Origin of the sequence: Streptomyces sp. NPDC047841, from assembly GCF_040704085.1 — a bacterium.
Taxonomy (GTDB): domain Bacteria; phylum Actinomycetota; class Actinomycetes; order Streptomycetales; family Streptomycetaceae; genus Streptomyces; species Streptomyces argyrophylli.
Map to the genome: position 1 here is coordinate 169,731 of NZ_JBEYRP010000004.1, position 55,444 is coordinate 225,174.

At 73.9% G+C, this 55,444-nt stretch carries 57 protein-coding genes and 1 pseudogene (1 of these 58 running past the window's edge); 30 read left to right on the forward strand and 28 right to left on the reverse strand.

Going from position 1 to position 55,444, the window contains the following annotated elements; all coding sequences use genetic code 11:
• Nucleotides 1-151: the 3' end of a peroxide stress protein YaaA gene (gene yaaA, locus AB0947_RS07585; RefSeq protein WP_366749569.1), read on the forward strand. 632 nt of this gene lie to the left of the window's left edge; the window shows 151 of its 783 coding nt (coding positions 633-783); its start codon lies beyond the left edge, outside the window; it ends in the stop codon at nt 149-151.
• Nucleotides 152-223: 72 nt separating this feature from the next.
• Nucleotides 224-895, forward strand: a complete 672-nt coding sequence (gene eda, locus AB0947_RS07590; protein ID WP_366749331.1) for a bifunctional 4-hydroxy-2-oxoglutarate aldolase/2-dehydro-3-deoxy-phosphogluconate aldolase — start codon at nt 224-226, stop codon at nt 893-895.
• Nucleotides 896-907: 12 nt separating this feature from the next.
• Here the strand turns inward: eda and AB0947_RS07595 are convergent, their stop codons facing one another.
• Genes AB0947_RS07595 through AB0947_RS07605 form a run of 3 tightly spaced genes read right to left on the reverse strand, consistent with a single transcriptional unit; the run spans nt 908 to nt 4,116 of the window.
• A complete protein-coding gene (locus AB0947_RS07595) occupies nt 908-2,455 on the reverse strand; it encodes a bifunctional RNase H/acid phosphatase (protein ID WP_366749332.1) in 1,548 nt (515 codons plus the stop codon).
• Between the two features lie 12 nt (nt 2,456-2,467).
• Nucleotides 2,468-3,211 (reverse strand): C4-type zinc ribbon domain-containing protein, encoded by a 744-nt coding sequence (locus AB0947_RS07600; protein ID WP_366749570.1) that lies wholly within the window; start codon nt 3,209-3,211, stop codon nt 2,468-2,470.
• Nucleotides 3,208-4,116: a Nif3-like dinuclear metal center hexameric protein gene (locus AB0947_RS07605; protein WP_366749333.1), complete on the reverse strand. Its 909-nt coding sequence runs from the start codon at nt 4,114-4,116 to the stop codon at nt 3,208-3,210. The genes AB0947_RS07600 and AB0947_RS07605 overlap by 4 nt, the downstream gene beginning before the upstream one ends.
• 187 nt (nt 4,117-4,303) lie before the next feature.
• On the opposite strand from AB0947_RS07605, the gene AB0947_RS07610 reads away from it, so the two are divergent.
• Complete coding sequence (locus AB0947_RS07610; protein WP_366749334.1) at nt 4,304-5,602, forward strand: hypothetical protein; 1,299 nt, start codon at nt 4,304-4,306, stop codon at nt 5,600-5,602.
• 96 nt (nt 5,603-5,698) lie between these two features.
• Nucleotides 5,699-5,857, forward strand: a complete 159-nt coding sequence (locus AB0947_RS07615) for a hypothetical protein (protein WP_366749335.1) — start codon at nt 5,699-5,701, stop codon at nt 5,855-5,857.
• Nucleotides 5,858-5,981: 124 nt separating this feature from the next.
• Here the strand turns inward: AB0947_RS07615 and AB0947_RS07620 are convergent, their stop codons facing one another.
• Nucleotides 5,982-6,839 (reverse strand): MaoC/PaaZ C-terminal domain-containing protein, encoded by an 858-nt coding sequence (locus tag AB0947_RS07620; RefSeq protein ID WP_366749336.1) that lies wholly within the window; start codon nt 6,837-6,839, stop codon nt 5,982-5,984.
• A gap of 216 nt (nt 6,840-7,055) precedes the next feature.
• On the opposite strand from AB0947_RS07620, the gene AB0947_RS07625 reads away from it, so the two are divergent.
• Nucleotides 7,056-8,408 carry a histidine kinase gene (locus tag AB0947_RS07625; protein ID WP_366749337.1) on the forward strand — a complete coding sequence of 451 codons (1,353 nt, stop codon included), beginning with the start codon at nt 7,056-7,058 and terminating at the stop codon, nt 8,406-8,408.
• Nucleotides 8,409-8,517: 109 nt separating this feature from the next.
• Here AB0947_RS07625 and AB0947_RS07630 read toward each other — a convergent pair whose 3' ends face one another.
• A complete protein-coding gene (locus AB0947_RS07630) occupies nt 8,518-9,135 on the reverse strand; it encodes a TOPRIM nucleotidyl transferase/hydrolase domain-containing protein (protein WP_366749338.1) in 618 nt (205 codons plus the stop codon).
• A 320-nt stretch (nt 9,136-9,455) separates the two neighbouring features.
• On the opposite strand from AB0947_RS07630, the gene AB0947_RS07635 reads away from it, so the two are divergent.
• Complete coding sequence (locus AB0947_RS07635; protein WP_366749572.1) at nt 9,456-10,088, forward strand: response regulator transcription factor; 633 nt, start codon at nt 9,456-9,458, stop codon at nt 10,086-10,088.
• Between the two features lie 30 nt (nt 10,089-10,118).
• Here AB0947_RS07635 and AB0947_RS07640 read toward each other — a convergent pair whose 3' ends face one another.
• Complete coding sequence (locus AB0947_RS07640) at nt 10,119-10,943, reverse strand: hypothetical protein (RefSeq protein ID WP_366749339.1); 825 nt, start codon at nt 10,941-10,943, stop codon at nt 10,119-10,121.
• Nucleotides 10,940-11,479: a SigE family RNA polymerase sigma factor gene (locus AB0947_RS07645; protein ID WP_189883247.1), complete on the reverse strand. Its 540-nt coding sequence runs from the start codon at nt 11,477-11,479 to the stop codon at nt 10,940-10,942. The genes AB0947_RS07640 and AB0947_RS07645 overlap by 4 nt, the downstream gene beginning before the upstream one ends.
• 193 nt (nt 11,480-11,672) lie before the next feature.
• Between AB0947_RS07645 and AB0947_RS07650 the strand changes: the two genes are divergently transcribed.
• From AB0947_RS07650 to AB0947_RS07665, 4 genes are all read left to right on the forward strand, one after another.
• Nucleotides 11,673-13,415, forward strand: a complete 1,743-nt coding sequence (locus tag AB0947_RS07650; RefSeq protein ID WP_366749340.1) for an MFS transporter — start codon at nt 11,673-11,675, stop codon at nt 13,413-13,415.
• A 155-nt stretch (nt 13,416-13,570) separates the two neighbouring features.
• Nucleotides 13,571-14,221, forward strand: coding sequence for a class I SAM-dependent methyltransferase (locus tag AB0947_RS07655; RefSeq protein WP_366749341.1), 651 nt, complete (start codon nt 13,571-13,573; stop codon nt 14,219-14,221).
• A gap of 22 nt (nt 14,222-14,243) precedes the next feature.
• Complete coding sequence (locus tag AB0947_RS07660; protein WP_366749342.1) at nt 14,244-15,194, forward strand: N-acetylmuramoyl-L-alanine amidase; 951 nt, start codon at nt 14,244-14,246, stop codon at nt 15,192-15,194.
• Nucleotides 15,195-15,277: 83 nt separating this feature from the next.
• Nucleotides 15,278-16,069, forward strand: coding sequence for a hypothetical protein (locus tag AB0947_RS07665; protein ID WP_366749343.1), 792 nt, complete (start codon nt 15,278-15,280; stop codon nt 16,067-16,069).
• A gap of 105 nt (nt 16,070-16,174) precedes the next feature.
• Here the strand turns inward: AB0947_RS07665 and AB0947_RS07670 are convergent, their stop codons facing one another.
• Nucleotides 16,175-16,744: a hypothetical protein gene (locus tag AB0947_RS07670; protein ID WP_366749344.1), complete on the reverse strand. Its 570-nt coding sequence runs from the start codon at nt 16,742-16,744 to the stop codon at nt 16,175-16,177.
• Nucleotides 16,745-16,917: 173 nt separating this feature from the next.
• On the opposite strand from AB0947_RS07670, the gene AB0947_RS07675 reads away from it, so the two are divergent.
• Nucleotides 16,918-17,211: a hypothetical protein gene (locus AB0947_RS07675; RefSeq protein ID WP_014672411.1), complete on the forward strand. Its 294-nt coding sequence runs from the start codon at nt 16,918-16,920 to the stop codon at nt 17,209-17,211.
• A gap of 34 nt (nt 17,212-17,245) precedes the next feature.
• Here AB0947_RS07675 and AB0947_RS07680 read toward each other — a convergent pair whose 3' ends face one another.
• From AB0947_RS07680 to AB0947_RS07690, 3 genes are read right to left on the reverse strand one after another with little or no spacing between them, the layout of a single operon-like run.
• Entirely contained in the window at nt 17,246-18,316 is a 1,071-nt protein-coding gene (locus AB0947_RS07680; RefSeq protein ID WP_366749345.1) for a prenyltransferase/squalene oxidase repeat-containing protein, read from the reverse strand.
• Nucleotides 18,313-19,065 (reverse strand): class I SAM-dependent methyltransferase, encoded by a 753-nt coding sequence (locus AB0947_RS07685; RefSeq protein ID WP_366749346.1) that lies wholly within the window; start codon nt 19,063-19,065, stop codon nt 18,313-18,315. The genes AB0947_RS07680 and AB0947_RS07685 overlap by 4 nt, the downstream gene beginning before the upstream one ends.
• Nucleotides 19,059-20,435: a glycosyltransferase family 4 protein gene (locus tag AB0947_RS07690; RefSeq protein ID WP_366749347.1), complete on the reverse strand. Its 1,377-nt coding sequence runs from the start codon at nt 20,433-20,435 to the stop codon at nt 19,059-19,061. The genes AB0947_RS07685 and AB0947_RS07690 overlap by 7 nt, the downstream gene beginning before the upstream one ends.
• A gap of 220 nt (nt 20,436-20,655) precedes the next feature.
• On the opposite strand from AB0947_RS07690, the gene AB0947_RS07695 reads away from it, so the two are divergent.
• On the forward strand, nt 20,656-21,273 hold the full coding sequence (locus tag AB0947_RS07695; RefSeq protein WP_366749348.1) for a TetR family transcriptional regulator: 618 nt from the start codon (nt 20,656-20,658) through the stop codon (nt 21,271-21,273).
• Between the two features lie 294 nt (nt 21,274-21,567).
• On the opposite strand, the gene AB0947_RS07700 is transcribed toward AB0947_RS07695, so the two are convergent.
• Nucleotides 21,568-22,416: a tetratricopeptide repeat protein gene (locus AB0947_RS07700; RefSeq protein WP_366749349.1), complete on the reverse strand. Its 849-nt coding sequence runs from the start codon at nt 22,414-22,416 to the stop codon at nt 21,568-21,570.
• Between the two features lie 134 nt (nt 22,417-22,550).
• Between AB0947_RS07700 and AB0947_RS07705 the strand changes: the two genes are divergently transcribed.
• The 3 genes from AB0947_RS07705 (at nt 22,551) to AB0947_RS07715 (ending at nt 23,907) form a co-directional block, all read left to right on the forward strand.
• Nucleotides 22,551-23,042, forward strand: coding sequence for a DUF4279 domain-containing protein (locus AB0947_RS07705; protein ID WP_366749350.1), 492 nt, complete (start codon nt 22,551-22,553; stop codon nt 23,040-23,042).
• Between the two features lie 4 nt (nt 23,043-23,046).
• On the forward strand, nt 23,047-23,502 hold the full coding sequence (locus AB0947_RS07710; protein WP_366749351.1) for a hypothetical protein: 456 nt from the start codon (nt 23,047-23,049) through the stop codon (nt 23,500-23,502).
• Between the two features lie 132 nt (nt 23,503-23,634).
• Nucleotides 23,635-23,907 carry a hypothetical protein gene (locus tag AB0947_RS07715; protein WP_366749352.1) on the forward strand — a complete coding sequence of 91 codons (273 nt, stop codon included), beginning with the start codon at nt 23,635-23,637 and terminating at the stop codon, nt 23,905-23,907.
• A 33-nt stretch (nt 23,908-23,940) separates the two neighbouring features.
• On the opposite strand, the gene AB0947_RS07720 is transcribed toward AB0947_RS07715, so the two are convergent.
• The 4 genes from AB0947_RS07720 to AB0947_RS07735 form a co-directional block, all read right to left on the reverse strand.
• Nucleotides 23,941-25,338 carry an FAD-dependent monooxygenase gene (locus AB0947_RS07720; RefSeq protein WP_366749353.1) on the reverse strand — a complete coding sequence of 466 codons (1,398 nt, stop codon included), beginning with the start codon at nt 25,336-25,338 and terminating at the stop codon, nt 23,941-23,943.
• Nucleotides 25,331-26,539, reverse strand: coding sequence for an MAB_1171c family putative transporter (locus tag AB0947_RS07725; RefSeq protein WP_366749355.1), 1,209 nt, complete (start codon nt 26,537-26,539; stop codon nt 25,331-25,333). The genes AB0947_RS07720 and AB0947_RS07725 overlap by 8 nt, the downstream gene beginning before the upstream one ends.
• Complete coding sequence (locus tag AB0947_RS07730; protein WP_366749356.1) at nt 26,539-27,063, reverse strand: hypothetical protein; 525 nt, start codon at nt 27,061-27,063, stop codon at nt 26,539-26,541. Before AB0947_RS07730 ends, AB0947_RS07725 begins: the two co-directional genes overlap by 1 nt.
• Before the next feature lie 100 nt (nt 27,064-27,163).
• Nucleotides 27,164-27,757, reverse strand: coding sequence for a helix-turn-helix transcriptional regulator (locus AB0947_RS07735; protein WP_366749357.1), 594 nt, complete (start codon nt 27,755-27,757; stop codon nt 27,164-27,166).
• Between the two features lie 1,205 nt (nt 27,758-28,962).
• On the opposite strand from AB0947_RS07735, the gene AB0947_RS07740 reads away from it, so the two are divergent.
• The 6 genes from AB0947_RS07740 (at nt 28,963) to AB0947_RS07765 (ending at nt 35,590) form a co-directional block, all read left to right on the forward strand.
• Nucleotides 28,963-30,165 carry a prenyltransferase/squalene oxidase repeat-containing protein gene (locus AB0947_RS07740; RefSeq protein ID WP_366749358.1) on the forward strand — a complete coding sequence of 401 codons (1,203 nt, stop codon included), beginning with the start codon at nt 28,963-28,965 and terminating at the stop codon, nt 30,163-30,165.
• A complete protein-coding gene (locus AB0947_RS07745; RefSeq protein WP_366749359.1) occupies nt 30,162-30,809 on the forward strand; it encodes an SCO2322 family protein in 648 nt (215 codons plus the stop codon). Before AB0947_RS07740 ends, AB0947_RS07745 begins: the two co-directional genes overlap by 4 nt.
• Nucleotides 30,810-30,864: 55 nt before the next feature.
• On the forward strand, nt 30,865-31,971 hold the full coding sequence (locus tag AB0947_RS07750) for a CbiQ family ECF transporter T component (RefSeq protein ID WP_366749573.1): 1,107 nt from the start codon (nt 30,865-30,867) through the stop codon (nt 31,969-31,971).
• Nucleotides 31,968-34,010, forward strand: a complete 2,043-nt coding sequence (locus AB0947_RS07755; protein WP_366749360.1) for an ABC transporter ATP-binding protein — start codon at nt 31,968-31,970, stop codon at nt 34,008-34,010. Before AB0947_RS07750 ends, AB0947_RS07755 begins: the two co-directional genes overlap by 4 nt.
• A complete protein-coding gene (locus AB0947_RS07760) occupies nt 34,007-34,843 on the forward strand; it encodes an ECF transporter S component (protein ID WP_366749361.1) in 837 nt (278 codons plus the stop codon). The genes AB0947_RS07755 and AB0947_RS07760 overlap by 4 nt, the downstream gene beginning before the upstream one ends.
• Before the next feature lie 333 nt (nt 34,844-35,176).
• Complete coding sequence (locus AB0947_RS07765) at nt 35,177-35,590, forward strand: transglycosylase SLT domain-containing protein (RefSeq protein ID WP_366749363.1); 414 nt, start codon at nt 35,177-35,179, stop codon at nt 35,588-35,590.
• 38 nt (nt 35,591-35,628) lie between these two features.
• Here AB0947_RS07765 and AB0947_RS07770 read toward each other — a convergent pair whose 3' ends face one another.
• Complete coding sequence (locus tag AB0947_RS07770; RefSeq protein WP_366749365.1) at nt 35,629-36,021, reverse strand: hypothetical protein; 393 nt, start codon at nt 36,019-36,021, stop codon at nt 35,629-35,631.
• Nucleotides 36,022-36,408: 387 nt separating this feature from the next.
• Between AB0947_RS07770 and AB0947_RS07775 the strand changes: the two genes are divergently transcribed.
• Nucleotides 36,409-37,098, forward strand: a complete 690-nt coding sequence (locus AB0947_RS07775; protein ID WP_366749366.1) for a YoaK family protein — start codon at nt 36,409-36,411, stop codon at nt 37,096-37,098.
• 2 nt (nt 37,099-37,100) lie between these two features.
• Nucleotides 37,101-37,220: pseudogene (locus tag AB0947_RS07780) on the forward strand (hypothetical protein); the annotation flags it as partial.
• A gap of 55 nt (nt 37,221-37,275) precedes the next feature.
• Here AB0947_RS07780 and AB0947_RS07785 read toward each other — a convergent pair.
• On the reverse strand, nt 37,276-38,340 hold the full coding sequence (locus AB0947_RS07785; protein ID WP_366749367.1) for a hypothetical protein: 1,065 nt from the start codon (nt 38,338-38,340) through the stop codon (nt 37,276-37,278).
• 160 nt (nt 38,341-38,500) lie between these two features.
• Nucleotides 38,501-40,528, reverse strand: a complete 2,028-nt coding sequence (locus tag AB0947_RS07790; RefSeq protein ID WP_366749368.1) for a bifunctional glycosyltransferase 87/phosphatase PAP2 family protein — start codon at nt 40,526-40,528, stop codon at nt 38,501-38,503.
• Nucleotides 40,529-40,917: 389 nt separating this feature from the next.
• Between AB0947_RS07790 and proP the strand changes: the two genes are divergently transcribed.
• Nucleotides 40,918-42,309, forward strand: a complete 1,392-nt coding sequence (gene proP, locus AB0947_RS07795; RefSeq protein WP_366749369.1) for a glycine betaine/L-proline transporter ProP — start codon at nt 40,918-40,920, stop codon at nt 42,307-42,309.
• 97 nt (nt 42,310-42,406) lie between these two features.
• Entirely contained in the window at nt 42,407-43,078 is a 672-nt protein-coding gene (locus AB0947_RS07800; RefSeq protein ID WP_366749370.1) for an O-methyltransferase, read from the forward strand.
• 26 nt (nt 43,079-43,104) lie between these two features.
• Here the strand turns inward: AB0947_RS07800 and AB0947_RS07805 are convergent, their stop codons facing one another.
• Nucleotides 43,105-43,497: a hypothetical protein gene (locus AB0947_RS07805; protein ID WP_366749371.1), complete on the reverse strand. Its 393-nt coding sequence runs from the start codon at nt 43,495-43,497 to the stop codon at nt 43,105-43,107.
• 110 nt (nt 43,498-43,607) lie between these two features.
• Here AB0947_RS07805 and AB0947_RS07810 point away from each other — a divergent pair, with 110 nt between their 5' ends.
• Nucleotides 43,608-44,048, forward strand: coding sequence for a DUF1992 domain-containing protein (locus AB0947_RS07810; RefSeq protein ID WP_366749372.1), 441 nt, complete (start codon nt 43,608-43,610; stop codon nt 44,046-44,048).
• On the opposite strand, the gene AB0947_RS07815 is transcribed toward AB0947_RS07810, so the two are convergent.
• Together AB0947_RS07815 and AB0947_RS07820 are read right to left on the reverse strand one after the other, a co-directional pair.
• Nucleotides 44,037-45,035, reverse strand: a complete 999-nt coding sequence (locus AB0947_RS07815) for a hypothetical protein (protein ID WP_366749373.1) — start codon at nt 45,033-45,035, stop codon at nt 44,037-44,039. The two genes, AB0947_RS07810 and AB0947_RS07815, sit on opposite strands and share 12 nt — an antisense overlap.
• Nucleotides 45,036-45,040: 5 nt before the next feature.
• Nucleotides 45,041-45,712 carry a hypothetical protein gene (locus AB0947_RS07820; protein WP_366749374.1) on the reverse strand — a complete coding sequence of 224 codons (672 nt, stop codon included), beginning with the start codon at nt 45,710-45,712 and terminating at the stop codon, nt 45,041-45,043.
• Nucleotides 45,713-45,848: 136 nt separating this feature from the next.
• Here AB0947_RS07820 and AB0947_RS07825 point away from each other — a divergent pair, with 136 nt between their 5' ends.
• On the forward strand, nt 45,849-46,367 hold the full coding sequence (locus tag AB0947_RS07825) for a GNAT family N-acetyltransferase (protein ID WP_366749376.1): 519 nt from the start codon (nt 45,849-45,851) through the stop codon (nt 46,365-46,367).
• On the opposite strand, the gene AB0947_RS07830 is transcribed toward AB0947_RS07825, so the two are convergent.
• Nucleotides 46,360-48,399, reverse strand: a complete 2,040-nt coding sequence (locus tag AB0947_RS07830; protein ID WP_366749377.1) for an MDR family MFS transporter — start codon at nt 48,397-48,399, stop codon at nt 46,360-46,362. The genes AB0947_RS07825 and AB0947_RS07830 overlap by 8 nt on opposite strands.
• A 128-nt stretch (nt 48,400-48,527) precedes the next feature.
• Between AB0947_RS07830 and AB0947_RS07835 the strand changes: the two genes are divergently transcribed.
• On the forward strand, nt 48,528-49,421 hold the full coding sequence (locus AB0947_RS07835) for a peptidoglycan-binding domain-containing protein (protein ID WP_366749378.1): 894 nt from the start codon (nt 48,528-48,530) through the stop codon (nt 49,419-49,421).
• A gap of 479 nt (nt 49,422-49,900) precedes the next feature.
• Here AB0947_RS07835 and AB0947_RS07840 read toward each other — a convergent pair whose 3' ends face one another.
• The gene (locus tag AB0947_RS07840) at nt 49,901-50,569 is read right to left on the reverse strand and encodes an HAD family hydrolase (RefSeq protein WP_366749379.1); all 669 of its coding nucleotides are present in this window, start codon (nt 50,567-50,569) and stop codon (nt 49,901-49,903) included.
• 202 nt (nt 50,570-50,771) lie between these two features.
• Nucleotides 50,772-51,353, reverse strand: coding sequence for a TMEM165/GDT1 family protein (locus AB0947_RS07845; protein WP_366749380.1), 582 nt, complete (start codon nt 51,351-51,353; stop codon nt 50,772-50,774).
• A 384-nt stretch (nt 51,354-51,737) separates the two neighbouring features.
• On the opposite strand from AB0947_RS07845, the gene AB0947_RS07850 reads away from it, so the two are divergent.
• Nucleotides 51,738-52,382, forward strand: coding sequence for an HNH endonuclease family protein (locus AB0947_RS07850; protein ID WP_366749381.1), 645 nt, complete (start codon nt 51,738-51,740; stop codon nt 52,380-52,382).
• A 31-nt stretch (nt 52,383-52,413) separates the two neighbouring features.
• Here AB0947_RS07850 and AB0947_RS07855 read toward each other — a convergent pair whose 3' ends face one another.
• From AB0947_RS07855 to AB0947_RS07865, 3 genes are all read right to left on the reverse strand, one after another.
• Nucleotides 52,414-53,025 (reverse strand): VTT domain-containing protein, encoded by a 612-nt coding sequence (locus AB0947_RS07855; protein ID WP_366749574.1) that lies wholly within the window; start codon nt 53,023-53,025, stop codon nt 52,414-52,416.
• A 180-nt stretch (nt 53,026-53,205) separates the two neighbouring features.
• Nucleotides 53,206-53,661, reverse strand: a complete 456-nt coding sequence (locus tag AB0947_RS07860; RefSeq protein WP_366749382.1) for a DoxX family protein — start codon at nt 53,659-53,661, stop codon at nt 53,206-53,208.
• Nucleotides 53,662-54,117: 456 nt separating this feature from the next.
• Nucleotides 54,118-54,348 carry a DUF2277 domain-containing protein gene (locus AB0947_RS07865; protein WP_366749383.1) on the reverse strand — a complete coding sequence of 77 codons (231 nt, stop codon included), beginning with the start codon at nt 54,346-54,348 and terminating at the stop codon, nt 54,118-54,120.
• 92 nt (nt 54,349-54,440) lie between these two features.
• On the opposite strand from AB0947_RS07865, the gene AB0947_RS07870 reads away from it, so the two are divergent.
• Entirely contained in the window at nt 54,441-55,349 is a 909-nt protein-coding gene (locus AB0947_RS07870) for a 2-dehydropantoate 2-reductase (protein WP_366749384.1), read from the forward strand.
• Nucleotides 55,350-55,444 lie beyond the last annotated feature (95 nt).

Sequence of the window (55,444 nt, forward strand, 5' to 3'; positions counted from 1 at the left end):
CCGGAGCCTGCTGACCGCGGGGGCCGCGCCGGAGGATCCCGCGGAGCTGGTGGGGGTGCTGCGGGAGCTGGGGTACGTCGTGGAGGCGGAGGCGCCCGGGAAGGCGGGCAAGCCGTGGGCGCTGGACGTGCTGGTGGACGAGGTCCACTGAGGGGACACCTATCACGTTGCATCATGCGCAACGCTCATTGCGGAGATTGCAGTCGCTGGGCACGATGAGCGCATGACCTCGCCGCTGCCCTCGTTCCCGGCTGCCTCCGTGCTGGACCTCGCCCCCGTCGTGCCCGTCGTGGTGCTCGCCGACGCCGCCGACGCCGTACCGCTCGCGCGGGCGCTGGTCGCGGGCGGGCTGCCCGCCATCGAGGTGACCCTGCGGACCCCGGCCGCGCCGGCCGCGATCCGGGCCATCGCCGCCGAGGTCCCCGAGGCCGTCGTCGGGGCGGGCACGGTGATCACACCGGAGCAGGTGAGCGCGTGTACGGCGGACGGGGCGCGGTTCCTGGTCAGTCCCGGGTGGACGGAGGCGCTGCTGGAGGCGATGCGCGGGTCCGGGGTGCCGTTCCTGCCCGGGGTGTCGACCGCCTCGGAGGTCGTCGCGCTGCTGGAGCGCGGGGTGCGGGAGATGAAGTTCTTCCCGGCGCAGGCGGCGGGCGGTACGGCGTATCTGAGGTCGCTGGCCGGGCCGTTGCCGCAGGCCCGGTTCTGCCCCACGGGCGGGATCGGGCTGGAGACCGCGCCCGAGTACCTCGCGCTTCCCAACGTCGGCTGCGTGGGCGGGAGCTGGATGGTCCCGGCGGATGCGGTGGTCGCCCGGGACTGGGGGCGGATCGAGGAACTGGCGCGCGGGGCGGCCGGGTTGGGGTCCTCGGGCGGCTCGGGCGGCTCGGGTGCGTAGCCGCCCGGGGACTCAGGGGCGCAGGTGAGAGGTGTCGTTGAACAGCCGTACGCTCGCGTTGCCGTCCGCGTAGTACGCCACCGCCGACAGGGAGGCCGCCGAGAGCTCCATCCGGAACAGCGACTCGGGCGGGGCGCCGAGCGCGAGGCGGACGAAGGTCTTGATCGGCGTGACGTGCGTGACCAGCAGGACCGTACGGCCCGCGTGGGCCGCGACCAGCTTGTCGCGGGTCGCGGCGATCCGGGTGGCCGTCTCGGCGAAGCTCTCCCCGCCGCCGGTGGGGTGGGCCTGCGGGTCGGCGAGCCAGGCGTCGAGGTCGTCCGGGTGGCGCTCGCGGACTTCGCCGAAGGTCAGGCCCTCCCAGGCGCCGAAGTCCGTCTCGCGCAGGCCGTCGTCGACCGTGACGTCCAGGTGCAGGCGGGCGGCGACGATCTCGGCGGTCTCGCGGGTGCGGGCGAGGGGGGAGGCGACGATGGCCTGGATCGTGCCGCGCCGTGCCAGGGCCTCGGCGACGCGGTGCGCCTGCTCCCGGCCCGCCGCGGAGAGGGAGGGGTCGGTGCCGCCGCTGCCGGAGAAGCGCTTCTGGGGGGTCAGGGGGGTTTCCCCGTGCCGGAGGAGGACGAGGGTGGCGGGCGCGCCCAGGTCGGGGGCGGCACTCCAGCCGGGGGCGCTGGTGACGCGCTGCTCGTGCGCGGTTTCCCCACCGGAACCGGAGGGGCGCCCTTCGCCGGGGGGCTGGGGCTGCTGCTCGCTGGGAGCCTGCCCGGCGCTGGGGGCCGTAACGTGCTGCTCGCTGGGAGCCTGCTCGGCGCTGGGGGCCGTAACGTGCTGCCCGCTGGGAGCCTGCTCGGCACCGGAGGCCGTAGGGCGCTGCTCGGTGCCGAGAGCCTGCCCGGCGCTGGGGGCCGTAACGTGCTGCTCGCTGGGAGCCTGCTCGGCGCTGGGGGCCGTAACGTGCTGCCCGCTGGGAGCCTGCCCGGCGCCGGAGGCCGCAGGGCGCTGCTCGGTGCCGAGAGCCTGCCCGGCGCTGGGGGCCCGGCCCTCCGCCAGGGCCGCGCGGGCCTTCGCCGCGCCCGCCGCCGCGTCTCCGGGCGGACCCGACGGCGGGGTGTCCAGGGCCGCGCGGGACTGCGCCGGCGACCACTGCCGGCCCTTCGCCCCCGCGTCCATCGCCTCGTTCGCCAAGCGGTCCGCGTGTTTGTTCCGCTCGCGGGGGATCCACTCGTAGGTGACCTGGTCCGGCGGGTAGACGGACCTCGCCTCCGTCGCCAGCGGCTTCATGTCGGGGTGCTTGATCTTCCAGCGGCCCGACATCTGCTCGATGACGAGCTTGGAGTCCATGCGGACGTGAACCCGGGCCGACGGGTCGAGGGCGCGGGCGGCGCGGAGGCCGGCCAGCAGGCCGCGGTACTCGGCGACGTTGTTCGTGGCGACGCCGATGTACTCCGCGGCCTCGGTCAGGGCCTCACCCGTGGCCCCGTCGAGCACGACCGCCCCGTAGCCCGCGGGCCCGGGGTTGCCCCGCGACCCGCCGTCGGCCTCGACGATGAACTCCCGCACCCCTGAAGCTCCTTACAGACCCGACTCGGACGTGCGCACCAGGATGCGGCGGCAGTTCTCGCAGCGGACCACCGTGTCCGGCGCCGCCGAGCGGATCTCGTTCAGCTCGGTGATGGCCAGCTCCTGCCGGCACCCCTGGCAGGTGCGGGCGTACAGCTTGGCCGCGCCGATGCCGCCCTGCTGCCCGCGCAGCTTGTCGTAGAGCTTGAGCAGGTCCGCGGGCACGGAGGCCGCCACGACCTCGCGCTCCTTGGTCACCGAGGCGGCCTCGCCGTCGATCTCCTCGAACGCCGCGTCCCGGCGACCGGTCGCGTCGTCGATCTTCGACTGCACGGAGCCGACCCGCTCGGTCAGCTCGTTCACCCGCTCCTGCGCGGCCTCGCGGCGCTCCATCACCTCGAGGACCACGTCCTCCAGGTCGCCCTGCCGCTTGGCGAGGGAGGCGATCTCGTGCTGGAGGTTGGACAGGTCCTTCGGCGAGGTGACCGCGCCGGAGTCGAGGCGCTGCTGGTCGCGGGTGGCGCGCTGGCGCACCTGGTCGACGTCCTGCTCGGCCTTGGTCTGCTCGCGGGCGCAGTCGCTCTCCTCGGTCTGCGCGGCCACGAGCAGGTCGCGCAGCTGCGTGAGGTCCTTCGTCAGCGACTCGATCTCGGCGTGCTCGGGCAGGGACCTCCGCTTGTGCGCGAGCTGCTGCAGGCGGACGTCGAGGGCCTGGACGTCGAGGAGTCGGATCTGGTCGGCGGGCGCGGCGTTCAGTTGGGGGCTCCCGTGGTATCGGAAGGGGCGCGCGAAGCGCTCGTTGGAAGGGTGGCGGTGGACGACGGGTGGGCGGTGGCGGTGGACGCCGCGTGGGCGGTCCAGGGGTCGGTGACCGTCTTGGAGACGTGGACGCGCAGGTCCCAGCCGTGACGGTCGGAGATCTCGTCGAGCTGGCTCGCGGCCAGCTCGCACCAGGGCCACTCGGTGGCCCAGTGCGCCGCGTCGAGCAGCGCGAGGGGACTGTGGGCCACCGCCTCGGAGGCCGGGTGGTGGCGCAGGTCGGCGGTGAGGAAGGCGTCGACGCCGGCCGCGCGGACCTGGTCGAAGAGGCTGTCGCCGGAGCCGCCGCTGACGGCGACGGTACGGACGACGGCCCCGGGGTCACCGGCCACCCTGATGCCCTGCGCGGTGGCGGGCAGCCGCTCGGCGGCGCGCGCGGCCAGCTCGCGGACGGTGAGGGGGTGGTCCAGTTCGCAGACGCGGCCCAGGCCCCGGCGGCCCTCGGGGTCGGTGGGGTCCGGCACGAGGGGGCCCACGACGCGGAGGTCGAGGGCCCCGGCGAGGGCGTCGGAGACGCCGGGGTCGGCGGTGTCGGCGTTGGTGTGGGCGACGTGCAGCGCGATGTCGTTCTTGATCAGCGTGTGCACGACCCGGCCCTTGAAGTGCGTGGCCGCGACCGTGGTCGTGCCGCGCAGATAGAGCGGGTGGTGGGTGACCAGCAGGTCGGCGCCGAGCTTCACCGCCTCGTCGACGATCTCCTGGACGGGGTCGACGGCGAACAGCACCCGGGTGACCTCCTGGCCGGGGTCGCCCACGACCGTGCCGACCGCGTCCCAGGACTCGGCCCGCTCGGCGGGCCACAGGTTCTCCAGCGCGGCGATGACTTCAGACAGACGGGGCACGGCCCAAGGCTACCTGGCTGCCCGGCGGGGCTGTACCGCATGCGTCCGGTCTGACCCCGCTCAGCACAGACGCCCCGGTTTCCTCAGGTGAATCGCTTCTGCTCCACCCTTACGTGTGAAGCCGGGGAGGGCCGGTCCCCCGCCTGTGCGTGCGAAAACTAGCTTCGTCGCCGGAGGTGACCGAACGATGACGGTCTGTGCGATCGAACCCCCCTCCACGGACGGGACCGACGGCGTGCCGGCGGCGGGGTGCGCGATCACGGCGGACGGCGCCTACGCCGCGCGGCTCGCCCGGGACGGTGACTCCTGGTTCCCGGAACGCTGGACCCTGGACGGCCCGGAGCCGTACGCGGTGCCCCTGCCCGGCAACCAGCCGGAGGAGCCCGGGACCGAGGTGCAGCCGATGGGTGACGGGCGGGTGCTGATCCACCGCCTGGTGGCCGGGCGGCACGCCTTCTCGCTGCTGTACCCGACCGGGCCCGGCACCGGTGAGCTGCCGCTGGGCGCGGTGGAGTGCGCCGAACCCGGCGCCCGGCTCACCCTGCTGCCGCCCGCGCCGGGGGGCGTGCGGGCGTACGCCCTCGCGGTCGGGGCGCGCTCCAGCGCGGTGTGGCTGGTGGCGGGCGGGGCGTTCGGCCCGGAGCGGTGCGCCGAGGTGCCGGGGCGCTGCTCGGGCGGGGTCTGGCTGGACGGTTCGGGGCGGATGCTGGCGCTGGACCGGGAACTGGACGGACGCACCAAGACGGTCGTGGTGGACCTGGAGCGCGCCGGTGAGGTCTCGCCGCTGCTCCAGATCGCGGAGGGCAGCGACGACCGGCTGTTGCTCGCCGATCCCGACAGCGGTCTGCTGCTGATCTCCTCGGACGCGCCCTCCCCGGGACGGGCGCGCCTGGGCTGGGGTGTCCTCGGCAGCACCCTGCCGGTGCGGTTCCCGGAGTGCCTGCGGGTGCCGGAGTGCCTGGTGACGCCGTTCGCGATCCAGCCCGGACAGGTGCTGATGCCGGAGAACTGCGCGGTGGGGCTGCGCATCGACGGGTCCTTCGACACCTGGGTGGGCGTGTGGCGCCCGGCCGACCGCGAGGTCCGGCACCTCCCGGCGCCCGAGGGCTGGCTGGCGGGCAGCGGGCTGTGCACGCGCGACGGGGTGCTGCGTCTGCCGTACGCCACGGAGGCGACTCCGTGCGGCCTGTCGGACGTGACGGCACCGGGCTGGGGCGCGACCACGACGGGGGCGGGCGACCTGACCACGGCCGGGGCGGGGGACGTGGCCCGCGCGGGGGACCTGGCCGGGGCGGGTGGCGTCGCCGCGGAGGGTGACGTCGCCGCGGCGGGGACGGAGGACGCCCGGCGGTCCGGCCGGGACGGCGGCCCCGGGACCCCGGAACGAGTGGGTCCGGCGGGGGCGGAACCGGGCCCCGCGGTGCCGGCCGTGGCCCGGCCCGTGCCGTTGCAACAGGCACCCTTGGGCCGTCTTGTAACGAACTAGTGCCGGTTGGCGTGTGCGCCTGGATTCGGTCCGTGGTGCGCCGGTTACACTCGCCCGGCTGTACGAAAGATCAGGTTGACGGGGTGAATACGTCCGATGAGCGACACCAGCACCACTGAGCAGCTGTCTGCCGGCTCTTCCGAGAACACCGGCCACGGCCGGCACCGGGGCCCGGTCGCGGCCCAGGAGAGCGAGTCGGCTCCGCACGGCCGGCACCGCAAGCCGGCCCAGGAGAGGGTGGAGGCAGCTGCCTGACGGTAGGAAAGAAGAGGGGGCGTCCGCTCGGCGGGCGCCCCCTTCGCCTGTCCCCGTCCGAGCCCCGGCGGCCGGCCCCGTCGTGCGGGGTGGGCAGCGCGTCGAGTCCGTCGTACGCGGTCTGTCAGGAGTGCTGGACGACGGTGTCGGCGAGGACGGGCGCGTCGTCGCGTTCGACGGCGCTCACGGCGGCCCGCACGGAGCCTTCCGATACCCACAGCCGGATCCGCAGGGTCTCCCCCGGGTACACGACCCCGGCGAACCGCGTGGCGTACGACCGCACCCGGCTCACGTCCCCGCCGAGCAGGGTGTCGACGACCGCCTTGAGCGTGACGCCGTAGGTGCACAGGCCGTGCAGGATGGGCCGTTCGAAGCCGGCGAGCCTGGCGAACCCGGGGTCGGCGTGCAGCGGGTTCCAGTCGCCGGACAGGCGGTAGAGCAGGGCCTGGTCCTCGCGCAGGCGCCGCTCGACGACCCGGTCCGGCTCCCCGGCGGGCGGTTCGGTCCGGGCGGACGGTCCCCGGTCGCCGCCCCAGCCGCCCTCTCCCCGTACGAAGATCTGCGCGTCGCTGGTCCACAACGGGCCCTCCGTGTCCGCGACTTCGGTGCGCATGACGAGGACGGCGGCCGTGCCCTTGTCGTACACGGCGGCGATGCGGCCGGTGGCGGTGGCGGTGCCCTCCACGGGAATGGGCCGGTGCAGGGTGAGCGCCTGGCCGCCGTGCAGGACGCGGGCGAGGTCGACGTCGACGCCGGGCATGGACAGCCCGCTGATCACGCCCGGTGAGCCGGCGCCCGCGACGGTGGCGAAGCCGGGCAGCACGTGCAGCCGGGACTCCAGGGTGTAGCGCAGCTCGTCGGGGTCGGTGGCGGGGACGCCCGCGCCGATGCCGAGGTGGTAGAGCAGGACGTCCTTGCGCGTCCACGAGATCTCTCCCGACCGGGGCTCGGCGGCGAGTGCCTTGGCGGCGTCGATGGGCATGGCGCTCCTGAGGGGTCTGAAGACCTCGGTGTCGTGGCAGTACGTGACAGTGTGTCGGCTCCGGACGGCGGCCGTGACATTTGTCCTGCCCGATTCGGTACACGCGTGTCTGCCGGTGCCGGGCCCGGTTCCGTACCGTTCGATCCGTACGACAGTGCCGCCCTCCCGCCCCCTGCGGGACGGGCCGCCGGAACGACGGGGACGGGGGACTGTGAGATGACGTGGTGGCGGAGCCTGCGCCGGCAGACGGCGGCCTGGCAGCGGGAACGACTGGCGTGGCGGGCGGACATGCGGCGCTTCCGGGCCGAGCGGCGGGCCGCCCGGTGCGCGGGCGCGGACCCGTCCACCGCCGAGCACCCGGGCCCGCCGCCCACCGGCTTCACCCTGCTGCCCTGGCTGCTGCTGGGCATGGGCTCCCTCTCCAACGTGCTCAAGGGCGAGACCCCGAACCCCTGGGTCGGCGGCCTGGGCCTGCTCGCCTTCAACTCCCTCTACGTCTACGTCACCTTCCGCGCCTTCGACCGGGCCAGGCGCGAGTCGGTGTCCACCCGGGTGGCGCTGGTCCTGCTCGGCCTGGTCACGACGGGCCTGGCCCTCGGGTACGGCGGCAACTGGCTGATGTTCTTCCCGCTGCTGGGCCTCGCCACGGGCGCCACCGTGCGCGGACCGTGGCTCGGCCGCGTCGGCCTGCTGCTCACGTTCTACGCGGGAGCCGCCACCTGGCTGCGGAACGGCTGGGACGACGCGTCGGGCATCGCCTACGCCACCTTCCTGTCCAGCATGGTCACCGCCGCGATCCTCGGCCTGTCCGAGGCCGTGCGGGAGCTGCGGGCCGCCCGGGAGGAACTGGCCCGGCGCGCGGTGGCGGAGGAGCGGCTGCGCTTCTCCCGCGATCTGCACGACCTGCTCGGGCACACGCTGTCGGTGGTCGTGGTGAAGTCCGAGGCGGCCCGCCGGCTCGCGGCACGCGACCTCGACGCGGCGCTGGCACAGATCTCGGACATCGAGTCGGTGGGCCGGCAGGCGCTCACCGAGATCCGGGAGGCGGTGACCGGCTACCGCGAGGGCAGCCTGGCCACCGAACTCACCCGGGCCCGGTCGGCGCTCTCCGCGGCGAGCGTGGAGCCGGTGGTGCGCCAGACCGGGGCGCCGCTGACCCCGCAGACCGAGGCGCTGCTCGGCTGGGTGGTGCGCGAGGCGGTCACCAACGTGGTCCGGCACAGTCGTGCCGACCGCTGCGAGATCACCGTCGAGGGGACCGCCGAGCGGGTCAGGCTGACGGTCACGGACAACGGCACGGGCATCGGAACCGGCACCGGAACCCCGGCCGCCGGTACGGGTGTGGGGGCGGGCATCGGCGGCACGGGGCTGCAGGGCCTGACCGAACGCCTCGCGGCGGCGGGCGGCTCCCTCACGGCCGGCCCGGCGCCGCGCGGCGGCTTCACGGTCACCGCCGACCTTCCGGTGAGCGGCGAGCTCGCGGTGCTTGGCGAGCTCGCGGTGAGCGGTGTCGAGGTGGCTACGGCGGCTCCCGCTACGGCGCCCGGGGCGCGGCGACCGCCCAGCTGACGTCGGCCGTCCACGACGTACTGCTGTCGACGGCGTTGGTTCCGCCCGGCGATGGTTTGCTCACCGTCAAGATGTGCCAACCCTCGCGGCCCCGGAGCCCTCCGCCCGGTCAGAGACTGGTGAGCAGACCGTCGAGCGGGGCGGGCGCGCGGCCGGGATCGAGGGCCTCGACCAGGACACGGCCGTAGTGGATCTTCCGCCCCTTCTTCGTGCCGAGGAAGCGCCGCAACTGCTGCTGTGCGATGCGGCCCCGCTGCGCCGGCTGGCGCAGGAAGGTCTGCAACGCGCGCAGGTCGCCCTGCGCCCGGACCAGTTCCGTCACCCGGGTCACGCCCAGTGCGCGGATCAACTCGTCCTCCAGATCCGCCGCGCAGACGAAGAACCCGTGCTGCGCCGCACCGGCCCGCTCCCAGCCACGGGCGTAGTAAGGGCGCTCCCGCTCGTCGCACAGCCCGGTCAGGCGCAGGCCCAGTCCGGCCGGCCCGAGGAGCCCGGCGAACCGCCCGACGTTCATCGCCCCGCCCATCGACAGGACGCAGACGCCTTCGGCCGCCAGGTCCCGGCCGCGGCCCGCGGCCAGCGCGCCGACCGCCGCCGCGTCGCTCGGCCCTTCGAGCAGGACGACCGCCCGGACGGACAGCCGCGCGGCCAGCTCCCGCGCGGGGCCCCCGGGCCCACCGGCCGCCCACGCGGTGACCGCCTCCTTGAACGCCCCCATGTCAGCCATGAGCCGAGTCTCCGCCCTTTCCCACGCCCACGGTAGGGAATTTCGGCGACCGCGCCCCGCTGCCCGCGGCCACCGCCCACCGCCCACCGCCCACCGCCCACCGCCCACCGACATGCCCCGCGGGCGGACTCGGCAGGGAGGGCCCCCTCCCCCGGCACCCGCGCCCCGGCCCGCCCCCAGCCTGCCCCCGGCACCCGCCACCCGCCACCGCCCACCCCCGCCGAGGACGCGTCGAGTTCGCTCGGCGGACCCGGTTCGGTACCGGATGACGCGGAGTCACCCCAAGCCGCCCGGCGTAATCTGGGGCGGTGGACGACGAGATGCCCCGGGGTCACCGGCCCGGCGCACGCATCCGGGTGCTGCTGGCCGAGGACCAGGGCATGATGCGTGGCGCGCTCGCCCTGCTGCTCGGCATGGAGGAGGACATCGAGGTCGTGGCCCGGCTGGCCTCGGGTGACGGCATCGTGGACGCCGTGCTCACGCACCGGCCGGACGTGGCCCTGCTGGACATCGAGCTGCCGGGCATGAGCGGACTGGACGCGGCGGCCGAACTGCGGGCCCAGGCTCCCGGCTGCCGGGTGCTCATCCTCACCACCTTCGGACGGCCGGGCTATCTGCGCCGGGCCATGGAGGCCGGAGCGGCCGGCTTCCTCGTCAAGGACGGGCCCGTGGAGGAGCTGGCCGCGGCGATCCGGCGTGTGCTCACCGGGGAGACCGTGGTCGATCCGGCGCTGGCCGCCGCCGCGCTCAGCGCCGGGCCGAATCCGCTGACACCCCGTGAGCGGGAGGTGCTGACGGCTTCGGTGGACGGGGCGACCGTCGCCGACATCGCCGGCAGGCTGCGCCTGTCCGAGTCGACCGTCCGCAACTACCTCTCCTCCGCGATCGGCAAGACCGGCACCCGCAACCGGGCCGAGGCGGTACGGGAGGCCCGGCAGCAGGGCTGGCTCTGAGCGGGGCTTCCCGCGCACCGGGTCACCCGGTCACCCGGTCACGCGGGCGTCCTCGTAGACCGTCCCCTCCGGGGCGAGGCACACGAACCAGTTGCCTCCCGGGTAGCCCGCCACCGGCCGGATCAGCGAGGTGCCGTCCTGGCCGGCGGGCGCCGAGCCCGCCGGCCGGGCCACGGTGGACCTGCCGTCCTTCCAGCGGCAGGTGACTTCCCGGGCGGACTTCGCCACATGGCCGACCACCAGCCGTTCGGGGGTCGTGGGGCCGGCCCCCTCCAGGCTGACGGCGGCGGCCATGAGGTCGGTGCCCGTGAGGCGGTCGGTCCTCTGGTGCGTGTCGAACATGACCACCAGGGAACGGCCGTCACCGTAGGACCGCATCGAGAAGTACGAAATCTTCCCGACCAGATCGGCGGCCTTGTCCACCGCCGGGCGCACGCCCGTCCGCTTCATGGCCGCGAACTGCCGGTCCGCCTCCCGCGCGTCTCGCGGCGCGCCCCACACCTCGACCCAGACCCGCCACTGCCTGCCGTGCTCGGTCCCCCGCGCCAGCTCCGTCCGCTGCGGCTCGTACACGTGTCTTTCCTCGGCGGACGCCGGGCCGGGCGCCATCGGCGTCCCCCGGTCGGCGCGCTCCCCGGGCAGCCCGGCGAAGGCCAGCGTGGCTCCCGTCGAGCCCGCCAGCACCAGCGCGGTGGCCGCCGCCACGGCCCAGCGCCGTGCTCTGCGTCGCCGGCCGCCGCGGATGACGGCCTGGACCGGGGCTATGCCGATCTCGACCCCGTCCGCCGCGTCCGCGAGCAGGAGGGCGATGTCCGTCTGCGTCATGTCGTGGTTCTCCCGGTCCGCGCTCATCACTTCCGCCCTCCGTGCGTCACCATGTCGGCCAGACCCGGTATGGCGCGGAGTTTCGCGATCCCTTTGGCCGCGTTGCTCTTCACCGTGCCGACCGAGCAGCCCATCGCCTCCGCCGTCTGTGTCTCCGTCAGGTCCTCCCAGTAGCGCAGCACGACCGCCTCGCGCTGCCGGGCGGGCAGTTGCGCGAGCGCCTTGAGCAGGGCGCTGCGGTCGTCGGCCTGGGCGATCCGGTCGCCGGTGTCGGCCACCTCGCGCACCAGCCCGGAGTCGTCCTTCGGCGCCAGGAACTCCCTGAGCCTCCGGCGGTGTCTGCGCGCGTGCGCGTTGATCATGACGCGGCGTACGTACGCCTCCGGGTCGTCCGCGCCGCCGACCCGGCGCCAGGCCACGTAGACCTGTTCGAGCGTCGACTGGACCAGGTCCTCGGCGGCGTGCTGCTCCCCCGTGAGGAGAAATGCCGTACGCATCAACCGCGGCCAGCGGCCGACCACGAAGCTCTGGAACTCCTCGTTCCGAGTCTGCTTCCCGTCCCCCATGGGCACCTCCTAGATGTCTAAAGGAGTCCCTGGGCCGCCCGGACCGTTGCCCCGGCCGGCGAGGAGATTCCTTGACTCCGCGTCAGTAACCCATGGAAGGGTCAAGAATTCGTTAGGGGCCCGAAGCAACGGAATAGTTGCCTGTGCATACGAGGTTTACCCAGCACTTATGACACGCGGGAGGCCTCACCCCATGCCAGAGACGACGACCGACCAGCGCACCCGGAGAGCGGGCGGCGCCGTGGTCCCCGTGCTCGCCTTCGCGGGCATCGTGGTCGCGGTCATGCAGACGCTGCTCGTGCCGGTCATCAAGGACCTGCCGCAGCTGCTGGACACCGCCCCCAGCAACGCCACGTGGGTCCTCACCTCGACCCTCCTGTCGGGCGCCGTCGCCACCCCGATCATGGGCCGGCTCGGCGACCTCTACGGCAAGCGCCGCATGCTGATCCTCAGCCTCGCCGTGATGGTGGTCGGCGCCCTGGTCAGCGCCTTCACCGACCAGCTGCTCACCATGATCGTCGGCCGTACCCTCCAGGGCTTCGCCATGGGCGCGATACCGCTCGGCATCGGCCTGATGCGCGACATGCTGCCGCGCGAGAAGCTGGGCTCGGCCATGGCCCTGATGAGCTCCTCGATCGGCGTCGGCGGCGGCCTCGCGCTGCCCGCCGCGGCCCTGGTCGCGCAGCACACCGACTGGCACGCGCTGTTCTACGGCGCCGCCGGCCTCGGCGTGCTCGCCATCCTCCTCACCCTCCTCGCCGTCCCCGAGTCCCGGATGCGCGCCGAGGGCTCCTTCGACCTGCTCGGCGCGCTCGGCCTGTCCGCCGGCCTGGTGCTGCTCCTGCTGCCCATCACCAAGGGCAGCGACTGGGGCTGGTCCTCGGGCACGACGCTCGGCCTGTTCGCCGCGGCCGTCGCCGTCCTGCTGCTGTGGGGCCTGTACGAGCTGCGCGTCCAGGCGCCCCTGGTCGACCTGCGCACCACCGCCCGCCGCGAGGTGCTGCTCACCAACCTGGCCTCGATCATGGTCGGCGTCAGCTTCTACGTCGTCTCCCTCGTCCTGCCCCAGCTGCTCCAGCTGCCCACCGCGACCGGCTACGGCCTCGGCCGGTCCATGGTCGTCGCGGGCCTGTGCGTGGCCCCGCTGGGCCTGACGATGATGTTCACCGCCCCGGTGTACGCCCGGCTGTCCGCCCGCTACGGCCCGAAGGTCACCCTCATCGCCGGCCTCGTCGTCATCGCGATCGGCTACGGCGGCGGCCTCGGCCTGATGGACGCGGCCTGGCAGACGATCATCACGTCCGTCGTCCTCGGCGCGGGCATCGGCCTCGCCTACTCCTCGCTGCCCGCGCTCATCGTCGGCGCGGTCCCGGCCTCCGAGACCGGCGCGGCCAACGGCCTGAACACCCTGATGCGGTCCATCGGCACGTCGGTGTCGAGCGCCGTCATCGGCATGGTGCTGGCCAACACCGCGAACAACGTGAACGGCGTCGCCGTCCCCACCATGCACGGCTTCCGGGTCTCCTTCCTGATCGCCACCGCCGCCGTCGCGGTGGGGCTGGTCCTGGCGGTCTTCCTCCCGAAGCCGGCCCGCCCGGCGCAGCACACCCAGCTGCGGGCGAGCAGCGAGGAGGAGGCCGGCCTGCAGCGCGCCGAGGAGGTGCTGCGCGGGTTCCGGGGGCGGATCGTGGACGCCGGCGGCACGCCCGTCGCCCGCGCCAAGGTCACCCTGATCGACCGCCGGGGGCGGCAGGCCGGTGCGACCCTCTCCGCGGCGGACGGCAGCTACGTGCTGGCGGTGCCGGGCGAGGGCGCGTACGTGCTCGCGGCACGGGCCCTCGGCCACGGGCCGCTGGCTTCCTCGGTGACGCATTCCGGGGCGGAGCGCGCCGTGGACCTGGATCTCGCCCTCCCCGGGGAATCGGTGAGCGCCTGAGAGTCCGGGGCGTCCACGCCGTCCTGCGGGGAACGCGCCGGCCGTGCCGGTCGCGCGGCTCCCCGCACCCCTCGCCCACGCACCCCCTGTCATCCGGCCGGCCGGGGGTGCGGCAGCATGGGCGCACGGACCGACGTACGACCGAAAGGCGCTCCATGCCCGCCGCTCCCCAGCCCGAGATCCTCGCCGCGTTCGAGGCGGCGAAGGGGTTCATGCCCCTCGACGAGGGGCTCGCCCTCCACGACGCCGCCGTCACCGCCGGCCGGCTCGGGCTGCCGCTGCTGGAGGTCGGCACGTACTGCGGGCGCTCCACCGTCCTGCTCGCCGACGCCGCGCGCACGGCCGGGGTCACGGCGCTCACCGTCGATCACCACCGGGGCAGCGAGGAGCAGCAGCCCGGCTGGGACTACCACGACCCGGAGACGGTCGATCCCGAGGTCGGCCTGATGGACACGCTGCCCACCTTCCGGCGCACGCTGTTCAGGGCGGGGCTGGAGGAGCACGTGGTCGCCCTCGTCGGCCGCTCCCCGCAGGTGGCGGCGGTCTGGAACTCCCCGCTCGGGTTCGTCTTCGTCGACGGCGGCCACACGGACGAGCACGCCACGGCGGACTACGAAGGCTGGGCGCCGCACGTGGCCGAGGGCGGGCTGCTGGTCATCCACGACGTCTTCCCCCACCCGGAGGACGAGTTCACCGGCCAGGCGCCGTACCGGGTCTACCTGCGGGCCCTTGGTTCCGGGGCGTTCACGGAGGTCTCGGCGACCGGCTCGCTGCGCGTCCTGCGGCGAACGGGAGCGGGGATCTGAGGCCCCGGTTAGAGTCGCAGACGTGTCGTACGTTGGCCCGGACTTCGATCCTCCGCAGCCCCGCCGGCCCCGGCGGCGCCCGCTGACCGTGGCGCTCGCCGCCCTGGTGCCCGGGGCACTGCTCGGCTGGGTGGTGTACGAGGCGGTCGGCGGTGGCGGTGCGGACCATGCGGCCTCCCCCGCGTCGGCGCCGCGCAGCTCGGCGGTCTCCTCCCTCCCGGCCCCTTCCCGAAGCGGCGGCGGTGACGAGGGCAAGGCGTCCGCCTCGCCCTCCGCGCGTCCGGGCGGTTCCGGGTCGCTCAAGGGGAAGGTCGTCGTCATCGACCCGGGGCACAACCAGGGCAACTTCCGGCACACGGCGGAGATCGGCCGCCCGGTGGACATCGGCACGAACCGCAAGGAGTGCGACACCACCGGCACGTCCACCAACGACGGTTACACCGAGGCGCGGTTCACGCTCGACGTGGCGCACCGGCTGCGGGACCTGCTGGAGCGGCAGGGCGCCACGGTGAAGCTCACGCGCGACGCCGACGCACCGGCGTGGGGTCCGTGCGTGGACGAGCGGGCCCGGATCGGCAACACCGCCCGCGCGGACGCGGCGATCTCGATCCACGCCGACGGCTCGGCCGCCGGCAACCGCGGCTTCCACGTCATCCTGCCGGGTTCCGTGCACGCGGGCGCCGCCGACACCCGTGCCATCGTCGGCCCGTCCCACGACCTCGGGGTGCGCGTCGCGGGCAACTTCCTCCGCGAGACGGGGGAGCAGCCCTCCAACTACCTCGGTGGCGGTACCGGTCTCGTCACGCGGACGGACCTGGGTGGTCTCAATCTGTCAACGGTTCCCAAGGTGTTCCTCGAGTGCGGCAACATGCGCGATAGCAAGGACGCGGCACTGCTGACCAGCGGCGCCTGGCGACAGCGGGCGGCGCAGGGAATCTCTGAGGGAATCGTGAGTTTCCTGCGCGCTTCGTGACCGGCGGGCGGAACCGGCCGGACAGCCGGATCTTGCGGACGATAGTGTCTACCGACGACGAGACGACCTACGAAGGACCTGAAGTGAATATCCGCTCCCTCACTAGAGGCGACGGCGTGGTGATCGGAGCAGCGGTGGTGCTGTTCATCGCGTCGTTCCTCGACTTCTACACCTACTCCGGCTTCGGCGCTGAAGTCAGCCGGAGCGCGTGGGACAACCTGGGCATGGGCCTGGGCACCTACATGGGCGCGGTGATCGGTGCCGTTCTCATCGTCGTCAACCGCTGCCTGCCGCAGCCGCGCAAGGTGGCCGGGCTCGACCTGGCCACGGTCGGCACCGCCTTCGCGATCCTGGCGGCCTGGACGCTGCTGTGGACGCTGATCGACCTCGACAACGTGGACGCCGGCGCGGGTCTCGTCCTCGGGTTCATCGCCGCTCTCGTCCTGTCCGCCGCCGCCGTCGCCACCCCGCTGGTCCCCGCCCTCCAGGCCGCCCTGGTCCCGGCCCCCAAGCCGGTCGCCCCGCAGCCCTACGGCGCCCAGCCGCCCGGTGGTTACGGCTACCCGGGCGCCCAGCCCCAGCAGCCCTACGGTGCCCAGCCGCAGCCGGGCCAGCCGTTCGGGCAGCAGCAGCCGGCCGCGCAGGCTGCCGCCCCGGCGCCGCAGCCGGCCGCCGCGGAGTTCTCGCCGTTCTGGTTCGCCGTGCCGGTGCCCCGCCCGCTGTTCTCGGAGGACGGCTCGCCCAGCCAGATCGCCGAACTGGCGCCGGGCACCTGGTACCTGGCCGTCGAGCAGCGCGGTGCCGCGCTGGTCGCGCAGACCCAGGACGGCCGCCGTGGCGTGCTCCAGGACACCTCGGGCATCCAGCGCGGCTGATCCGCAGCGCCGTACGGCACCGGCCCCTCGCCCTTCCGGGCGGGGGGCCGGTGCCGTACGGCCGTCTCGTCAACGGTGACTGACGTTCCGTCCGATCACGTCTGACTAGCTCTTGCTGAGCTGGGAGGCCGAGGGCACCTGGTCCTTGACCGGGGCACCGGCGCTCTTGCCCGCGTCCTTGACGCCGCCGATGACGTCGTTGAACGAGTTCACCGCGTTCCCGTCGCCCTTGCGGAGCTTGGACGGCAGGTTCTTCAGGGCCTCGATGCCGTTGCTGAGGGGCTGGAGCGCCTTGGAGAGGGCCGGGTCGGCCTTGGCGTTCTTCTGGGCCGCCTTGAGCCGGTTGTAGGTGAAGGCACCGGCGAGACCGGCCTTGACCAGGGCGGTCTTGCGGCCCTTGGCGCCCTTCTTGAACTTGCCCGCCTTCCAGGGCTTGACGATCCACTGGTAGGTCGCGCCGGCGGCGAGACCCGCGTCCACCGCGAAACGGGTCTTGGCGAACTTGCGCTTCTCCGCGGACGTGGTCGGACTGGGGCTGTCCCCGGCGGGGACGGCCTGTGCCGCCGCGGTGTCCTTCGTACTGTTCTTCTCGCTGCCTCCACAGGCGGTGGCACCCGCCACCAGGGCACAGCACAAGGTGAGCGCCACAACGAGGCGCCGTATCGGTACGGGCACGGAGTCCTCCGGACGTGTCCTCCCCGAGCGGTCTGCTTCCTCCGGCAGCCTCGTCCGGGGCGGCGGGCTCCGCCACCCGGGGGGCGCCGTCCGGGTGGTGTCCGGGACGGGTCCGGGTCCGCCCCGGGCTTCCTGGGGGGTTTCACGGCACACCGCCCGGCAATCCGGAGAGTATGTCCCCTCGATATCGCAACGGCGCGAACCAGGCCGGGACGGTCATCGCGGTCGTCGCCGACATCATGGCGCTGATCCTCGGCCTGTGGATCCTGATGTACCTGTTGGACGCGAACCGGGCGAACAGCCTGGTCCAGTTCGTCCATGACGCGGCCTCCTGGCTGGCCGGCTGGTCCCACGACCTGTTCACCTTCGACGAGGCCTGGGCCCGGGTCGTCGCCGGGTACGGGCTCGCCGCGGTGGTCTACCTGTTCGTGGGCCATGCCATAGCCAACCGGATGCACCGGCACTGACCCCGGCGGACGGCCGGGCCGGACCCTCGCGGGATCAGCCGCAGCAGTCCGGGTCCAGTCCGGCCGGCAGGTGTTCCCCGCCGAACACCGCGCAGGTGGCGTCGTGGCCGCCCAGCGCGGCCACGGCCAGCAGCAGGGAACCGGCCGTCCAGGTGGTCAGCTCGCGGGGCCAGATCGTGTCGTCGTCGAAGACGTAGCCCGTCCAGTACAGGCCGCTGTCCGCGTCCCGCAGGTGCTGGATGGACTGGAGGATCTCCAGGGACCGGTCGGACTCGCCCATCGCCCACAGCGCCAGGGCGAGTTCACTGGATTCGCCGCCGGTCACCCAGGGGTTGGGCACCACACAGCGCACCCCGAGGCCGGGCACGACGAAGCGGTCCCAGTCCGCCTCGATGCGGGCCTTGGCCTCCGCTCCGGTGAGCGCGCCGCCCAGGACCGGGTAGTACCAGTCCATCGAGTAGCGGTCCTTGTCCAGGAAGCGCTCCGGGTGGCGGCGGATCGCGTGGCGCAGCGAGCCCGCGGCCAACTCCCAGTCCGGCTGGGGCTCTTCGCGTTCCTCGGCGATGGCGAGCGCGCACCGCAGGGCATGGTGCACGGAGGAGCTGCCCGTCAGCAGCGCGTCCGTCGCCGGCGTGCCGTCGTCCTCCCGGCGCCAGCCGATCTGGCCGCCGGGCTGCTGGAGCCGCAGCACCCATTCGACGGCCGCGTAGACGGTCGGCCACATCCGGTCCAGGAACGTGTCGTCGCCCGTGGACAGGTAGTGGTGCCAGACGCCGACGGCTATGTAGGCGACGAAGTTGGACTCGCGGGCGCGGTCGGTGATCTCGTCGTGGGCGCCGTCGGCGTAGGCGGCGTACCAGGAGCCGTCCTCGTTCTGGTGCCGGGCGAGCCAGCCGTACGCCCGCTCGGCGGCGCCGTGTTCGCCCGCCGCGTCCAGGGCCATCGCGGCCTCGGTGTGGTCCCACGGGTCGAGGTGATGCCCGCGGAACCACGGGATCGCGCCGTCCTCCCGCTGCACGGCCAGGATGCCGGCGACGGTCGCGGCGGCCTGCTCGGCGGTGAGGACCCCGGGCAGGACGAGGTGTTCTGTCCGGGGGGTGGTCACTCGGCGGCCACCCCGTCGGTCTCGGCGAGCCGGGGCAGGTGCGGCTTGGTCGCGTAGACCACGAAGCTCTTGCCGATCAGCGGGTTGAGCGCCTGCTCGGCGAGCCGGGTGGCGAACGGCTTCTTCATGATGTCCCAGACCAGCAGCTTGTGGTACGCCCGCACCGGCAGCGCCTTGTCGTTGTCGACGCCGAACGCGCACTTCAGCCACCAGTACGGCGAGTGCAGCGCGTGCGCGTGGTGGCTGCCGTACGGCTTCAGCCCGGCCCCGCGGACCTTGGCGACCAGTTCGTCGGCCTTGTAGATGCGGATGTGGCCGCCCTCGACCTCGTGGTAGGCGTCGGACAGCGCCCAGCAGACCTTCTCGGGGCCGTAGCGGGGCACCGTGATGGCGATGCGCCCGCCCGGCCTGAGCACGCGGACCATCTCCGCGAGCACGCCCTTGTCGTCGGGGATGTGCTCCATCACCTCGGAGATGATGACGACGTCGAAGGACTCGTCGGGGAAGGGCAGGGCGAGGGCGTCGCCCTCCATGGCGGTGGCGGTGGCGCCCTCCGGCGCCTCGCCGGCCTCCTTCATCGCCGCGAACCACTTGGCGACTTCGCGGATCTCCTCGCCGTTCTGGTCCAGGGCCACGACCTGGGCGCCGCGCCGGTAGCACTCGAAGGCGTGCCGGCCGGCTCCGCAGCCGAGGTCCAGGACACGGTCGCCGGGGGCGAGCGGGAACCGGGAGAAGTCGACGGTCAGCACGTGGCCCTGCTTTCGGAGGAGACGCCTGCAACACTTGCCGGGGCCGCGGAGCGGCCGGGGGTCGGGGCCGCGGAGCGGGCGATGGCCTCGCGGTAGTGGGCCACGGTGCCCTCGGCGGCGCGGGCCCAGGTGAAGCGGTCGAGCACCCGCGCGCGGCCCGCGTGACCGAGGCGCGCGCGCAGCTCGGGGTCCCCGAGCAGCCGGTTCAGCCCGGCGGCCAGCGCCCCCGCGTCGCCGGGCGGTACGGCCAGGCAGGTCTCGCCGTCCGGCCCGGCGACCTCGGGGATCGCGCCGCCGGTGGTGGCGACCAGCGGGGTGCCGGTGGCCATGGCCTCGGCGGCGGGCAGCGAGAAGCCCTCGTACAGGGACGGCACGCAGGCCACCTGGGCGGAACGGATCAGGTCGACCAGCTCGGCGTCGGAGATGCCCTTGACGAAGTCGACGGCGCCTTCGAGGCCGTAGCGCTCGATCGCCTGCGCGACGGGGCCCTCCTGCGGGCGCTTGCCGACGACGACGAGGTGGGCGGCGGGGTGCTCGGTGCGGACCTTGGCGAGCGCCTCCACGAGGAACACCAGCCCCTTCAGCGGCACGTCGGCGCTGGAGGTGGTGACGATCCGGCCCGGCACCTCGGCGACGGCCGCATCCGGCGCGAACAGGCCGGTGTCGGCGCCGATGTGGACGACGTGGACGCGCTCGTCCCGGACGCCGAGGTGGTCCACGATCTCCTGGCGGGAGCTGCCGGAGACGGTGAGGATCGAGGGCAGCCGGCGGGCGACGCGCTTCTGCATGCGGGTGAAGGCGTACCAGCGGCGCACGGAGTAGCGGCGCTGCCAGGTGCCGGCGGCGTCCAGCTCCAGCTGCCGGTCCACGGTGATGGGGTGGTGGACCGTGGTGACCAGGGGGGCGCCGATGTCGCCCAGCAGGCCGTAGCCCAGGGTCTGGTTGTCGTGGACGACGTCGAACTCGCCGCGCCGGGCGCGCAGGTGGCGGCGGGCGCGCAGCGAGAACGTCAGCGGCTCGGGGAAGCCGCCGGTCCACATGGTCCCGACCTCCAGGGCGTCGATCCAGTCCCGGTACTCCTCCCGCTTCGGGGTGCGGAAGGGGTCGGGCTGGCGGTAGAGGTCGAGGCTGGGCAGCTCGGTGAGGGTGAGGCCGGGCAGGCCCTCGTCGAGGACGGGGTACGGCTGGGAGCCGATGACCTCCACGCGGTGGCCGAGGCGGGCCAGCTCCCGCGAGAGGTGCCGTACGTAGACGCCCTGGCCCCCGCAGAACGGGTTCCCTTTGTAGGTGAGGAGCGCGATGTCGAGCGGTCGTCCGCCGTCGGCAGCGGGTTCCTGGTCGGCTCCCGCTTCCCGGGCCTCAGCGGTCACTCCGTGCCCCCTTCTGCCTGCACTGTCCCGCGAGACTACGACGGGACGCTAATCTAGAACAAGTTTCAGACTTGATCGTTCAGAGGCTCTGAATCTACCGGCAGGTAGGGGTGCTGTGAGCAGTGGATCAGGTGATTCGCGCCACGGCGAGCCGTCCTGCCGTGCCGTCCGATCACGAGCCCTACAGACGGCCTCACCGACCGTCACGGAACGGGGACCCATGCCTGCGGAAGCCAGCGCCTCGCGTCCGGCCTCGCCCCTCACCGAGCGGCAGGAGGCCCGCCGGCGCAGGATCCTGCAGGCGAGCGCGCAGCTGGCCGGCCGGGGCGGGTTCGACGCCGTGCAGATGCGTGAGGTCGCGGAGTCGTCGCAGGTGGCCCTCGGCACGCTGTACCGCTACTTCCCGTCCAAGGTGCACCTGCTGGTCGCCACCATGCAGGACCAGCTGGAGCAGATGCACGGGACCCTGCGCAGAAAGCCCCCGGCGGGCGACACGGCCGCCGAGCGGGTCGCGGAGACGCTGATGCGGGCCTTCCGCGCCCTCCAGCGCGAGCCGCACCTGGCCGACGCGATGGTCCGCGCCCTCACCTTCGCCGACCGCGGTGTCTCGCCCGAGGTCGACCGGGTCTCCCGCCAGACGACGGCGATCATCCTGGACGCGATGGGCCTGGCGGACCCCACCGCCGAGCAGCTCTCCGCGGTCCGGGTCATCGAGCACACCTGGCACTCGGCCCTCATCACCTGGCTGTCGGGCCGCGCCTCCATCGCCCAGGTGAAGACCGACATCGAGACGGTGTGCCGGCTGATCGACCTGACGGAGCCGGCGCGGCGCGCATGACGCGAGGACCGGGCATGCGAAGACCTACGAGACGGGTTCCCTTCGCCGGTATGGTCCGGATCAGGTGATAGGGGTCGCCGTCCGGCCTGACTGCTGCCTTCCGGCCTCTCAGCCCTACCGTCGCCGTCGGCCCGGGCGGATGCCTGCGCATCCCGCCTGAGTCGGCTACTCCGGTCGGACTCCCTCACTCGCCTCGTAGGCTGCTTCCAGCATAGAACGGATACCGCACTTCGGAACCCCTCATTTTCGACCAATTCCCCTCATATGCGACACCCGCGGGTCACCCGACCAAGGTCAGCCCACTCCAGCTCCGGCCGACCGGCGTCTGCGCCGCCCACTGGCCGAGCAGGCGGCGCGCCTCCTCCTCGGCGCCGCGAAGGACACCCGCTGGGCACCCGCGTGCGTCTTCCGCTCCTGCTCGTGCGTGCCCTCGCTGCAGCAGGCGCACAGGACCTCGAAGCCGCTCGCGGGCTCGGCGCCGTAGCCGTGCCGGCCGAAGAGCTCGATCAGGGCGTCGAGGTCGGCCACCTCGTCCGCGTTCACCGTCGCGGTCAGCGTCGTCAGCTCGGAGGCCTGGAAGAGGAGGAGTTCCTCGAAGACCGGGTATGCGCGCCCCTCGATGACCCGCTGCCCCTTCGGCTCCCCGTCGTGGACGACGATCTCACCGAAGCGGCGTCCGGCGGTCACCGGCACGTTCATCACCCGGCCGCGCGTCGGACAGAGCCGGTCGATCCAGACGACCTCCCGCTCCCCGCCCGTGTCCAGCCGGACACACGCCGGCCCGAACCGCCCGTTGATCTCGCCCTCGCCCGGCGGCAGTTGGACACCGAAGCCCTCCCAGGCGTCCCTGGCCGTCGCCCAGTCGCGCTGGATGGTCGCCGCGATGCCGAGGTTCCAGTACGCCGGATCGCCCTCACCCCGCGGGGCCCGGGCGGCGGCCTCGCGGCCCAGTTCGTACGCCTTCCCCCAGTTGCGCAGGAACTTGTGGGCGAGCGCGGCGTCGTACCACCACACCGCGCTCTTCGACGTGTCCGGGTAGTGCGCGAGGACCCGCTCGAACAGCCCGGCGGCGGTCGGCCAGTCCTCGGCGTCCCAGGCCTCGTAGGCCTGGACGATCAACTGCTCGGCCTCGGACTTCTGCACGCTTCCACCCTGCTCGCCATTTCGGTACACCGGAACCGCAGGAGCGTACCCCGCCACTCGCCGAGACCCGGCTGTGACAAGGGTGATACAGCGCCGGGTTGTTACCTCCGGTTGCGGTGGTGATGATGGGCCGCATGGCTGAGCACGGGGGTGAGGCGGAGGAGACGACTCGTCAGAGCCCGCCCAGGTCACGGCTGTACGACTATGCCGGTGTGAATGTGACAGAAAAGCGGTACTGGGTGTTGACGGAGGTGTCGCTCGTCATCAAGGGAAGAGATCTCCACCCCGAAGAGATCACGCCTTTCCTTGCCATCGAGCCCACTGGAGTACGAGAACCGGGTCCCGGTAAATGGGACCGTCCAGGCGAGATCGACGGACAGTGGAGGATCAGTTGCGACGAGCGCCGCACCCGGGACTTTCACGAACAGCTGGACAGTATCCTCTCCGTCGCAGAACGGAAGCGGACCGAGCTCAGGCAACTGGCCGAACAAGGATATGAGGTGACCATCAACCTGTTCGGCTTCTCCGGAAACGATTCCACTCTTGCCTTGCATCCGGAAGAAATCAAGCGAATCGCACTCCTGGGATTCCCACTCAGGGTCGCAGCCAGTATGAACGAACGCTGAGAGATTGATCATGGAAATGGAACCTGCGGCGGGATTGAAGCCCTGGGGTGACCTGAGCACATCCCTGGTCGTATCAGGCCAGGAAGTGGATTCCAGGTCCCTGCTGATCGAGTTGCAACTCGCCGACAGCCAACAGTTCGCTTCACTTGAAGGCGTGGGCATCTTTTCCGGCCCCGGCTGGGCTACGCTCACCGTTGACGAGCGACGCTCGAAGTGCGCCGACGAACAGGCCGCGGCACTCATCGGATTGCTTGAGCCCCGCAAGTCGGCGCTCGACGCGCTGAAGGAGGCGGGAAAATCAGTGAAGGTCGATGTGGCAGGCGTTGCCGAGTCTGGATCGGGGCTTCACATCTCGACCGACGTCCTCGCAGGTCTCGCGGAGCTGGGAGTCCCTGTTACTTTTACCACCGTCCGAGCGTCCGGAGAGGACGAGGAGGACCCACTCGCCTGGCTGGGCTGACCTGAAGTCCGACTACGTCGCCGCGAACACGAAGAACTCGGCGTCCGTGCTGAGGTAGCCGTGGCCAGTCGCCGCGTCCTGACCGGGGTGAGGCCGCCCGCGGTATCACGCGGGCCCCGGTGCGCACATGCCGTGCGGGCTGATCAGCAGCAGGCGACGTGGTCGCTGCGGGGCACGGTGTGTCCCGGCGACAAGGGCGAGTTCCTGATCCTGCCTCCCGTGCCGGGAGGCAGTGAGATCGGCTGGGTACGGGTCAGGGACACCGTCGGCACGCTTCTGCCCTCACGCATTGCCGAGGTGACGGGTTCCCCCGAGTTCGTGACCGTTTCGACCGACGGCCGCCAGCTGTGCGCCGCCTCGGTGGAGGAGTACGACTACTGGGTGGTGCTGCACGAATTCTCCTGAGCGGTCACAGGTACCGCCCGTCCTGACACGGATTCAGTCCAGCCCCGCCGCCTGCCGTTCCGCCCGGGTCAGGGGCGGGCCCGGCAGGGGGGCCCTGCGGGGGCCGAAGGTGAGGGTCCAGAGCATGTCCGGGGCGAACAGGCGGGCCGCCGGGGTGCGCAGGCTCATGACGTCCAGCAGGCCGCGCAGGGCGTGCGGGTTCGCGGAGCCGGCGGCGACGGCCTTGTCGACGTAGGCGGTCAGGAGGCGTTCGACGCGGGTCGGCGGCTGGGGCGCGGCCCCGGGGTAGTAGGCGTCCTGGCCGACCGCGAGGTTCCACGCGTTGCCCACCGGCCGGGACACCGCGCGCTGGATGCGGCGGGCGGTGCCGGGGGCGGTGGGGCCGTACCGGTCGAGGGTCCGGCCGAGGGCGATGGCGCTCTGCGCGGCGACGGACAGGCCGTGGCCGTATACCGGGTTGTAGCCGGCGACGGCGTCCCCGAGGACGGCGAAGCCCTCCGGCCAGGCCGCGGCCTTCTCGTAGAAGCGCCGGCGGTTGGCCGTGCTGCGGGTGGTCACCGGGTCGGTCAGCGGCTTCGCCCCCGCGAGGAGCCGGCCGATGACCGGGTCCTTCAGGCCGGTCAGCGCGAAGTGCTCGAACGCGTCCGGGTCGGCGGAGGGCTCACCGCCCCGGGTGCCGGAGAGCGTGACCAGCCAGCGGTCGCCCTCGATCGGTACGACGACCCCGCCCCGGCCGGGCGCCTCGCGCGGGTCGGCCTGCACGTTCACCACCGGGTAGCGCAGCGCCGCCGTGGCGTCGGGGGCCGCGTAGACACGGCTGGCGTAGGCGACGCCCGCGTCGACCACCCGTTCCTCGACCGGCGCGTGACCGAGGGCCCGTAGCCAGGTGTCCGCCTGGGAGCCGCGCCCGCCGGCGTCGATCACCAGGTCGGCGAAGAGCGTGCCGCCCCCGGGCAGGCTGACCCCGGTCACCCGGTGGCGGTCGCCGGTCAGGCCCGCCACCCGGGTTCCGTCGAGCAGGGTGATCCGGCGCCGGGCGAGGACGTCGGCGCGGACCACCGCGTCCAGCAGGTCCCGGCTGCACACGATCATGCTGTGCCGGGAGTCGGTGAAGCGCCGGAACCACTGCCCGGAGGGCGCCTTGCTGACCAGGTCCCGCATCACCCCGATGAGCCCGGCGCCCCGGGCGGTCAGCTCCCCGGTGACGCCCGGCAGCAGTTCCTCCAGCGCGGCCACCCCGCCGGACCACAGCAGATGGGCGTGCCGCGCCTGGGGCAGGCCCTTGCGCGGCTCGGGCCCCTCGGGCAGCCGGTCGGCCTCCACGATGGTCACCTCGTGGAAGCGGCTGGCGAGCACGGACGCCGCGAGCATGCCGGCCGTGCTGCCGCCGATGACGAGCGCGGTGCGGCGGCGGGTGGGTGTGTCAGGCATGTGAGGTGAGACCTTCCGTGGCGACCGCCTGCCGGCGGAACCGTTCGATGGCCGCCGCGTGGTTCCGCAACGCGTGCGCGATCGACTCCAGTTCGCTGTCGGGGACGAAGGGGGCACCGGTCCGCCCGGCGGACGGCGGGCGGGCGCCGCCGTCGGGCGCGTGCAGCGCGTCCGACGCGACCAGGATGTCCACCGCCGCGGCGATGCCCCGCGCCACGGGCTGCGGGTAGCCCGCCGCCGTCGCCGCCGTCCGCGTCCGCTCGCGGCGGGCCGGGGACAGGTGCGGGGCGAGCTTGAGCAGCCCGTCGTTGATGGCGGCCCGGCGCAGCTCCAGGCGGAGGGCGGCACCGCTGACCCGGCCGGTCGCGGGCGCCGCCGGCGCGGTCACGGCCAGCATGGCCTGCCACAGCGGCTTCAGCCGCCGGTGGGTGCGCACCAGCCTGCGGTGCTCCGCCGCCCACGGGCCGGCCTGCCCGGCGATGAAGCCGACGGCCACCAGGACCGCCTCGGCGATGGCGAACGGCGGGGCGGCGTACGTCGACAGCCAGTCCCAGTCCCGGCCGCTCCAGCGGGCGCCGATCGCCGCGAGCTTGGCGGCGTCGTAGAGGAGCCCGAGGGCGTAGGCCACCTGGAGGAAGATCACCGCCCGGCGCAGCCAGGTGTCCTCGACCTCCCGGTACCAGGCCCACAGCATGCCCGCCGCGACCAGCGCGGACACCAGGTGGGCGACGAGGTAGAGCAGCACGAACTCGCGCATCCAGGGCGTGTCGGCGTAGTACGTGTCGAGGTCACGCGTGCGCTCCGCCCGGTGGTCGCCGAGCAGGAACGTCGTCCACAGGCCGACGATGATGACGGTGTACGCCACCCGGACCAGGCGGGTCCGCCGGCGCCGCACGGCGGACGGCGGCTCCCGCCAGGTGATGATGAGCCACAGGCAGGCGCCGCAGTACGCGGTCAGCAGCGAGTAGACCCAGAGCCCGGCGAAGTTGGGGATGTCGGTCAGCACGTTGATGCGGTGCAGGTTGGCCGGTGGCAGCGAGGCGAAGCAGACCGCGCCGATGCCGAGCAGCAGGGCGGTGGCCCGCAGGATCGGGTCCCGCCAGGCCCGCCGCAGCAGCGGCAGCTTGATCACGAAGGCGACGGCGAGCAGGGCGGCCGGGACGGCGTAGGCGGCGAACGAACCGGCGATGTCCCAGCGCATCAGGGTCCGCCGATGTTGCCCAGCGAGGACGACAGCCGGTCGACGAGGGTGTCCTGGGTCAGGCCGGCCGCGCCCGGCCCCACGACCTTGGAGAACTTCGCGGCGAGCCGCAGCCCGCACTCCTCGGCCTCCCACTCGGCCTCGGCCGCCGCCGCGGCGGGCGAGCGGGTGGCCATGGCGACCACCCGGTCCCAGGGGACGTCGGCCTCGGCGCGGGCGAGCAGCCGGCGGGCGGCTGCGGGCAGGCCGGACGGGTAGTGCACGTCCAGCGTGCCGTAGTGGATGTGCCCGATCTCGTGCCCGGCGATGACGAACTTGTGCGGGTCCGGGGCCCGGTCCTCGACCACGACGATGTAGTCCTCGTCCCGGGCCAGGGTGATCCCGGAGACGTCCAGGCCCGGCGGGAAGGCGACGAACTTCAGCCGGACCGGGCGGTCGAGCTGCGGGCTGAGCGTGGCGCACAGCGCGTGCAGGAACGCCTCCGGGCCGGTCGGCGGGGTGAGGGTGCGCACGGTGTCGCGCACGAGCCGGTCGAGGAAGCGCCTCGGGGACCTGGAGTGCCTCGGGGGCCGCGAGCGCGCCGGCCGCGGGGACGGCGCCGGCTTCGCGGCCCCGGCGCTCGGTTCACGCACGCCCGGCGTCCTCCGCCCGCTCGGAGGCGATGATCATCTCGGCCAGGTCGGCGAGGGTGGCGAGCTGCCGGGCGTTCATCTGCGGGGCCCGGGCGGCCAGTCGTACCAGCCCGCTCTCGCGCAGCCGCAGCAGCGGGTCCGCCTCCGCCTCCAGGCTCTGCAGCACCGGTTGCAGCGCCTCGTGCAGGGCCTCCGGCTCGTCCGCCGTGAAGAAGCCCGCGGGCAGGCCGAAGAACCGGCGCAGCCGGTCGGCGTGTTCCAGGCTCGGCATCCCGCTCTTGCGCCACTCGCTGAGCCACTGCCGGCTGGTCCCGGCGATCCTGGCCAGCTCGTCCAGCGAGTACCGCTTGCCGTCCGGCCGGCGCCGGGTCTCCCGGATGAAGTCCAGCCGCTGGCGCACGCGTTCGGCCAGGGAGGTCTCGGGGGCGCGGCCGCCGGAGAGCAGGTCGACGACGACGCCGACGGGGATGCCCGTGCGGTGGGAGAGGCCGGACACGTCGAGGGCCTCCGGCAGTCGGCCGGGCCGGCCGGTCAACTCGCCGAGCCGGTCCAGGACATCGGCCAGCGAGGCGTACGCGTCACTCACCGAGGTCCCCCCTGGGCGTGTCGTCCGTTCGGTGGCTGGGCTGACGGCGAGGCTACCCGTTCGCCCGTTCGGCGACCAGACGTGACAACGCTCCCTGCCTAATTAGGCAGCTATCGTTGACAGTTAGGGGCGGTGTGGGTGAGGATCACCGCACGGAGAGCAAGATTCCGACCCGCCCCGGGTGCCGCCTATGGGGGAGCGGCACCCGGGGCGCCTCCGCGCCCGCCTTCCCCGGGGACATCCGGCCCGCCGTGGCGCGACCCGCCCGCCCTCCTCGCCGTCCGGCCGCCGGGACACGCGCGGCGGCTCCTCGCCGGCGCGGATCACCACAGCCCGCGCACCCGGTACGCCCGGCCGCCCCGGCTCCCGAACCGCCCCGGCCGGCGGCATCCCGCCCCGGACCGCGGACCACCGCGCGCGGAACCTCCGGACTCGGCTCACCGGTCCGGCCCGTCACAGTCCCGGCCGCCACAGCACCAGGCCCGCCTCCCCGCGCCTGCCCCCACCCGGAAGCGGGCAGCCGCCGGCCCGTGGCCCGCGCCCCCGTCACGACCGGCCGCCCGAGCGACCCGCGCCCAGGTCCCGGCGCCGCGCAGGAGCCGGCCGCCGGGCGCGCGACCCTCGTCCGCCGGTCCACCGGTCCGGCGTCCCGGTGCCGGTGCCGCTGCCGGTGCCGGCGCCGGTGGCAGTCCGTCGTCGCCCTCACGGCGCAGGGGACGACGTCGACACAGCGCGCCCTCGCAGCGGAGGGGAGCCCGGCGGCACAGCACCCCGCGGCCCAGGCAACGACGGCTGCGCAACACCCCGCGCCCCCAGCAACGACGGTTGCACAGCGCCCCGGTGGCCGCGTCCCCCCGGACCCGGTCCGGTCGTGACCCCGGTCACCCGTTCCGTGTGGGTACGGCCACCCCTCGGCCCGTGTGAGGCGGCCGGTAAAGTGGCGCGGGTCGTCATCACACCCGTACGGGGGGAAGCCGGTGCAATTCCGGCGCTGACCCTCCCCCGGCTCTCGGCTGCGCCCGCGCCGGGGGCATCCGTGTGCCGCCAGCCAGGCGGTGAGCCGGACCGCCCCGGACGGGACGTTGACCGGCTCGCGTGCGCCGGCGGCCCGCCGCGCACGGCACCGTCGAGGTCTACGGAGCCGAGCCGCCCGGGGTGTCACCCGTGCGCCGCCCGGCTCCCCGCAGGAGAGGCAGTCGCCGACCATGAACGTCCGCCGCAGTGCCGCGGCTCTCGCCGCCGTAGGCGTGCTGGCCGCCGCCGCGCCCGCCACGGCCGCCGAATCGTCCCCGTCACCGAAGGCGACGGTCCCGGCCGGGCTGTACGGCAAGGGAGACCCGACGTACGACGGCGTGTGGCGGCAGTCGCTGACGCTGGTCGCCCAGCGGACCCTCGGCTACCGGCCGGCCGCCGAGGCCGTGGACTGGCTCACCGGCCAGCAGTGCGCCAACGGCTCCTTCGCCGCCTTCCGCGCCGCCCCCGCCAAGCCGTGCGACGACAAGGTCAGGGCCGACACCAACAGCACGGCCGCCGCCGTGCAGGCCCTCGCCGCGGCAGACGGGCACGGCATCGCCGTCGGCAAGGCCGTGGACTGGCTGAAGTCCGTGCAGAACGAGGACGGCGGCTGGGGCTACTACCCCGGCGGCCCCAGCGACACCAACTCCACCTCCGTCGTCATCGGCGCGCTGACCGCGGCCGGCACCGACCCGGCGGACGTGCGCACCTCCGGCAAGTCCCCCTACGACGCCCTGCCCGCCTGGTCCATCCCGTGTGACCAGGACGGCGGCGGCGCCCTCGCCTACCAGGCGGACAAGAAGGGCAAGCTGCTCGCCAACGCCGACGCGACGGCCGCCGGCCTGCTGGGCGCCCTCGGCAAGGGCTTCGCGGCGCGGGCCGGCAAGGCCCCGGCACACGACACCTGCGTCAAGGCCACGACCCGCACCCAGGTCGCCGACAACGCGGGCGCCTACCTGGCGGCGGCCGTCGCCAGGACCGGCCACCTCAAGTCCGCCCTGCCCGGCGCCCAGGAGCAGCCCGACTTCGGCAACACCGCCGACGCGGTCGTCGCGCTCGCCGCGGACGGCCGGACCGGGCCGGCGAAGAAGGCGTACGCCTGGCTGGAGAAGAACGCCGGGCCGTGGGCGACGCAGAACGGCCCGGCCGCGTACGCCCAGCTGATCCTCGCCGCCCACGCGCTCGGGCAGCAGCCGGGCGACTTCGGCGGCACCAGCCTCGTCCGCTCCCTCAACGCCCTCGGCCCCGCCCCGCACATGGACACCGCCTCCGAGCACGAGGAGAAGTCCGACGACGGCTCCGACACGGGCGTCTGGTGGATCGTCGGCGTCGGCCTCGTCGCCGGCATCGGCATCGGCTTCCTGCTCAGCGGCCGGAAGAAGCAGCGGCCGTGACCGCCGTCCGCCGTGCCGTGCCGGTGCTCGTCGCCGCGCTGCTGCTCCTCGCCTCCGCCGGACCGGCCGGTGCCACCGGCTACCGCTACTGGTCCTTCTGGGAGCGCACCGGCGGCCACTGGACGTACGCGACCCAGGGCCCGGCCTTCGTCCGCCCCGACGACGGCGCCGTCCAGGGCTTCCGGTTCGCGGTGAGCGCGGACTCGGCGGACGCCAGCCGACCGCGCGGTACGGCGGACTTCGGCGCGGTCTGCGCCGGCACACCGGCCAAGCCGGGCGCCAAGCGGGTGGCCCTGGTCATCGACTTCGGCACGCGGGCGGACGCGCCGTCCGGCGCGAGGCCGCCGGCGCGCCGCACGGCCTGCGCGCGGGTGCCGTCCGACGCGACCACCGCGGACGCGCTGGCCGCCGTGGCGAAGCCCCTGCGGTACGACACCAACGCCCTGCTGTGCGCCATCGCCGGGTATCCGCGGGAGGGGTGCGGGGAGCAGGTCGCCGCCGGGGGGAAGCGGAGCGGGGGCGAGGCCGGCGGCGGAAGCGACGGCGGGCCCTCGCTGGGGCTGCCGATCGGCGCGGGCGTGGTCGCCGTCCTGGCGGGGGCCGCGGTGTGGCAGGCACGTCGGCGGCGCGATGCGTCCGGGTGAGCCGAGGCAGCCGTGCGGAACCGGGCGCGTGGTGTCCGAACGCGCCCGCACGGCGGTGGCCGTGGCGCGGACGGCGCCCCGCGCCTCCTCGGGGCGCCCGCCCCGGACCGCCCTGCACCCCGGGGCCTGGTGGCTGTGGGCGGTGTCCCTCGGTGTCGCCGCCACCCGTACCACCAACCCCCTGCTCCTCTCCCTCCTCATATCCGCCTCCGCCTACGTCGTGGCGGCCCACCGCTCCCCCGCGCCCTGGGCCCGCTCCTACCCCGCCTTCGTCAGACTCGCCCTCGCCGTCCTCGTCGTCCGCGTCCTGTTCGCGGTGGCGCTCGGCTCCCCCATCCCCGGCACCCACACGCTCCTGACCCTCCCCGAAGTCCCGCTCCCGCACTGGGCGCAGGGCATCCGGCTGGGCGGCCGGGTCACCGCCGAGGCGGTCGTCTTCGCCGTGTACGACGGCCTGAAGCTCGCCACCCTCCTCGTCTGCGTCGGCGCCGCGAACGCCCTCGCCAGCCCCACCCGCCTCCTGAAGTCCCTGCCCGGCGCGCTGTACGAGACGGGCGTGGCCGTGGTCGTCGCCCTCACCTTCGCGCCCCATCTCGTCGCCGACGTGCGGCGGCTGCGCGCCGCCCGCCGCCTGCGCGGCCGTCCGGACCGGGGCGTACGGGGCCTGCTCCAGGTCGGACTGCCGGTCCTGGAGGGCGCGTTGGAACGCTCGGTCGCGCTCGCCGCCGCGATGGAGGCCCGCGGCTACGGCCGTACCGCCGAGGTGCCCGCCCGGGTCCGCCGTACGACGGCCGCCCTCACCCTGGGCGGTCTGCTCGGCGTGTGCGCGGGAACGTACGGGCTGCTGACGGCGGCAGGGGGTACGTACGGGCTCCCCGTGCTGCTCGCCGGAGTCGCCGCCGCGCTCACCGGGCTGCGGCTGGGCGGCCGGCGCTCGCTGCGCACCCGGTACCGCCCGGACCCGTGGGGCGCGCGCGCCTGGCTGGTCACGGGCTCGGGCGCCGCGGTGGCCGGGCTGCTCACGCTCGCCTCCGTCCGCGACCCCCGGGGGCTGCACCCCGGGGTCGTGCCCCTCGTCGCGCCCACGCTGCCGCTCTGGCCGGCCGTGGCCGTCCTGCTCGCCCTGCTGCCCGCCTTCGTCGTCCCGAGGGAGCCGTCGTGATCCGCTTCGAGGATGTCAGCGTGACGTACGAGGGTGCGGCCCGGCCCGCCGTCGCCGGCGTCGACTTCGAGGTCCCCGAGGGTGAACTGGTGCTGCTCGCCGGCCCGTCGGGGGTCGGCAAGTCGACCGTGCTGGGCGCGGTGAGCGGACTGGTCCCGCACTTCACCGGGGGCACCCTGCGCGGCCGTGTGACGGTGGCCGGCCGCGACACCCGTACCCACCAGCCGCGCCAACTCGCCGACGTGGTCGGCACGGTGGGCCAGGACCCGCTCGCGCACTTCGTGACGGACACCGTGGAGGACGAACTCGCCTACGGCATGGAGTCGTTGGGGCTGGCCCCGGCGGTGATGCGGCGCCGGGTGGAGGAGACCCTCGACCTGCTGGGCCTCGCCGGGCTGCGGGACCGCCCGATCGCCACCCTGTCCGGCGGACAGCGGCAGCGGGTCGCGATCGGCTCGGTCCTCACCCCGCACCCCCGGGTGCTGGTCCTGGACGAACCGACCTCGGCGCTGGACCCGGCCGCCGCCGAGGAGGTGCTGGCCGTGCTGCAACGGCTGGTGCACGACCTGGGGACGACGGTCCTGATGGCCGAGCACCGCCTGGAACGGGTCATCCAGTACGCCGACCGGGTCGTGCTGCTCCCGGCCCCCGGCGCCGCCCCGGTCACCGGTCCCCCGGCCGAGGTGATGGCCGTGTCCCCGGTCTACCCGCCGGTGGTGGCCCTGGGCCGCCTGGCCGGCTGGTCCCCGCTCCCCCTGACGGTCCGGGACGCCCGCCGCCAGGCCCCGCCCCTCCGCGCCCGCCTGTCCGGCGCGACGGCACCGGCGCACACCCCTGCCGCAGCAGCCGCCGCGGCCCCGGCCGGTGCTGCCGCCGTCCCGGCTTCGGGGGATCCCGCCGCCGTGGCCACGACCGCTCGCACCACCGCCCCGGTCGCGAGTGACCCCGCCGGCGTGGCCACGGCCCGTCGCACCGCCGCCACGGCCATGGACACCGCCGCCGTACCCGTGGACCATCCAGCCGACGCGGCTGCGGACCGAGGCGCCACGGCCGCAGGCGCCCGCGCCGCCCGAGCCGGGGAAACCGCCTGCGGCGCCTCCGGCGCCGGCGCCGCGGACAGCCGTGTCGCCGGGGCGGCCCGGACGGGCGCGGCGGCGGTGCCGCGTCCGCGTGGGCAGGCGGCACCGGCACCGGCCCCCGGCCGGCCCCCGCGCCGGGTGCCCGGCGCCCCCGGCCGGCGCTCCTTCTTCCGGCGCCGGCCCGCGCCCGGTCAGGAACCCGCGCGCCAGCACCTCGCGCAGACCCGCGCCCTCTGTGTCCGCCGGGACCACGTCCAGGCCCTCCGGGACGTCGACCTGACCGTCGCCCCCGGCGAGACCATCGCGCTCATGGGCCGCAACGGGGCCGGCAAGTCCACCCTCCTCGGCTCGCTCGTCGGCCTGGTGGCGCCCGGTTCCGGAACCGTCGACGTCGACGGCGCCGTACCCCACCGCACCCCGCCCCGGGACCTCGTGCGCCGGGTCGGTCTGGTCCCCCAGGAGCCCCGCGACCTGCTGTACGCGGACACCGTCGCCGCCGAGTGCGCGGCGGCCGACCGGGACGCGGCCGCCGCGCCCGGCACCTGCCGCGCCCTGGTGTCCGAGCTGCTGCCGGGCGTGGCGGACGACACGCACCCGCGCGATCTGTCGGAGGGCCAGCGCCTGGCGCTCGCGCTGGCCGTGGTCCTGACCGCCCGCCCTCCCCTGCTCCTCCTCGACGAGCCGACGCGCGGACTGGACTACGCGGCCAAGGCCCGTCTGGTCGCCGTACTGCGCGGGCTGGCAGCCGAGGGGCACGCGATCGTGCTGGCCACGCATGACGTGGAGCTGGCCGCCGAGCTGGCCCACCGGGTGGTGCTGCTCGCCGAGGGAGAGGTGATCGCCGACGGGCCGACGGCCGAGATCGTGGTGTCCTCCCCGTCCTTCGCCCCCCAGGTGACCAAGATCCTCGCCCCCCAGCAGTGGCTGACGGTGGCCCAGGTGCGGGAGGCGCTGGCGTGAGCCACGGCACCCCCGCCGCCGCACGGACACGTGCCGTCCGCCTCGGCCCCCGCTCGCTCGCCGCGCTGGCGCTGACCAGCGCGGTCGGTGTGGCCGCCTTCGGCTGGCCGTTCCTCGCCCCGCCCTCCTCCCGGCTCACCGCGCACGCGCAGGACGCGCCCTGGCTCTTCTCCGGTCTGCTGGTGCTGCTGGTGGCGGTGGTCGCGGCGACGATCTCGGAGTCGGACCTCGGACCGAAGGCCGTGGCCATGCTGGGCGTGCTGGCCGCGACGGGGGCGGCGCTGCGGCCGATCGGCGCGGGCACGGCGGGGCTGGAGCCCATGTTCTTCCTGATGGTGCTCAGCGGGCGGGTGCTCGGCCCGGGCTTCGGCTTCGCGCTGGGCTCGGTGACGATGTTCGCGTCCGCGCTGCTCACGGGCGGGGTCGGGCCGTGGCTGCCGTTCCAGATGCTGGCGATGGGCTGGTTCACGCTGGGCGCGGGCCTGCTGCCCGGGCCGGTCCGGCTGCGCGGTCGCGGTGAGCTGCTGCTGCTCGCCGGCTACGGCTTTCTCGCCGCCTTCGCCTACGGCACGTGCATGAACCTGGCCGGCTGGCCCTTCCTGGGCGCGGCGGCCTCGAACATCTCCTTCCACGGCGACGCCCCGGTCGCCGAGAACCTGGCCCACTTCCTCGCCTACTGCCTGGCCACCTCGCTCGGCTGGGACCTGGGCCGGGCGCTGTGCACGGTGGTGCTGACCGTCGTCCTCGGTCCGGCGGTCCTGCGGGCGCTGCGCCGGGCCACGCGGCGGGCCGCTTTCGAGACCGCGGTCACCTTCGACGGTCCCCCTGGGTGAGGGCACGCTTCCGGGACGTGAGCGGACCGGTGAGGCGTCCCACATGACCCACGTCACCTACGACCCGGGACCGTAGTCCTATTTGTCCGTTACACCCACTCCTGCCCCCTCTCTGACCTGGACTTTGCGACCCAGATCACAGAGCCGACGTTTGCCGCCGATCCGGCCACAACTAGTAAAAGGGGTCATTGCGGACGGGTTCCGGGCCTGCTTCTCTGGACGACGTCGCCAGGCGCCAGGAGCCCACCCGGGCCGCGGCGCCGCCGCATGAGGCCGCACCACGTGGTCCTTCCCATGCGGGTGATCCCCCGTCCCCGACGCAAGAGGTTCTCCGTGTCCGTGTCCTTCATCCGCCGCATCGCCTCCCCGAAGAAGGCCCTCACCAGCGCCGCCCTGGCTGCCGCCACCGCCGGCCTGGCCCTGACCGCGGCGCCCGCCCAGGCCGCCACCACGTCGGCCTCCTCCGCCCAGGCGGTTGCGCACCGGATGATCCCGGACTCCGTGCAGTTCACCGCGTTCAGCAAGATCGTCGAGCACGAGAGCGGCTGGAACCCCGCCGCCACCAACAGCTCGTCGGGCGCCTACGGTCTCGTCCAGGCCCTGCCGGCCTCGAAGATGTCCACCGCCGGCGCCGACTGGAAGACCAACCCGGCCACCCAGATCAAGTGGGGCCTGGACTACATGAACTCCCGCTACGGCAGCCCGGCCAAGGCCTGGAGCTTCTGGCAGTCCAACGGCTGGTACTGAGCCACCCGGCACCGGGCCACCGGCCGCCCGGCCGCCCCTCACCGAGCCGTGCCCCCGCCGAACCAGCGCGCGATGCCGGCCGGCGCGGCCCGGTCCGGCCCGAAGCGGTCGACCGGTCCGACCTCCAGCACCCGCACCCTCGCTCCCCGCTGGGCGAGGGTGCGCGCGCATGTCCGGGCGTTGCCGATCGGCACGTCGGTGTCGCGGTCGCCCGCGTACAGCCGTAGCGGCACCTCGGGTTTCCAGTCGCAGGCGTGGCCGTTGGCGCGCAGGGCCGCGAGCAGCCCGCCGGGGGGCTCGCGGAGCTGCCGGTAGAAGCGGTCGGTGGGCAACTGCCGCATGGTCGGGACGAGCTGACGCACGATGTCCTCGCCCTTGTGCCGCCCGTCGAAGAGCCGCACCACGCGCCCGGCGTACGGCTGCCGGAACACAGGAGAGGTGGAACACCCCGCTGACGTCGTCGACCCGGCCGTCGGTCAGCGCCGGCTCCTCGCCCCCAGGCCCGGGTAGCCGGGCGCGGCCACCGCACGGCCGGCCCGTGGCGGCGAAGAGGTACGACTGCGTCCGCGCGGCCTCGGCCACGGAGGGCGCGTAGGACCGGGTACGCCCCGGTGCCACCCCGGCGACACCGACGAGAGCCAGGACGCCCGGGGTGACCGCCGGGCCCGTGCGCATGGGCCGTCCGGGCTGCTTTTCCCCCGTTTCACGCGTGTCCTGAGTCATGTCCCGAACGCCACGGACGCACGCTGCGCCCGGACATCCGAGAGCCTCGTCCTCGGGTGGACTTCTTTCCACCTCCCGCCCCCTTCGGAGGAACGATGACGACGCCTACGCGGCCGGTGCGGGACCCGGAGACGCGCGGACTGCGGCTGGTGGCCGTGCTGCTGGCGCTCACCGTGGTCAGCGGCCTGATCGACGCCGTCAGCTTCCTGGGCCTGGGCCGGGTCTTCACGGCCAACGTGACCGGCAGCGTGGTCATCCTCGGCTTCGCCGCGGCCGGGGTCCCGGGCTTCTCCGTGCGTCACGCGGTCATGTCGCTGATCTGCTTCCTGCTGGGCGCGGTGACCGGCGGCCGGGTGGCGGGCCGGTACGGCCGCGGCTCCCGCCGCCGCTCGGCCCGGCTGGCCCTGGCGGTGGAGGCGGCGCTGGTCGGCGTCGCGGCGGCCCTGGCCCTCGCCTGGCCGGACACCGCCGGGACCCGGGCCGCCCTCATCGGCCTCACGGCCTTCGCGATGGGCCTGCGCACGGCGACGGTCCGCACGCTCCGCGTGGCCGACCTGATCACCACCACCGTCGTGACGATGACCCTGACCGGCCTGGCCTCCGAGTCCCGCCTCGGTGACGCCACGAGCCACGGCACCCGGCGCCGCGCGGCCTCCGTGGCCGCGATGGCCGCCGGCGCCTGCCTGGGCGCGTGGCTGGTCCTCCACCACGGCCTGGGCATCCCGCTGCTGCTGGCGGCCCTGGCGTCGGGTGTGCTGGCGGTGACGGCCTCGGGCCGGGAGTGACCAACGGCGGTGCGATCGCCCCCGTTCACCCGGTGGGCGCGACGGGCACCCGCCTGATCACCATCGCCCTGCACGAACTGGAGCGCGCGGACGAGGAGTTCGCGTACTGCCGGCGCGACTGACAAGCCCCCGCCGTCAGGCAGGGGCTCCCCAGGCGCCGAGACGCACTCAGGCTGTTCACACGGCGGGCGTCTGCACGCTCTTTTCGGGCGTGGTCTGCGTGCCCTCGTTGTTCGGCGGGGTCTGCGTGCCCTGCTTGTTCGGCACGGTCTGCGTGCCCTCGTTGTTCGGCGCGGACTGCGTACCCTGACTGTTCGGCGCGGACTGCGTACCCTCGTTGTTTGGCGGGGTCTGCGTGCCCTGGTTATTCGGTGCGGTCTGCGTGCCCTCGTTGTTCGGCGGGGTCTGGGTTCCCTGGTTATTCGGCGCGGTCTGGGTTCCCTGGTTATTCGGCGCGGTCTGGGTTCCCTGGTTATTCGGCGCGGTCTGCGTACCCTCGTTGTTCGACGGGGTCTGCGTACCCTGCTTGTTCGGCGCGGTCTGCGTACCCTGGTTATTCGGCATGGACTGCGTGCCCTGCTTGTTCGGCGGGGTCTGCTTGCCCTCGTTGTTCGGCGCGGTCTGCGTACCCTGACTGTTCGGCGCGGTCTGCGTGCCCGGCGCCTTCCCCGTGCCCGGCGCGTTCGGCGTGCCCGTGTTGAACGACCCGTTGATGTTTGTGTTCGTGTTCGTGTTCGTGTTATTGGTGATGTTACTCACGTTGTTGGTCGTCTGGTTGACGACTTGATTCACCACCGACGCCGGCAGACCGAGGCTTTGCGCCTTGGCCTGTGCGGCCGCTACACCCTGTGCCTTCGCCTGCTGCGGGGTGGCGCCCTGTCGTATCGCCGCTTGCGCAGCGGCCGATCCGGCCGCCACAGCCTCGGTCGCCTGCCCCGAATTCCCCGTGGCGGACGAGTACCCTTCCGTGCCTCCCGCGCATGTCACGGAACCTACGGAGAAAGGCCCTGTGCCCGAGACGGACGTCGGTCCGATACTGCCGTCGGAAGACGAATTCACGCTTTCCCCGCCGGGCGAGACGGTGAATTTTCCGTTGCCGGCGAAGCCGTTGCCCGTCAGGCTCCCCCCTGAGACGCGACAGCTTTGGTTCGGGGCGGCGGAGGCCGATTCCACCGCGCCGACCGTCATTCCTCCGACCAGCACAGCCATGGCGGCGGCGCTCAGTACTGATTTCCCTCGCATGAAGCTCTCCTTCGCTGGGGCCGTGATTCAGCGACCGGAGACGTTCCCGTCCGGATAACAGCACGCTAACTCCGCTACCCTGCTGGTGCATCTAGGCTTGCAGGCACCGGCGGTGGGCATTAGCCTGCCTCAACTCCCCGTGAGACGGCCCTTTTTCTGTTTAGCGCGCAAATTCCTCTTCCTCGTGCCGGACCTCGGCCGTGGTGCGGACCAGCCGGGCCCGTGGCCCCTGGAACAGGTACGACAGCCCGAAGCCCGCTGACACCACCACCGCGCCCCCGACCGCGTCCAGGACCCAGTGGTTGCCGGTGGCGACGATGGCCGAGACGGTGAAGAGCGGGTGGAGGAGGCCCAGCGCCTTCATCCACCACCTCGGGGCGATCACCGCGATCACCACCCCGCACCACAGGGACCAGCCGAAGTGCAGCGACGGCATCGCCGCGTACTGGTTGGTGAGCGCGGTCAGGGTGCCGTAGTCCGGCTTGGAGAAGTCCTGGACGCCGTGGACGGTGTCGATGATGCCGAGCGTGGGCATCAGGCGCGGCGGTGCCAGCGGGAAGAGCCAGAAGCCGATCAGGGCGAGCAGCGTTGCGAAGCCGAGGGACGCGCGGGCCCAGCGGTAGTCGACCGGGCGGCGCCAGTACAGGACGCCGAGGACGGTCAGCGGGACGACGAAGTGGAAGGACTCGTAGTAGAAGCCGAAGAAGTCCCGCAGCCAGTCGGTCTTCGCCACGGCGTGGTTGACGGCGTGCTCGATGTCGATGTGGAGGAAGCGCTCGGCGCCGAGGACCAGGTGGCCGTGCCGCTCGGCCGTGGCGCGCCCCCCGGAGTTGCTGCCGCCGGTCGCCGCCAGCCGTACCTGCTGGTAGGCCGCGTAGGTGACGCGGAGCAGGAGCAGCTCCAGCAGGAGGCTGGGACGGGTGAGCGCCCGGCGCAGGAAGGGCAGCAGCGGGACGCGGCGGAAGCGGGCCGGGGGCTGCGGGGCGTACTCCGCGGGTATCGGGGTCCGGTAGTACGGCGAGGTGCGGGACAGGAAGGGCACGGCCGTGGCGGCGGCCAGGGCCGCGACCAGGACCAGGTTGTCCCGCAGCGGGTACACCACTGGCATGTGCGGCAGCATCATCTGCGCCGGGAGCGTGGTGACGAGGACGACCGCGACCGGCCAGACGTAGCGGTCGCAGGCCCGCTTGCCGACCCGGCCGACGACCGCGAGCAGCACCCACAGCAGCTGGTGCTGCCAGGTGGTCGGGGACACGGCGACGGCGGCGCAGCCGGTGACGGCGACGGCGAGGAGGAGCTGGCCGTCGTGGGCGTAGCGGACCGCGCGGCGCAGGGCGAGGGCGGCGACGCCGGCGCCGAGGAGGAGGAAGAGCGCCGTCTCGGAGGAGCCCGTCAGGCCGAACCGGAGCAGGGCGCCGTGCAGGGACTGGTTGGCGAGGGCGTCGGCCTTGCCGCCGAGGCCGGCGCCGGCCATGTGGTGCACCCAGTAGGTGCGGGAGTCGTGCGGCAGCGCGGCCCAGGCGAGCGCGGTGCAGGCGGCGAAGGTGCCGGCCGTGGTGAGGGCGCCGCGGCGGCGGCCGGTGAACCACAGCAGCGGGGTGAACAGCAGGACGGTCGGCTGGAGGGCGGCGGCCAGGCCTATGCACAGGCCGCTCGCGCGTTCCCCGCGGACGGTGAAGCAGCCGAGCAGGACGAGCAGGACCGGGATGATGCTGGTCTGCCCGAGCCACAGGGTGTTGCGGACCGGCAGCGACAGCATGAGCAGGCTGATGGCGACCGGTGCGGCCAGCAGCGAGGTGCGCCGGCTGACCGGCTGGGGCAGCGCGCGGGCGGCGACCAGGCCGAGGACGACGACGAGCAGCAGGGTGCCGAAGGTCCAGCCCCAGCCGAGGGCGGCCTCGGCCGAGCGCGTGAGCGGTTTGAGGACCAGGCCGCCGAAGGGGGTGCCGGTGAACCGCGTCGAGTCGTAGATCGAGCCCTTCACGTGCAGGACGCCTTCGGGGCCGACCCAGGTCTCCAGGTCGGTGAGCCGTTCGCCGCTCGGGGTGGTCAGGACGGCGGTGGTCTGCCGTACGGCGAGGATCGCGGCCACCGCCCACAGCGCGAGCCGGGTCGCGTGCAGCCGCGCCCCGACCGCCGTTCTCCCGAAGACGTCCGCCGGTCGCCCGCTGTGCTCCACGTTCGCCACGCCTCGTCGGCCTCCCGCCCCGTCGTCCCGGCAACCGGTGTACGCCGGTGCCCCTGCGCTCCCCCTGAGCCTCGCAGACCCCCTGGAAAGGGACGCGGGCAACCCCCGATTCACCTGACGTCCGTCTGCTTTTGTCCGAAAGACCACGGTCCGGGGGGTGGATGGTTGCACGCCGGGGGCGCGATATGGATCACAGTGGGCCACCGGCATGGCTCCGCGTGAGAGGGAAGATGTACCTGCGTATCCGCCCTTTAGCTGCACTGTGCATCGATACGCATGCAGGACGTAAGGGGCGGATCTGTGCCTATGGTCGATTTTCGGCCCGCCGTACGTCACCGTTGCCGTCCGGGCCCATCCCCGTCCCCGTCGAAAGGTAGGCGAGCCCCGTTTTGGCGACCGCTACCACCGCCTCAGCCGTCACCCCGCCCCTCAAGTCGCGGCGGGCCGCCCGCGCCCGCACCGGCCGCGACGTCACCGTCACCGATCCCGCGCTCGTCAAGCGCGCCGTGAAGGCGGCGGCGCTCGGCAACGCGATGGAGTGGTTCGACTTCGGTGTCTACAGCTACATCGCCGTCACCCTCGGCAAGGTCTTCTTCCCGTCCGGCAACCCCACCGCGCAGCTCCTGTCGACGTTCGGCGCCTTCGCGGCGGCCTTCCTGGTCCGTCCGCTCGGCGGCATGGTCTTCGGCCCGCTGGGCGACCGCGTGGGCCGGCAGAAGGTCCTCGCGGTCACGATGATCATGATGGCGGCGGGTACGTTCGCGATCGGCCTGATCCCGTCGTACGCGACGATCGGCGTCGGGGCGCCGCTCCTGCTGCTCGCCGCCCGTCTGGTGCAGGGCTTCTCCACCGGCGGTGAGTACGCGGGCGCGACGACGTTCATCGCCGAGTACGCGCCGGACAAGAAGCGCGGCTTCCTCGGCAGCTGGCTGGAGTTCGGCACGCTCGCCGGCTACATCGGCGGCGCCGGTCTGGTCACCCTCATGACCGCGCTGCTGTCCTCGGACGACCTCACCTCGTGGGGCTGGCGGATCCCGTTCCTGATCGCGGGCCCGATGGGCATCATCGGCCTGTACCTGCGGATGCGGCTGGAGGAGACCCCGGCGTTCGCGGCGGAGGTCGAGAAGGCGGAGGCGGCCCGGCCGAAGGTGCCGCTGCGCGAGATGATCACCGGCCAGTGGAAGTCCCTGCTGCTGTGCATGGGCCTGGTCCTGGTCTTCAACGTCACCGACTACATGCTGCTGTCGTACATGCCGAGCTACCTCACCAGCGAGCTGAAGTACGACGAGACGCACGGGCTGCTGGTCGTGCTCGGGGTGATGGCCCTGATGATGATCGTCCAGCCGTTCGCGGGCGCGCTGACCGACCGGGTCGGCCGCCGGCCGGTGATCGCGGCGGGCTGCGCGGGCTTCCTGCTGCTGTCCGTCCCGGCCCTGCTGCTGATCCGCGAGGGCAGCCTGCTGGCCGTGGGGCTCGGCATGGGCGCGCTGGGTCTGCTCCTGGTGTGCTTCACGGCGGCCATGCCGGCCGCGCTGCCCGCCCTGTTCCCGACGCGCGTGCGGTACGGGTCCCTGTCGATCGGGTTCAACGTGTCCGTGTCGCTGTTCGGCGGTACGACTCCGCTGGTCGTGACCGCGCTGATCGGGGCGACCGGCAACATGATGATGCCCGCGTACTACATGATGGCCGCGGCTGTCGTGGGCGGTGTCGCCGTGTGGCGGATGTCGGAGTCGGCGGGGCGTCCGCTGCCGGGTTCCGCGCCGTCCGTGGAAGAACGCTGAGGGGCGCCCCGCCGCCGTGCCCCGCGCGCAGTCGTACCCATCCGCGCCCCCGGCTGCGATCATCGAGGCAGGACACTCGGGAAAGGCAGCTGGGGCTATGAGCGGGTCGCAGGTCTGGGACGACGTCGACGACTACTTCATCAACACGCTCTCACCGGACGACGAGGTGCTGCGCGCGGCACTGCGCGACAGTGATGCCGCAGGGCTGCCCGCCATCGCCGTCACGGCGGCGCAGGGCAAGTTCCTCCAGTTGCTCGCCGGGCTCCAGGGGGCCCGGCACATCCTGGAGATCGGCACGCTCGCCGGGTACAGCACGATCTGGCTGGCCCGGGCGCTGCCCGAGGACGGCAGGCTGATCTCGCTGGAGTACAGCGCCAAGCACGCGGAGGTGGCCGTCCGCAACATCGCCCGGGCGGGCCTGGACCGGATCGCGGAGGTGCGGGTGGGCCCGGCCCTGGAGTCGCTGCCCAAGCTCGCCGACGAGAACCCGGCCCCCTTCGACCTGGTCTTCATCGACGCGGACAAGGTCAACAACCCGCACTACGTGGAGTGGGCGCTGCGGCTCACCCGCGCGGGCAGCCTGATCGTCCTGGACAACGTGGTGCGCGGCGGCCGGGTGGCCGACGCGGGCAGCACCGAGCCGGACGTGGTCGGCACCCGTGCCGCGCTGGAACTGATCGCGGGCCACCCCCGGCTGACCGGCACGGCGATCCAGACGGTCGGCAGCAAGGGGTACGACGGGTTCGCCCTGGCCCGGGTGCTCGGCTGAGGCCACTCGGCCCGGGGCCCGTGGGCTCAGAGTTCGTGGTAGAAGCCGACGTTGACGCTGCGCGGCGCGGTGCGGTCCTGGATGACGATCTCTCCTGACCCGCCGTGCGGCAGCGGGACGGTCGTGCCGTAGCCGAGGGGCTGCGCGTACTCCCCGACGACGAGCCGGACCTCGGAGGCCGGGTCGGGCTGGGAGCCGCGCAGCCAGCTCAGCCGCCAGGCGCCGTCCGGGCCGCACAGGAACTCCAGGTGGACGCGGGAGACGAACAGCCAGTCGTCGGGGGTGACCAGCCGGCACGCCGCCCCGTCCCGGCCGATCCGCAGCACGGCGCCGGGCTCGCTGGGCGCCTCGGCCATCGTCATGCCGGCGGTGGCGCCCGCGTCCGCCCCGGAGACGGTGGCCATGGTGAGTTCGAGCACGGGGTTCCCCCTGATACGTCCTGTGCGCCGACTGGGTGGCGGTGGGCGGGTGCCGTACCGCCGCCGCATGATAAAACGCCCGGCGGGGTCGCGTCCGGCACAATGGGTTCATGACCGAGCGAAAGCCACCGGGGGTTCCGTTCGAGTCCTGGGTGGACAAGCAGATCCGCGACGCGCAGGGGCGCGGGGAGTTCGACCGGCTGCCGGGGGCGGGGGCGCCGCTGCCCACGGAGGTGGACTCCACGTACGACGAACTGTGGTGGGTGAAGCGGAAGCTGGTCCGGGAGGGGCTGGCGGTGCTGCCGCCCGCGCTGGCGCTGCGCAAGGAGGCGGAGGACGCGCTGGAGGCGGCGTACGCGGCGCCCTCGGAGCGGATCGCCCGGAAGATCATCGAGGACGTCAACGTCCGGATCAAGGACATGATGTTCAAGCCGCCGCCCGGTCCGCCGCTGGGCAAGAAGCCGTACGACGTCGAGGCGGTGGTACGCGAATGGCGGCAGCGCAGGGCTGCCGCCAGGGGTGACGGGGGCGTGGCGGGCTCAGCCGTGTAGCAGCCGCCCGGCCAGTTCCCGGTAGTCGCGCAGGGCGAGCCGCAGTCGCTCGGTGTCGGTCTCGGCGGCCGGACCGCTTCCCTCGGTGCCCTCCCAGGACATCCGCAGGGTGCGGCGGCGTCGCGTGACGGCCTCGGTGAACCGCGCGGCGATCTCCTCCAGCGTGCGGTCGGCCTGTTCGACGGCCTGCCGGGGCTCGTCGACGAACCCGGCGAGCACCTCGCGCAGCCGCCCCTCCCACTGCTCCGTCTCCTCGTGCGGCAGCAGCGGGGCGCCGCTGTCGGTGGCGCTGCCGCCGGGTGCGGCCGTGCCACGCGGCGCCGCCGGCCAGGTGTCCGCCGCGCGCGCCTCGGTCATCCGGGCCTCGCGGCCGCTGACCTCACTGGCGGACGGGGCCCCGAGCCCGTTGTCCGGCATCACGCCTTCCTCCTCCCCGGCCCGCTCCGGGCCGCCGGCCTGCCCGACCTGTCCGTCGTACGTACCGGCCGCCCGCCCCTGTGTACCGGGTGTCTCCGGACCCAGGTCCTCCGTGCCGGGCCGCAGCCCCTCGGAGCCGTGGCGGGGGTCGTACTCACGGGAGCCGGGCCCGGTGGCCGCTGTCGGCGCGGCGGACGCATGGCTCTCGGCCGGCCCTGGGGTGGCCTCGGCGTCCTCGGACCAGCCCGGCCCGGACCTTCCCGGCTCGGTTCCGCCCACCGGGCCCGGCGGCGGCTGCGGCGTGTCCTGCGGGGTGCGGTCGTCCCCGGTCAGCCCTTCCCGGCCGGGACCGTCCGCGCCCCGGAGCCCGCCGCTCCGGTCTGCTCCCGGTTCGCCGGGCAGGCGTTCCTCCGGGAGGGGCCTTCTCGGGGTCCGGCGGCCGGGGGTCGCGTCGCCCGGCGCCCAGGCGTCCCGCTGTTCCGTCTCCTGCTCCGGCGTCCACTCGTCCCCGCGCGAGAGGCGTTGCGGGCGGTGCCGGTCGCCGCCGGAGCCGCTCGTCCTGTCCGTCATATCGTTCAGCTCTCCTTCGGTCGGCTCCGGTTCAGGGCCCACGGCGTGTGGGAGCGGGCGTGCGAGTGGGTCGCGGCGGGAGGCGTCGAGCGGTCCGTACCGGCGGAGGCGCGGTGCCGCCCGGTCTCGGCGCCGGTCAGGTCCTCGAAGAGGGCCCGCGCGCCGAGCAGCGCCGACCGCAGCTCCTCGGTTCCCGCGCCGGTGCCGTCCGCCGCGGTGCCGGTGGCCGCGCGGTGCACCTGCCGGTAGCCGTCGACGTGGTCGGCGTGGTGCACGGACAGGGCGGCGAGCTGCTCCTCGTACCGTCCGCCGTCGGGGTAGCCGCGCGCGGCGGCGAGTTCTCCGATGAGGAGGTCGGCCTCGGTGACCGCCTGCCGGGGCGAGTCGACGAAGTGTTCCTGCACGGCCGTCCAGCGGTCCGCGTACCGCTGCCGCTCGGCGCCGTCCAGCGGGCGTTCCCGAAGGTCACCGTGGCGTTCGAGGCGTTCGGTCAGCTCTCGTTCGGCGGCCTGGGTGTCCCCGTCGTGCAGGGCCACGGCCCGCTCGTACTCGGGCCCGAAGCGCCGCTTCAGGTTCGGGCCGCCGTGCCGGGTGCGGCCCCGCACGGTCAGGGCGACAGCGCCGAGGACCACGACCGCCGCGATCACGATCAACAGAATGATCAGGCCTGTGGACATGGTTGCCTTCCGGTCGGACCGGCCCCGCTGGCCGGTTCTCCCTTCGGGTGACCCGGAAGTTCGCCCACAAACGGTTCCCCGTCCCGGGTCCGGCCCGCCGTATCCGGTTGCGGCGGGGGCGGGACGGCTGCCCACAATGGCCGGCATGACGTGGACGATCGCTCCGGAACCGTACGGCTCCCCGGCCGCCGCCGCGCTGTGGCGGGCGTACTACACGGAGGTCAGCGACCGCTGGTACCTGCTGCACGAGGGGCGCCGTACCGACCCGGAGGAGCTGGAACGGGAGGTCGCCGCGCACAGCGGTGCCGAACTCGCGCCCCCGCGCGGGCAGTTGCTCGTCGGGCGGTACGGCGGCACGCCGGCCGGCTCGGCGGGCGTGCGGCTGCTGGACCCGGACACGGCCGAGCTGACCCGGGTGTTCGTGCTGCCGGAGCTGCGCGGCCGGGGCGGGGCGCCGCTGCTCGTGGCCGCCGCCGAGGAGGCCGCCCGTGCCCTCGGCGCCCGGCGGATCGTCCTCGACACGCGCGGCGACCTGGTCGAGGCCCGCGCCCTGTACGCCCGCCTCGGCTACCCGGAGACCGCCCCGCACAACACCGACCGGTACGCCGAACACTGGTTCCGCAAGGAGCTGCCGCCGGCGCGGGCCGTCAACTGATCTTCGTCACCGTGCCGTTGTGCGGGCGTTCGCGTTCGGCGCCGCAGAGTTCTCCGGTCAGCTCGCGGACCAACTGGGTGAGGTCGGTCGAGCGGCCGGGCTGCCACCAGTCGCCGAGCAGTTCGGCCAGGGACTCCTCGCGGGCCGTGGCGAGCCGCTCGGCGACCTCGCGGCCGGCGCCGGTCAGGGTCAGGTCCAGGCCCCCGCGCTCGGCGAGCCGCCGTTCCTCGACCTGGCGGGCGGCGGCCATGACGGCCTGGAGCGGGACCGGGCTGCGCTCGGCGAGCACCGCCGGTTCGACGGAGCCGTAGCGGCGCATGCGCAGCAGCAGCCAGCTGGCGGCGGGCAGCAGGTCGTACCCGGCCCGTTCGGTGATCTCCCGGTAGATCTCGCGGCGGCCCTCCCGGGTGCCCAGCACGGACAGGGCGCGGCACACCTCGTCGTAGGAGGAGCGCTGGACCGGGTTGGGCGGGATGGTCTCGGAGACGTCGGGCGCGGTGACCGAGCCGCGCAGCCGGTCCTCCTTCAGCAGCCAGGCGAGCAGGAAGCCGAGGAGGGCGACGGGTGCGGCGTAGAGGAAGACCTCGGTGATGGCGGACGCGTACGCGTGCAGGGCGGCGGGGCGCAGCGCGGGCGGCAGGGCGGCGATGCCCCGGGGGTCGGCCTTCAGCGCGTCGGGCGTGGCGCCGGGCGGCAGGTGTACGCCCCGGAAGGCGCCGGTGAGCTTGTCGCCGAGGCGGCTCGCGAAGACCGTGCCGAAGAGGGCCACGCCGAAGGAGGCGCCGATGGACCGGAAGAAGGTGGCGCCGGAGGTGGCGACGCCGAGGTCCTCGTAGGAGACGGCGTTCTGCACGATGAGCACGAGGACCTGCATGACGAGGCCGAGGCCGGTGCCGAAGACGAAGAAGCAGACGCTCATCACGGCGGTCGGGCTGTGCTCGTCGAGCCGGTGCAGGAGCAGCAGGCCGAGGGTGGTGACGGCGGTGCCGGCGATCGGGAACACCTTCCAGCGGCCGGTGCGGCTGACGATCTGCCCGGAGAGGGTGGACGACAGCAGCAGGCCGGCCACCATCGGCAGCATGTGGACGCCGGACAGGGTCGGGGAGATGCCGTGGACGACCTGGAGGAAGGTCGGCAGATAGGTCAGCGCGCCGAACATGGCGAAGCCGACGATGAAGCTGATGACGGCGGCCAGGGTGAAGGTGCGGATGCGGAACAGCCTCAGCGGCAGGACCGGCTCGGCGGCCCTGCGCTCCGCGGCGACGAACGCCACGGCGAGGACGACGCCCAGCACCGCGAGCCCGATGATCCGCGCCGAGCCCCAGGGCCAGGTGGTGCCGCCGAGGGAGGCGACCAGCACCAGGCAGGTGGCCACGGCGGCGATCAGGAAGGTCCCCAGGTAGTCGATGACGTGGTGGGCGGTGCGGCGCGGGATGCGCAGGGCGGCGGCGATCACCGCGAGCGCTATCACGCCGATGGGCAGGTTGACGTAGAACACCCAGCGCCAGCTGAGGTGTTGGGTGAACAGCCCGCCGAGCAGCGGCCCGAGCACGCTGGTCGTGCCGAAGACGGCACCGAACAGACCCTGGTAGCGGCCGCGTTCGCGGGGCGGCACGAGGTCCCCGACGATCGCCATGGACAGCACCAGCAGCCCGCCGCCGCCCAGTCCCTGCAACGCCCGGAACGCGATGAGCTGGGGCATGTCCCGCGCCATGCCGCACAGCGCCGACCCGATCAGGAAGATCACGATGGCCGTCTGGAACAGCCGCTTGCGGCCGTACTGGTCGCCGAGCTTGCCCCACAGCGGGGTCGCGGCGGTCGACGCCAGCAGATAGGCGGTGACGACCCAGGAGAGGTGCTCCAGGCCGCCGAGGTCGCTCACGATCGTCGGCAGCGCGGTCGACACGATGGTCTGGTCGAGTGCGGCGAGCAGCAGCCCGAGCAGCAGCGCGCCCATCGGCACCAGCACGCTGCCCGGGACGTGTTCGCCGCTGCTCACGCCCTTCGCCGTGCCGTGCGTCTCCAGGGCCATGGGACCTCCCGGGGGTCGGTGCGTCTCCTCCATGGTGATCGGTGTCACCACTTATGGCCTGCCGAGTGCTGCGGTTCCGGAGGAAATCCGCATAATCTCTGGAGTTCCCGAGGGGAGGGGGCACACGCGTGACGGGAGAGCGGGGCACCACGTGCCCGGAGTGCGGGACGCCGAGGGGGCCGGACAACACGCCGTCGTGCGACTGCACGGCCCGCGCGTCCGAGGCCCTGCGCGAGACCCGCACGGCGGAGGCGGCAGCGGCGGAGGACTTCGACCCGCTGCGGATACGGCCGTACGTGGCGATGCGGCCGTCCCCGGACGAGCCCCCGCCCGCACCCCCTGCCGGGACCGCACCGCCGCCGCCCCCGCGGACGCCCGCGCCGCTCGGTCCGGCGGCGGAGCCGGACGCGGCCGGGACCGGGCCCGGCCGGCCCCGGCGCCGCCCGCGCCGCACGGTGCTGCTGGCCGCCGGGGGTGCGGGGGCGGCCGTCGTCGCGGTCGCCGGTTTCGCGCTGTTCTCGTACCAGGCACCGGCCCGGGGCCGGGTGGCCCAGGAGGTCAGGGCGAGCATCCCGGAGACGACGACACGTTCGCCGTCCTCGGCGGCGGCCCCGGCACCCCCGGTGACACCCGCTCCCCCGCTGCCCTCCCCCTCGGCGACGGCCGCCCCGAGCCCGTCGCGAGGCTCCGCCTCGCCCTCCCCGTCCGCGACGCCCTCCGCGAGCGCGTCCAGCGCCGCCGCCTCGCCGACCCCGTCCCCGACGCCTTCGGGCACCCCGCGCACCACGCCGGCCACGGCACCGGTCCTGCGCCGCGGTGACACGGGCCCGGAGGTCACCGAGCTCCAGCGGCGCCTGCGCCAGCTGAACCTCTACTGGGACCAGATCAACAGCACCTTCACCCGCCCGGTCGAGGACGCGGTGCGCAACTACCAGCTGGCCCGGGGCATCACGGACGACACCCTGGGCACGTACGGCCCGGCGACCCGCAAGAGCCTGGAGTCGGAAACGACGCAGCCGTAGCGCTACGGAAGCAGGGGCCCGGGCCATAGGGCCCCTGAGGGATGCCGGGCGTCCTGGCGGACGGCCCGGCCGTGGCGCCCCGAGTGGGTGCGGGGCCGCCCGGGAGTCAGCCATAGTGCTGCGAAGGGATGCGGGGCGGCCCGGAAGCCGGAGCGGACACAGCCGTAACGCGCCCCGGAGGAGCCCGGGGCCGCCCGAGAGTCAGCCGTCACGCCCCGGACGCGTGCAGGGCCCCCCGGCAGTCAGCCGTAGCGCCCCAGAAGCGATGCGGGGCAGCCCGGAAGCCGGAGCGGACACAGCCATAACGCGCCCCGGAGAAGCCCGGGGCCGCCCGAGAGTCAGCCGTAACGCCCCGAACGCGTGCAGGGCCGCCCGGCAGTCAGCCGTAGCGCCCCAGAACCGATGCGAGGCGGCCCGGAAGCCGGAGCGGACACAGCCGTAACGGCCCCCGAAGGAGCCCGGGACGGACTCGGCGGGCGTCAGCCGATGTGCAGGCGGATCCCTCCGCCGGCCACCGCCTCGACCCGCACCTGCGTGAGGTCCCGCACCGCGACGTCCGGCTCGTGGAACACCGCGCGCGGCCCGACCCCGACGACCCGCATCCCCGCGGAGCGCCCCGCCGCGATCCCCGCACCGGAGTCCTCGAAGACGATGCAGTCGGCCGGGTCGATGCCCAGTTCGGCGGCGCCCTTCAGGAAACCCTCGGGGTCCGGCTTGCTCGCGCCGACCGACTCGGCGGTGACGCGGACGGCCGGCAGGGGCAGCCCGGCGGCGTTCATGCGGGCGGTGGACAGGGCGACGTCGGCGGAGGTCACCAGGGCGTGCGGCAGCCCCTCCAGCGAGGCGAGGAAGGCACGCGCGCCGGGGATCTCGATCACGCCGTCGGTGTCGGCGGTCTCCTCGGCGAGCATGCGGGCGTTGTCGGCGAGGTTCTGCTCGACCGGCCGGCCGGGGAGGAGGACGGCCATGGAGGCGTGGCCCTGCCTGCCGTGCACGACCTTCATCACCTCGTCGCCGTCCAGCCCGTGCCGCTCGGCCCAGCGCCGCCAGATGCGCTCGACCACGGCGTCCGAGTTGACGAGGGTGCCGTCCATGTCGAGCAGGAGGGCGCGGGCGGTGAGGACGGCGGGCGTGGCGGTGGCCGGCATCGGCAGCTCCAGAGGAAAGGACCCCGGGTCGGGCGGGACGTCGGGTGGGACGTCGGACGGGACAAGGCGGCCCCGCCCGCCGGTCAGGGAAAACGGGCGGGAGCCACTTTGTTTCTCTACGGTACAAAACCCGCCCGCGTTCCCGCCACCACCCCCGCGAGCATTCACCCGTTGTTCAGCCCGGCCCGGCCGCACGGCCCGGTCAGCCGCTGACGGCCTCCCACAGGCTCCACACGCCGAGCGCCAGCATCAGCAGCGCCGCGATCTGCGTGATCAGCCGCAGCGGCACCCGCTTCATCAGGGCCTTCCCGCCGACGATGCCGAGCCCGGCGACGGCCCACAGGCCCAGCACCGCGCCGAGGCCGACGGAGATCGGGTCGTCGTAGCGGGCGGCCAGGTTGGCGGTCATGATCTGGGTGAGATCGCCGAACTCGGCGACCAGGATGAGCATGAAGCCGGTGCCCGCCACCTTCCAGAACGACTGGTCGGCGGGCTTCTTGACCTCTTCCTCCTCCTCGCCCTTGTTCAGCAGGAGCATCGCGGCCCCGCCGAGGAAGAGGACGCCGGTGACGGCGTGCACGATCCGCTGCGGCAGCAGGGTCAGCACGCTGCCGGCCGCCACGGCGAGCACGACGTGCAGCAGGAAGGCGGCGGCGACGCCCGCGAAGACGTACGAGGCGCGGTAGCGGGTGCCGAGGACGAGACCGGCGAGGGCGGTCTTGTCCGGCAGTTCGGCGAGGAAGATGACGCCGAAGACGAGCGCCGTCACGGTGATGCTGATCAAGGTTCCTCAATCGGTCGGGCTGCCCCGCCGAGAGTGCGGTACGTCACACGATGACACCTCGGCACGGCAGCGCACTCGGCGCCCGCGCCGGGGACGGCACGGGCGTGCACTGCTTGCCGAAGGTCTCGCTGGCGGGCCCGCCGCGACGCGGTCCGCCTCCGGGCGCCGGCTCAGGCTCGCTGAGCAGTATGTCGACGGTCCGGCGAAGAGCTACTCCCCTTCTGCGCTTCCCATCGTAAGGGATGTGAAAGTTCCGCCGTCAACCTTGTCGTGACATGCGCACGTCACTAGCTTCTTACCGAGCGCTCACCCCCCGGCAACTCCGCCCCGCGAGCATTCCTTCGCTCGCGCTCCAACACCGCCACCCCACAAGGGAGTTCACGCATGCCCAGGTTCTACGCGCGTCGACGGACGAGCATACTCGCGGCCCTTACCGGTCTGATCGCCTCCGTCGCCCTGTTCAACTCCCCGGACGCCTCCGCGGCCCTCCCCACCCCGGTCAGCGGCGCCACCGCCCGCAGCTACCTCTCCCAGCTCACCGTGGCCACCGAGAACCGCACCGGCTACAGCCGCGACCTCTTCCCGCACTGGATCACCATCAGCGGCGCCTGCAACACCCGCGAGACGGTCCTCAAGCGGGACGGCTCGAACGTCGTGACCGACTCCTCCTGCGCCGCGACCAGCGGGAGCTGGTACTCCCCGTACGACGGCGCCACCTGGACCGCCGCCTCCGACCTCGACATCGACCACCTCGTGCCGCTGGCGGAGGCGTGGGACTCCGGCGCGAGCAAGTGGACCACCGCGCAGCGGCAGGCGTTCGCGAACGACCTGACCCGGCCCCAGCTGATCGCCGTCACCGACAACGTCAACCAGGCCAAGGGCGACCAGGACCCGGCCACCTGGGTGCCGTCCCGGTCGGCGTACCTGTGCACGTACGTGCGGGCCTGGGTGCAGGTGAAGTACTACTACAACCTCTCGGTCGACTCCGCCGAGAAGAGCGCGCTGACGAACTACCTGTCCGGCTGCTGAGCCCCGCCGCCGCCCGCGCCCCCCGGGGCGGTCAGGAGACCGGGCGGCGGCGCATCAGGAAGGCCGCCGCCGCGCCCGCGCCGAACAGGGCCGCCACCGAGACGCCGGTGGCCAGCCAGGTCGCGCCCAGCCACTGGGCGCCGTAGTAACCGAGGGCCACGCTGTAGGCGGCCCAGGACAGGCCGGCCAGGGCGGACCACGGCAGGAAGTCGCGGACGCGGCGGTGGGCCGCGCCGGCGCAGAAGGAGACGACCGAGCGGCCGGCCGGGGCGAAGCGGGCGAGGACGACCAGCGCGCCGCCGCCCCGGGACAGGGCGTCACCGAGCCGCTCCTGCGCGGTGGTCAGCCGCCGGGAGCGCGCTATCGCCCGGTCCAGCCGCTCCCCGCCGCGCCAGGCCAGCCGGTACGCCACCAGGTCGCCGAGGACGGAGGCGGTCGCGGCGGACAGGATCAGGGCCAGGATGTCCGGCACCTCGTGCGGGACCCGGCCGGCCGCGCCGGAACCGGCCGCCGCCGCCGTGCCGGCCGTGATGACGAGCACGCCGCTGGGCAGGACGGGCAGGAACACGTCGAGCAGGACCGACACGGCCACCACGGCATAGATCCACGGCCCGGCCGCCAGCGACCCCACGCTCTCGAACACCACGACTCCCGTCACTCCCCCGTTGACAGCCATACAGCGTACGCCGGGGGTGTGACAGGAGGGTCGCGGGGGGCTGGCGGGGCGATCACGGAGCGTTCACCGGCAGCCGCCGGACGGCACGCCGGCCGCACCGCCGGGCGGCTGCCGACCGGACCGCCGGGCCGCGCACCGAACCGGCCGTCAGACGGCCACCGGGGACTGCTCCGGCGCCCGCTCGCCGTCCTGCGCCGCGCGGCGCGGGAGGAGCCGGTCCAGGCCGAAGGCGCCCGAGCCGGTGAAGACCAGCAGGAGGAACGCCCAGCAGAACAGGACCGACAGCTCGCCGCCGTTCTGTATGGGCCACAGGGCGGCCCGCTGGTGGACGTCGAAGTAGGCGTACGCCATCGAGCCGGAGGCGATCAGCGCGGCAGCGCGGGTGCCGAGGCCGAGCAGCACCAGGCCGCCGGCGACCAGCTGGATCACGGCCGCGTACCAGCCGGGCCAGGTGCCGGCCGCGATGGTGCCGCCGTCGCTGCCGGCGGCGCCGCCGAGGACGCCGAACAGGGACGCGGCGCCGTGCGCCGCGAAGAGCAGGCCGAGGACGATGCGGAAGAGCCCGATCACATAGGGCCGAGCGGAATCGAGGCGTGCGGACATGGGGGAGTCTCCTCTTCGGTGACGGTCGGGCCGGCCGGGGACGGAGAAGGCCGGTCGTGGGGGCGGCGGTACCGAACGGAACACCCAGGTTAGGGGGACCTAATCAATGCTTGCAAGTTCAACATTCGGCCACGGTGGTGACGCCTCCGCGCACGGCCCGGCGCCGGGCCGGACGCCCGCAGCGGTCACCGGATGCGCGTCTTCCGCGAACTTCCCAGACGTCAACGCCCTTACACCTGTGCCTCTTTGACGACTCGTCACGCCGTACGGCCGCACGCGCCACGCCCGGCCCACCTGTCTCATAACCGTCCACGGCGTGCGGCCGGGTTCCGGGGTCGCGCCTCCATGACACGGGGTCGCGCCTCCATGACGGTGGTCACATCCGGGCACGCCGACGGGCGGGTCCGCCCCTGCCCCGGACCCGCCGACCCCGCTCCCCCTGCAGCCGCCGGGCGGCTACCCCCCTCGCCGCGCCGACTGCCCGCGCACCTCCAGCTCCCCGAGCAGCTCCGCCGTGGCCCGCGCCACCGCTCGCACCGCCTTGTCGAAGGCCTCGCGGTTGTGGGCGGCGGGGGCCCGGAAACCCGAGATCTTCCGCACGTACTGCAACGCGGCCGCGTGGATGTCCTCGTCCGTGGCCTCACCGGGCAGCACGGGCGGACGCAGCGTCTTGATGCTCCGGCACATGCGGCCAGTCTCGCGCACCCCGCCGCGCCCTGCGATGATCTGCGCGAAGGCGGCCACCGACACCCGGGGCCGACCGTCGGAAGGACAATTCCATGACGTTCGTGACGCAACCGCTCACCGTGGCCGTCCTCGGCCCCGGCGGCACCGGCGGCCTGCTCGCCGCCCTGCTGTCCCGCTCCGGGCACCGCGTGATCTGCCTGGCCGGCGAGGCCACGGCCGGCACCCTGCGCCGTACCGGCATCACGGTCCGCAGCCCGCAGTTCGGCGACTTCACGGCCGCCGTCGACGCGGACACCGAGCTACGCGAGCCGGTGGACGCCTGCCTGATCACCGTGAAGCACACCGCGCTCGGCGCCGCTCTGACCCGGGTTCCGCCCGCCGTCCTCGGCGACGCCCTGGCCGTACCGCTGCTGAACGGCGTCGAACACCCCGCGGCCCTGCGCGCCCGTTACCATCCCGACCGGGTCGCCCCGGCCGTGATCCGCGTGGAGTCCACCCGGACCGCCCCGGGCGTGATCGAGCACGGCAGCCCGTTCACGGAGATCGACCTGGCCGGGGACGCCGTGCCCCGCGCCCGCCTCGAAGCGCTGGCCGCCCACCTCACCGCCTGCGGTACGACCGCCCGCGTGGCCGGGGACGAGACGGCGGCCCTGTGGGCCAAGATGGCGTTCCTCGCCCCGTTCGCCCTGCTCACCACCCGGTACGGCGTCCCGCTCGGCGTGGCCCGCACCCGTCACCGGCAGGAGCTGGAGGCGCTCGTCGCGGAGACCGCCGCGGTCAGCCGTGCCTGCGGCGCCCCGGCCGACCCGGACCTGGCCCTGGCCCGGTACGACGCCTTCCCGCCCGCCGCGAAGTCGTCCATGCAGCGCGACGCCGAGGCGGGCCGCCCGCTGGAGCTGGACGCCATCGGCGGGGCGTTGCTGCGCGCGGCCGAGCGGCACGGGGTGCCGGTGCCGATGACGGCCCGCCTGGTCCGGGAGCTGCGAGGCTCCGCCCACTGACCCGGCGCGGTCGCGCCGCCGTCGCCGCCCCGCGCCACCCGTTCGGCTGAACCTCCCCCCGGACCTCGCGGACAGCCTCGCACCCGTAAATCGAA

Coding starts and splice junctions, on each gene's coding strand:
- eda (WP_366749331.1), top strand. CDS start 224: ATGACCTCGCCGCTGCCCTCGTTCCCGGCTGCCTCCGTGCTGGACCTC.
- AB0947_RS07610 (WP_366749334.1), top strand. CDS start 4,304: ATGACGGTCTGTGCGATCGAACCCCCCTCCACGGACGGGACCGACGGC.
- AB0947_RS07615 (WP_366749335.1), top strand. CDS start 5,699: ATGAGCGACACCAGCACCACTGAGCAGCTGTCTGCCGGCTCTTCCGAG.
- AB0947_RS07620 (WP_366749336.1), bottom strand. CDS start 6,839: ATGCCCATCGACGCCGCCAAGGCACTCGCCGCCGAGCCCCGGTCGGGA.
- AB0947_RS07625 (WP_366749337.1), top strand. CDS start 7,056: ATGACGTGGTGGCGGAGCCTGCGCCGGCAGACGGCGGCCTGGCAGCGG.
- AB0947_RS07630 (WP_366749338.1), bottom strand. CDS start 9,135: ATGGCTGACATGGGGGCGTTCAAGGAGGCGGTCACCGCGTGGGCGGCC.
- AB0947_RS07635 (WP_366749572.1), top strand. CDS start 9,456: ATGCCCCGGGGTCACCGGCCCGGCGCACGCATCCGGGTGCTGCTGGCC.
- AB0947_RS07645 (WP_189883247.1), bottom strand. CDS start 11,479: ATGGGGGACGGGAAGCAGACTCGGAACGAGGAGTTCCAGAGCTTCGTG.
- AB0947_RS07650 (WP_366749340.1), top strand. CDS start 11,673: ATGCCAGAGACGACGACCGACCAGCGCACCCGGAGAGCGGGCGGCGCC.
- AB0947_RS07655 (WP_366749341.1), top strand. CDS start 13,571: ATGCCCGCCGCTCCCCAGCCCGAGATCCTCGCCGCGTTCGAGGCGGCG.
- AB0947_RS07675 (WP_014672411.1), top strand. CDS start 16,918: ATGTCCCCTCGATATCGCAACGGCGCGAACCAGGCCGGGACGGTCATC.
- AB0947_RS07695 (WP_366749348.1), top strand. CDS start 20,656: ATGCCTGCGGAAGCCAGCGCCTCGCGTCCGGCCTCGCCCCTCACCGAG.
- AB0947_RS07705 (WP_366749350.1), top strand. CDS start 22,551: ATGGCTGAGCACGGGGGTGAGGCGGAGGAGACGACTCGTCAGAGCCCG.
- AB0947_RS07720 (WP_366749353.1), bottom strand. CDS start 25,338: ATGCCTGACACACCCACCCGCCGCCGCACCGCGCTCGTCATCGGCGGC.
- AB0947_RS07725 (WP_366749355.1), bottom strand. CDS start 26,539: ATGCGCTGGGACATCGCCGGTTCGTTCGCCGCCTACGCCGTCCCGGCC.
- AB0947_RS07740 (WP_366749358.1), top strand. CDS start 28,963: ATGAACGTCCGCCGCAGTGCCGCGGCTCTCGCCGCCGTAGGCGTGCTG.
- AB0947_RS07775 (WP_366749366.1), top strand. CDS start 36,409: ATGACGACGCCTACGCGGCCGGTGCGGGACCCGGAGACGCGCGGACTG.
- AB0947_RS07785 (WP_366749367.1), bottom strand. CDS start 38,340: ATGCGAGGGAAATCAGTACTGAGCGCCGCCGCCATGGCTGTGCTGGTC.
- AB0947_RS07800 (WP_366749370.1), top strand. CDS start 42,407: ATGAGCGGGTCGCAGGTCTGGGACGACGTCGACGACTACTTCATCAAC.
- AB0947_RS07810 (WP_366749372.1), top strand. CDS start 43,608: ATGACCGAGCGAAAGCCACCGGGGGTTCCGTTCGAGTCCTGGGTGGAC.
- AB0947_RS07815 (WP_366749373.1), bottom strand. CDS start 45,035: ATGACGGACAGGACGAGCGGCTCCGGCGGCGACCGGCACCGCCCGCAA.
- AB0947_RS07820 (WP_366749374.1), bottom strand. CDS start 45,712: ATGTCCACAGGCCTGATCATTCTGTTGATCGTGATCGCGGCGGTCGTG.
- AB0947_RS07825 (WP_366749376.1), top strand. CDS start 45,849: ATGGCCGGCATGACGTGGACGATCGCTCCGGAACCGTACGGCTCCCCG.
- AB0947_RS07830 (WP_366749377.1), bottom strand. CDS start 48,399: ATGGCCCTGGAGACGCACGGCACGGCGAAGGGCGTGAGCAGCGGCGAA.
- AB0947_RS07840 (WP_366749379.1), bottom strand. CDS start 50,569: ATGCCGGCCACCGCCACGCCCGCCGTCCTCACCGCCCGCGCCCTCCTG.
- AB0947_RS07850 (WP_366749381.1), top strand. CDS start 51,738: ATGCCCAGGTTCTACGCGCGTCGACGGACGAGCATACTCGCGGCCCTT.
- AB0947_RS07860 (WP_366749382.1), bottom strand. CDS start 53,661: ATGTCCGCACGCCTCGATTCCGCTCGGCCCTATGTGATCGGGCTCTTC.
- AB0947_RS07865 (WP_366749383.1), bottom strand. CDS start 54,348: ATGTGCCGGAGCATCAAGACGCTGCGTCCGCCCGTGCTGCCCGGTGAG.
- AB0947_RS07870 (WP_366749384.1), top strand. CDS start 54,441: ATGACGTTCGTGACGCAACCGCTCACCGTGGCCGTCCTCGGCCCCGGC.